The 57,671-nt window shown below is 46.2% G+C and carries 48 protein-coding genes (2 of these 48 cut by a window edge); 29 read left to right on the top strand and 19 right to left on the bottom strand.

Annotated features, from left to right (window positions below; all coding sequences use genetic code 11):
• The 3 genes from K331_RS0101485 to aroA form a co-directional block, all read right to left on the bottom strand.
• Nucleotides 1–1,841, bottom strand: the 5' portion of a protein-coding gene (locus tag K331_RS0101485) for a glucose PTS transporter subunit IIA (RefSeq protein WP_028588904.1). 43 nt of this gene lie to the left of the window's left edge; the window shows 1,841 of its 1,884 coding nt (coding positions 1–1,841); its start codon is at nt 1,839–1,841; its stop codon lies beyond the left edge, outside the window.
• 141 nt (nt 1,842–1,982) lie between these two features.
• Complete coding sequence (locus K331_RS0101480; protein WP_028588903.1) at nt 1,983–2,414, bottom strand: CoA-binding protein; 432 nt, start codon at nt 2,412–2,414, stop codon at nt 1,983–1,985.
• Nucleotides 2,415–2,535: 121 nt separating this feature from the next.
• A complete protein-coding gene (gene aroA / locus K331_RS0101475) occupies nt 2,536–3,828 on the bottom strand; it encodes a 3-phosphoshikimate 1-carboxyvinyltransferase (RefSeq protein WP_028588902.1) in 1,293 nt (430 codons plus the stop codon).
• A 174-nt stretch (nt 3,829–4,002) separates the two neighbouring features.
• On the opposite strand from aroA, the gene K331_RS0101470 reads away from it, so the two are divergent.
• On the top strand, nt 4,003–4,308 hold the full coding sequence (locus K331_RS0101470; RefSeq protein WP_028588901.1) for a rhodanese-like domain-containing protein: 306 nt from the start codon (nt 4,003–4,005) through the stop codon (nt 4,306–4,308).
• Between the two features lie 91 nt (nt 4,309–4,399).
• Here the strand turns inward: K331_RS0101470 and K331_RS0101465 are convergent, their stop codons facing one another.
• From K331_RS0101465 to K331_RS0101455, 3 genes are all read right to left on the bottom strand, one after another.
• Nucleotides 4,400–4,918: a shikimate kinase gene (locus tag K331_RS0101465; RefSeq protein WP_018887507.1), complete on the bottom strand. Its 519-nt coding sequence runs from the start codon at nt 4,916–4,918 to the stop codon at nt 4,400–4,402.
• Between the two features lie 190 nt (nt 4,919–5,108).
• Nucleotides 5,109–6,515, bottom strand: a complete 1,407-nt coding sequence (gndA, locus tag K331_RS0101460) for an NADP-dependent phosphogluconate dehydrogenase (protein WP_028588900.1) — start codon at nt 6,513–6,515, stop codon at nt 5,109–5,111.
• Between the two features lie 332 nt (nt 6,516–6,847).
• Nucleotides 6,848–7,447, bottom strand: a complete 600-nt coding sequence (locus tag K331_RS0101455) for a hypothetical protein (RefSeq protein WP_028588899.1) — start codon at nt 7,445–7,447, stop codon at nt 6,848–6,850.
• Nucleotides 7,448–7,820: 373 nt separating this feature from the next.
• Here K331_RS0101455 and K331_RS0101450 point away from each other — a divergent pair, with 373 nt between their 5' ends.
• Nucleotides 7,821–8,471, top strand: a complete 651-nt coding sequence (locus tag K331_RS0101450; protein WP_028588898.1) for a YktB family protein — start codon at nt 7,821–7,823, stop codon at nt 8,469–8,471.
• Nucleotides 8,472–8,661: 190 nt separating this feature from the next.
• Here the strand turns inward: K331_RS0101450 and K331_RS0101445 are convergent, their stop codons facing one another.
• A complete protein-coding gene (locus K331_RS0101445) occupies nt 8,662–9,924 on the bottom strand; it encodes an MFS transporter (protein WP_028588897.1) in 1,263 nt (420 codons plus the stop codon).
• 189 nt (nt 9,925–10,113) lie between these two features.
• On the opposite strand from K331_RS0101445, the gene K331_RS0101440 reads away from it, so the two are divergent.
• Nucleotides 10,114–11,589: an aminotransferase class I/II-fold pyridoxal phosphate-dependent enzyme gene (locus K331_RS0101440; protein ID WP_018887502.1), complete on the top strand. Its 1,476-nt coding sequence runs from the start codon at nt 10,114–10,116 to the stop codon at nt 11,587–11,589.
• Nucleotides 11,590–11,796: 207 nt separating this feature from the next.
• On the opposite strand, the gene K331_RS0101435 is transcribed toward K331_RS0101440, so the two are convergent.
• Nucleotides 11,797–12,108, bottom strand: coding sequence for a DUF1292 domain-containing protein (locus K331_RS0101435; protein ID WP_018887501.1), 312 nt, complete (start codon nt 12,106–12,108; stop codon nt 11,797–11,799).
• Nucleotides 12,109–12,189: 81 nt separating this feature from the next.
• Entirely contained in the window at nt 12,190–12,747 is a 558-nt protein-coding gene (locus tag K331_RS0101430) for a copper amine oxidase (RefSeq protein WP_018887500.1), read from the bottom strand.
• A 263-nt stretch (nt 12,748–13,010) separates the two neighbouring features.
• Here K331_RS0101430 and K331_RS0101425 point away from each other — a divergent pair, with 263 nt between their 5' ends.
• The gene (locus K331_RS0101425; RefSeq protein ID WP_028588896.1) at nt 13,011–13,757 is read left to right on the top strand and encodes an MBL fold metallo-hydrolase; all 747 of its coding nucleotides are present in this window, start codon (nt 13,011–13,013) and stop codon (nt 13,755–13,757) included.
• A 247-nt stretch (nt 13,758–14,004) separates the two neighbouring features.
• Here K331_RS0101425 and K331_RS0101420 read toward each other — a convergent pair whose 3' ends face one another.
• The 5 genes from K331_RS0101420 to K331_RS0101400 form a co-directional block, all read right to left on the bottom strand.
• Nucleotides 14,005–14,448 carry a GNAT family N-acetyltransferase gene (locus K331_RS0101420; RefSeq protein ID WP_028588895.1) on the bottom strand — a complete coding sequence of 148 codons (444 nt, stop codon included), beginning with the start codon at nt 14,446–14,448 and terminating at the stop codon, nt 14,005–14,007.
• A 171-nt stretch (nt 14,449–14,619) separates the two neighbouring features.
• A complete protein-coding gene (locus K331_RS0101415) occupies nt 14,620–16,689 on the bottom strand; it encodes a glycosyl hydrolase 115 family protein (protein WP_028588894.1) in 2,070 nt (689 codons plus the stop codon).
• Nucleotides 16,690–16,934: 245 nt separating this feature from the next.
• On the bottom strand, nt 16,935–17,579 hold the full coding sequence (locus K331_RS0101410; protein WP_028588893.1) for a class D sortase: 645 nt from the start codon (nt 17,577–17,579) through the stop codon (nt 16,935–16,937).
• Between the two features lie 186 nt (nt 17,580–17,765).
• Entirely contained in the window at nt 17,766–21,692 is a 3,927-nt protein-coding gene (locus tag K331_RS28690; RefSeq protein WP_169718289.1) for an LPXTG cell wall anchor domain-containing protein, read from the bottom strand.
• 201 nt (nt 21,693–21,893) lie between these two features.
• Nucleotides 21,894–23,057 (bottom strand): response regulator, encoded by a 1,164-nt coding sequence (locus K331_RS0101400; protein WP_028588892.1) that lies wholly within the window; start codon nt 23,055–23,057, stop codon nt 21,894–21,896.
• A gap of 147 nt (nt 23,058–23,204) precedes the next feature.
• On the opposite strand from K331_RS0101400, the gene K331_RS0101395 reads away from it, so the two are divergent.
• Entirely contained in the window at nt 23,205–26,408 is a 3,204-nt protein-coding gene (locus K331_RS0101395; protein WP_028588891.1) for a hybrid sensor histidine kinase/response regulator, read from the top strand.
• A 224-nt stretch (nt 26,409–26,632) separates the two neighbouring features.
• Here K331_RS0101395 and K331_RS0101390 read toward each other — a convergent pair whose 3' ends face one another.
• The 5 genes from K331_RS0101390 to K331_RS0101370 form a co-directional block, all read right to left on the bottom strand.
• On the bottom strand, nt 26,633–27,049 hold the full coding sequence (locus K331_RS0101390) for a cupredoxin domain-containing protein (RefSeq protein WP_028588890.1): 417 nt from the start codon (nt 27,047–27,049) through the stop codon (nt 26,633–26,635).
• Nucleotides 27,050–27,160: 111 nt separating this feature from the next.
• Nucleotides 27,161–27,403, bottom strand: a complete 243-nt coding sequence (locus K331_RS0101385; protein WP_028588889.1) for a hypothetical protein — start codon at nt 27,401–27,403, stop codon at nt 27,161–27,163.
• Nucleotides 27,404–27,453: 50 nt separating this feature from the next.
• Nucleotides 27,454–27,597 (bottom strand): hypothetical protein, encoded by a 144-nt coding sequence (locus K331_RS32110; RefSeq protein WP_166653137.1) that lies wholly within the window; start codon nt 27,595–27,597, stop codon nt 27,454–27,456.
• A gap of 29 nt (nt 27,598–27,626) precedes the next feature.
• Nucleotides 27,627–28,004: a hypothetical protein gene (locus tag K331_RS0101375; RefSeq protein ID WP_028588888.1), complete on the bottom strand. Its 378-nt coding sequence runs from the start codon at nt 28,002–28,004 to the stop codon at nt 27,627–27,629.
• Between the two features lie 270 nt (nt 28,005–28,274).
• Nucleotides 28,275–29,276, bottom strand: a complete 1,002-nt coding sequence (locus tag K331_RS0101370) for a tyrosine-type recombinase/integrase (RefSeq protein WP_028588887.1) — start codon at nt 29,274–29,276, stop codon at nt 28,275–28,277.
• Nucleotides 29,277–29,711: 435 nt separating this feature from the next.
• Here K331_RS0101370 and K331_RS0101360 point away from each other — a divergent pair, with 435 nt between their 5' ends.
• From K331_RS0101360 to K331_RS0101245, 24 genes are all read left to right on the top strand, one after another.
• Complete coding sequence (locus K331_RS0101360) at nt 29,712–32,324, top strand: RNA dependent RNA polymerase (RefSeq protein WP_028588885.1); 2,613 nt, start codon at nt 29,712–29,714, stop codon at nt 32,322–32,324.
• A gap of 363 nt (nt 32,325–32,687) precedes the next feature.
• The gene (locus tag K331_RS28685; RefSeq protein ID WP_051289528.1) at nt 32,688–33,200 is read left to right on the top strand and encodes a hypothetical protein; all 513 of its coding nucleotides are present in this window, start codon (nt 32,688–32,690) and stop codon (nt 33,198–33,200) included.
• Complete coding sequence (locus K331_RS0101350) at nt 33,197–33,931, top strand: hypothetical protein (RefSeq protein WP_028588884.1); 735 nt, start codon at nt 33,197–33,199, stop codon at nt 33,929–33,931. The genes K331_RS28685 and K331_RS0101350 overlap by 4 nt, the downstream gene beginning before the upstream one ends.
• Nucleotides 33,932–33,975: 44 nt before the next feature.
• Nucleotides 33,976–34,749 (top strand): hypothetical protein, encoded by a 774-nt coding sequence (locus tag K331_RS0101345; protein WP_036633876.1) that lies wholly within the window; start codon nt 33,976–33,978, stop codon nt 34,747–34,749.
• A 182-nt stretch (nt 34,750–34,931) separates the two neighbouring features.
• The gene (locus K331_RS0101340; RefSeq protein WP_028588882.1) at nt 34,932–35,414 is read left to right on the top strand and encodes a hypothetical protein; all 483 of its coding nucleotides are present in this window, start codon (nt 34,932–34,934) and stop codon (nt 35,412–35,414) included.
• 20 nt (nt 35,415–35,434) lie between these two features.
• Nucleotides 35,435–35,935 (top strand): hypothetical protein, encoded by a 501-nt coding sequence (locus tag K331_RS0101335; RefSeq protein ID WP_028588881.1) that lies wholly within the window; start codon nt 35,435–35,437, stop codon nt 35,933–35,935.
• A gap of 103 nt (nt 35,936–36,038) precedes the next feature.
• Nucleotides 36,039–36,728: a phage tail tape measure protein gene (locus tag K331_RS0101330; protein ID WP_156897601.1), complete on the top strand. Its 690-nt coding sequence runs from the start codon at nt 36,039–36,041 to the stop codon at nt 36,726–36,728.
• Between the two features lie 753 nt (nt 36,729–37,481).
• The gene (locus K331_RS32920) at nt 37,482–37,616 is read left to right on the top strand and encodes a hypothetical protein (protein WP_264177733.1); all 135 of its coding nucleotides are present in this window, start codon (nt 37,482–37,484) and stop codon (nt 37,614–37,616) included.
• Nucleotides 37,617–38,003: 387 nt separating this feature from the next.
• A complete protein-coding gene (locus tag K331_RS30840) occupies nt 38,004–43,001 on the top strand; it encodes a transglycosylase SLT domain-containing protein (RefSeq protein WP_028588879.1) in 4,998 nt (1,665 codons plus the stop codon).
• A 48-nt stretch (nt 43,002–43,049) separates the two neighbouring features.
• Complete coding sequence (locus K331_RS0101315; protein WP_028588878.1) at nt 43,050–46,514, top strand: phage tail spike protein; 3,465 nt, start codon at nt 43,050–43,052, stop codon at nt 46,512–46,514.
• 104 nt (nt 46,515–46,618) lie between these two features.
• On the top strand, nt 46,619–47,359 hold the full coding sequence (locus K331_RS30835; RefSeq protein ID WP_028588877.1) for a stalk domain-containing protein: 741 nt from the start codon (nt 46,619–46,621) through the stop codon (nt 47,357–47,359).
• A 323-nt stretch (nt 47,360–47,682) separates the two neighbouring features.
• Nucleotides 47,683–48,156 carry a hypothetical protein gene (locus tag K331_RS0101305; protein WP_028588876.1) on the top strand — a complete coding sequence of 158 codons (474 nt, stop codon included), beginning with the start codon at nt 47,683–47,685 and terminating at the stop codon, nt 48,154–48,156.
• Between the two features lie 9 nt (nt 48,157–48,165).
• Entirely contained in the window at nt 48,166–48,486 is a 321-nt protein-coding gene (locus K331_RS28670) for a hypothetical protein (protein WP_051289526.1), read from the top strand.
• Between the two features lie 115 nt (nt 48,487–48,601).
• Entirely contained in the window at nt 48,602–49,351 is a 750-nt protein-coding gene (locus tag K331_RS0101295) for a stalk domain-containing protein (protein WP_028588875.1), read from the top strand.
• Between the two features lie 260 nt (nt 49,352–49,611).
• The gene (locus K331_RS30830; protein WP_028588874.1) at nt 49,612–50,349 is read left to right on the top strand and encodes a stalk domain-containing protein; all 738 of its coding nucleotides are present in this window, start codon (nt 49,612–49,614) and stop codon (nt 50,347–50,349) included.
• Between the two features lie 408 nt (nt 50,350–50,757).
• The gene (locus K331_RS0101285) at nt 50,758–51,177 is read left to right on the top strand and encodes a PAAR domain-containing protein (RefSeq protein WP_156897600.1); all 420 of its coding nucleotides are present in this window, start codon (nt 50,758–50,760) and stop codon (nt 51,175–51,177) included.
• Nucleotides 51,178–51,199: 22 nt separating this feature from the next.
• Complete coding sequence (locus K331_RS0101280) at nt 51,200–51,802, top strand: phage tail domain-containing protein (protein WP_028588872.1); 603 nt, start codon at nt 51,200–51,202, stop codon at nt 51,800–51,802.
• A 20-nt stretch (nt 51,803–51,822) separates the two neighbouring features.
• Nucleotides 51,823–52,458, top strand: a complete 636-nt coding sequence (locus tag K331_RS0101275) for a hypothetical protein (RefSeq protein ID WP_028588871.1) — start codon at nt 51,823–51,825, stop codon at nt 52,456–52,458.
• Between the two features lie 8 nt (nt 52,459–52,466).
• Entirely contained in the window at nt 52,467–53,105 is a 639-nt protein-coding gene (locus tag K331_RS0101270; RefSeq protein WP_028588870.1) for a phage tail domain-containing protein, read from the top strand.
• 20 nt (nt 53,106–53,125) lie between these two features.
• Nucleotides 53,126–54,274: a hypothetical protein gene (locus tag K331_RS0101265; RefSeq protein ID WP_036633870.1), complete on the top strand. Its 1,149-nt coding sequence runs from the start codon at nt 53,126–53,128 to the stop codon at nt 54,272–54,274.
• A 44-nt stretch (nt 54,275–54,318) separates the two neighbouring features.
• Nucleotides 54,319–54,780 (top strand): hypothetical protein, encoded by a 462-nt coding sequence (locus K331_RS0101260; RefSeq protein ID WP_028588868.1) that lies wholly within the window; start codon nt 54,319–54,321, stop codon nt 54,778–54,780.
• A gap of 68 nt (nt 54,781–54,848) precedes the next feature.
• Entirely contained in the window at nt 54,849–55,448 is a 600-nt protein-coding gene (locus tag K331_RS0101255; RefSeq protein ID WP_028588867.1) for a hypothetical protein, read from the top strand.
• Between the two features lie 12 nt (nt 55,449–55,460).
• Complete coding sequence (locus K331_RS0101250; protein ID WP_028588866.1) at nt 55,461–57,551, top strand: lactonase family protein; 2,091 nt, start codon at nt 55,461–55,463, stop codon at nt 57,549–57,551.
• Between the two features lie 34 nt (nt 57,552–57,585).
• On the top strand, nt 57,586–57,671 hold the 5' portion of the coding sequence (locus K331_RS0101245) for a DNRLRE domain-containing protein (RefSeq protein WP_028588865.1). Its footprint extends 2,758 nt past the window's final position; only the first 86 of its 2,844 coding nucleotides appear in the window; the start codon lies at nt 57,586–57,588; its stop codon lies beyond the right edge, outside the window.

The raw sequence follows: 57,671 nt of genomic DNA, 5'->3' as shown, positions 1-57,671 counted from the left end.
GACATGACCGACGCTTGCCCCTTCTTCACCGTCTTGAACGGAGCGAAGCTCCATGACTTGATTCTGTCCGGATTCGTTATCACCATCGGTGTCACTAGCGAAGGCGCTAGCTGACGTAAAGCCTGCAGATCGAACTTGATCAGCAGTTGTCCTGGCTCTACCTGATCACCAGCAGCCACCAGGGCCGTAAAATGACCCTTGAGCTGTGATGTATCAATTCCGATATGCAGTAGCACTTCGATGCCGTCGAGTGTCTCGATCCCGATGGCGTGCATGGTCGGATACAGATGCATGACCGTGCCGTGCACAGGCGAGACCAGCTCCCCCTTCTCCGGAATGAAAGCTACACCGTCACCCACGAGCTTGGCAGCAAAAATCTGATCAGGAACTTCATGAATCGGAAGCATTTTTCCTTGCACCGGAGCGTTGAATAGCACCTGAGTGAGATCACGCTGCAGTAGCTTGGCAATCTCCTCCCGAATGAGCTCTGAATACGTTCCGAAGACGACCTGCACATTGCCGCCTCCCAGCTTGATCAGACCTGCCGAGCCCAGTGCTTTCATAGCTGTCGTATCAATAAGCCTGTCATTATGTACAGTCAGCCGTAGCCTTGTGATACAGGACTCCACCTGCACGATATTCTCCTTGCCTCCAAGCGCCTCCAGAATCAGTGGAGCACGGTAAGGAATGCTACCGGCCCAGTCCTCCAGTACAGACCCTTCCTCCCGACCTGGCGTCGGAATTCGGAACGTACGGATGGCCCAGCGAAACAGCACATAGTAGATTAGCCCGTAGGCAATGCCCACAGGAATGAGCAGCCAAGCATTTTCTGACAAGTGGAAATTAAGCACATAATCGATAAAGCCTGCCGAGTAGGAGAAGCCATGCCTTATATCCAGCTCGTAGGTCAGCCACATGGCCAGCCCTGACAATACAGCATGCACCAGAAATAGATAAGGAGCTGCGAACAAAAAGGCAAACTCAATCTGCTCGGATACCCCTGTCAAAAAGCATACGAACGCTGCCGTGAGGAACGTCTTGCGAATCTTCGGCTTCAAATCCTCACGAGCTTCCTGAATGATCGCAATGGCTATCGCCGGAAGCGCAAACATCATAATAGGGAATAACCCTGACATGAAGTAGCCTGCTGTCGGGTCTCCACTGAAGAAGCGAGGCAGGTCACCCTGCACGATATGTCCAGAAGGCGTCTCATAGGTCCCAACCTGGAACCAAAATACATTATTCAGCAGATGATGAAGCCCAAATGCCACAAGTACCCGATATAAAATGCCATACAGGAACAGGCCAAAGCCTCCCATATGCTGCTCCAGATCAGCCAACTGCCCCAAGAGCCCTTGGAGTACCGGGGCAATACCCAGCATCAGAAAAGCAAATAGGGCAGAGAAAAGCCCGATGACCAGTAGCACAAAGCGTGAACCGCCAAAAAACTGCAGTACCTCTGGAAGCTTGATGCTCTTGAAGCGATTATGCGTGACCGCAGATATGACGCCCAAGATAATACCTATAAGGGTGGCTGGATGTACCAGTCCTTGCCCGAAATATTTCGTAACCTGGTCGTAGATGGCCATTCCGGCCAAAGCAGCAAGCCCCGCTTGCCCTGCCTGATTCGACATGCCGAGAGCTACACCTACAGCAAAAAAATAAGGCAGAAAGTAAAAAATGCCGTTCCCGGCCGCCTGAGCCACCTCTGCGATCAGTGGCAGACCCCATTGGTTCCAAGGCAGACTCGCCAGACTAAGGAGTATGGCAGCCGCAGGAAGCACCATGGTTGGCAGCATAACCGCGCGGCCCAACCGCTGTAAGGATCCTAGCCAATTCATGGCTATCCTCTCCTTTCTATCATGATGGTAAGCGGTCGGCTGTCATTTGTCAAAAATTTTCAAAGCAAAACGAACCCGATGAGACCATCGGATTCGTTAAGCTGACACCCAAGGTAACACCTTCATCTAAGAAGCAAGGGTCTATGGCCGATTCGGGCGGGTGATAGCCTCCTCGACTTTAATACAACGGTCCATAATGACCTGCATTCCATGGCTCGTTGCAATCTCTGCTGCCTCTTCACTTATGATTCCCTGTTGAAGCCATAATGTAGAAGCCTTCACCTCTACGGCTTCACGAGCGACATCCGCGCAGAATTCACTACGGCGGAAGACATTCACCATATCAATGGGTTCTGGGACCTCTTTCAATGATGCATAGCAGGTCTCCCCGAGAATAGTCTGCCCTGCCGCAGTGGGGTTCACCGGGATGATCCGGTAGCCTCTGCTCTGCATGGCCGCAGCCACCATATAAGATGTACGGTCCGTCTTGTCCGACAAGCCGACTACAGCAATATTACCTACTTGCTCAAGAATCTGGCGAATGGTATCACGATCAGGATTTGCATATGTCATCCTTCATCACCTCCATAGCTTGGCGCTGGGACTCTAGCTATCGCTTGACGCCCCGTGCCTGTTACATCCTCTCTATTATCTCACAAGGAAAGACTTGTCACTATGAATTATTGTGCCCGAATTATTGTACCCACTCAACATCGGCTCCAAGCGCACGCAAATGATCAAAATATTGCGGGTAGGATTTGGCCACATGATGTGCATCCTTAATTCGTAGCGGTTGTGCCGCTCTCAGACCGACCACAGTCAAAGCCATAATGACACGATGATCGAAATGAGCATTAATCTCCACCCCACCTGGAACACCTTCCGGGGTACCGTGGACAATAATTTCGGCCTGACGCTCCTCTACATGTGCCCCTGCTTTCTTCAGCTCGTTCAGATAGTCCGTAATCCGGTCACATTCCTTGTAGCGCAAATTCTCTACATTGTAGAAGCGGGAGGTTCCTTCGGCAAAGACAGCCGCCGCTACCATTGCCAGCACAGCATCCGTCGCCGCATCTCCATCGAACTCCACTGCCTTCAGCTTACCATTCCCCTGAATACGCACCACGTCGTTCTCATGCGTCAAAGGAACCTCCATCATCCGCAGTACATCAACAATAGCACGCTCACCTTGCTTGCTGTGCTCCATGAGCCGCTCTACAGTTACGTCAGAATGAGTAACCGCTGCTGCTGCCAAAATGGCTGCGCTGCCCGGATAATCCCCTTGCACAGTGTATTCACGAGCCTTGTAGGACTGACGGCCAGGGACGTCGAAGGACATGTAATCCTCACTGGCATCGACTGTGATTCCTGCCTGCTCCAGCACCTCCAGCGTCTGGCCAATGACCACTTTGGATTTGAGATCATGCAGCACTTCAATGTGACTATCCTCCTCCAATAGCGGCGTCAAGAACAGGAGTGCACTTAAATACTGCGAGCTAACGGAACCGGATACACGGATGTGACCGCCCTTAGGCTGACCTCCCCGAATACGAATAGGCAAGCGTCCTGCCTGATGCTCCACCTCTACCCCCATCTGCTCCAAGGCCTCAATCAGATCCAGATGAGGACGTTTGCCGAGCGATTCAGGGTAAGTGTTCACGAAGGTCACATCCGGCAGCAGCGCTGCTGTCCCCATCAGAAAGCGTAATACAGCCCCTGCGTTGCCTACGTTCAGTTCCGTCGCAGGATGGGGATTACGTCCAAAGCCTGTAATGACGATCTTCTCGTCATCCTCTTCCAGTACAGCTCCCAGGTCCGCAATACAGCGGCGCATAGCGTCACTATCCTCACTGTGTGCAGGGAAATGAATCGTGCTCGTGCCTTCAGCAAGAGCAGCCGCGAGTAAATAACGAGTCGTATAGTTCTTGGAGGACAGCGCTCCGAATTGACCCTTCAAGGAGGGAGTAGGTTTTACGATAACATCCATATACAATGCGCCCCTTATTTATAGTTTGGTAAGCCGTGGAATGAAGTGCTCCGTTGACAGCACAGACATGGCTTGGATATCATAAATGCCATGAGATATATCACAACCATTAGCAAAAAATAGCCGTGAATTTATCTCAAATGACATGAAATCAAACGAAATGAGGTCCGAACGATGACACAGATTGCCGAAATCGAGCCCTCTGTATTACGCCAGCGTCTCCAGGCCGGCGAGCGTCTGCAAATGATCGACGTCCGCGAGGATGAGGAAGTAGCAGCAGGCATGATTGAAGGAGCGAAGCATATCCCCCTTGGGCAAATTCCGGATCGTATCACGGAGATTGAGAACACGGGTGAGATTATCATCATCTGTCGCAGTGGCTACCGCAGCGAGCGTGCCTGTGAGTACCTGCAGCAGCATGGTTATACTGGCTGTACCAATATGGTAGGCGGCATGCTGCAATGGAATCAAGAGCAATAGGTCCGATACAACCTTCTATAGTCTCACAAAAAGAAGAGCGGTTAAGCCGCCCTTCTTTTTCATGGGACGATACGCTCACTCCCCTAAAAGCTTAGACGCGGTACTGTGTTAAAATGTCAGAAGCTACTTCAGCAGCGCTACGCCCTTCTGTGTCGATCGTGACATGAGCGAATCGATAAGCATCCTTGCGCTCTTCCATCATCCGTCTAACCTTCTCCTCAACATTACCAGCTAGTAAAGGTCGCTCTGTGTTTCCTTGAATCCGTGCGACAATCGACTCCAACGATGCGGTCAAGGCCACTACCAACCCTCCTGCAAGCATAGCCTCACAGTTGTCTGGACGGAGTACGGCTCCCGCCCCTGTAGCGATAATCTGATGCTGGTTCTTCACGACCCGGCACAAGCAATCGCACTCGGCCTGTCTGAAGTAAGCCTCACCCTCGTCGGCGAAGATGTCCACGATCGGTCGCTGCTCGGTACGCACGATCTCAGCATCAATGTCGACCAGCCTGTAATTCAGCCTCTGAGCCAGCAATTCAGATACCGTGGATTTCCCGGTGCCGGACAGCCCGACTAGAATAATATTCGAAAATTGCTCTTTATGACTCACTGTGACACCTCTTTTGGCTCTAAACTTTTCATATCATACCACAGGCCCGAAAGATTAGACAATCCACCGACAGGATACCATGAAAAACCCTGCCGCCAAAAAAGCAGCAGGGCCTAGTTTTAGTAAGTCAGAAGTCGGGAGCTATTCGCCCCTGGCACACTACAGCTATCATAGCTGTAAAGCAGCCGTATTAGAACCATTGATGATGGAATACGCCTTCCTTGTCCACACGCTTGAAGGTATGGGCTCCGAAATAATCACGTTGTGCCTGAAGCAGGTTCGCAGGCAGACGCTCTGTACGGTAGCTGTCATAGTAAGCAAGTGCGCTGGAGAAGCCAGGTACAGGAATACCATTAGCAACGGCAACAGAAATCACTTGACGCCAAGCGTCCTGATAGGATTCTACAACATTCTTGAAGAACGGATCCAGCAACAGGTTTTTGAGTGCAGGGTCCTGATCATAGGCATCCATGATGTTTTGCAGGAAGCGGGAACGGATAATGCAGCCGCCACGGAAAATCATGGCGATTTTGCCGTATTTAAGATCCCAGCCGTATTCATCGGAAGCTGCACGCATTTGAGCAAAGCCTTGAGCGTAGGATACAATCTTGCTGGCGAACAGTGCCTTGCGCACATTCTCAATGAACTCCTTCTTATCTCCGGTGAACGCTGGTGCGGTAGGTCCGCTCAGTACCTTGCTTGCCGCCACGCGCTCTTCCTTCATAGCTGACAGGAAGCGAGAGAACACGGACTCTGTAATCATGGACAGTGGCACGCCGAGATCCAGCGCGTTTTGGCTTGTCCATTTACCAGTGCCCTTCTGTCCGGCAGCATCCAGAATGACATCTACCATAGGCTTGCCTGTCTCTGGATCATACTTGGAGAAGATATCAGCGGTAATCTCAATCAGATAGCTGTCCAGCTCGCCCTTATTCCAATCGGAGAAGATTTCATGCAGCTCTTCTGCACCTACGTTAAGTACAGATTTCATCAAATGATAAGCTTCGCCGATCAATTGCATATCACCGTACTCGATTCCGTTATGAACCATCTTCACATAATGGCCTGCGCCATCCGTACCGATATATGTACAGCAAGGATCACCGTTCACTTTGGCCGAGATCGCTGTCAGGATCGGCTCAACCAGCTTGTAGGCACTTTCCAGACCGCCTGGCATGATGGAAGGTCCGTTCAGCGCACCCTCTTCACCACCGGATACGCCGGTACCGATGAAGCGAATGCCTTTGGCCTCCAGCTCTGCGCTGCGGCGTTGGGTGTCAGGGAAGTAGGCGTTACCGCCATCTATAATAATATCTCCTTCGTCCAGATGTGGAAGAAGTTGTTCAATCGTAGCATCTGTTGCCTTGCCTGCCTGAACCATGATCAGAATCTTGCGCGGGGATTCCAGGGAATTCACGAATTCTTCAATAGTGAACGTGCCTGTCAGGTTCTTGCCCTCCGCTTCCTTGAGCAGATCATGTGTCTTCTCGGAGGAACGATTATATACCGAGACCGTGAAGCCTTTGCTTTCAATGTTAAGAGCCAGGTTTTTGCCCATTACGGCCAGACCGATAACACCAATTTGCTGTTTTGCCATCTGGTTTCTCATCCTTTGCACATATATTTTTTTATTCAAGCATTTGCATATGCGCATGCTATTACATTACATTTTAACGTTTTTGCGTGTAGAAGTGAACCCCTGCCTGTTACAGGACTGCTTGTACAACTTACAGTACCCCTTCGAGACCAGACTCAGTCGTATTTTGTATTTTCAAAGACTACTTATGCGCGCTTACGCTAACCAGCGCTTATTCTTAGAGCTTACTAGAACTGATCCCTCCCCAAGCAAAAGAATAGCTGTCGGTCATCCCGACAGCTCTCCAGTTGAGTTCATGTGCGTGTGCCTTTACCTGCTAAAGCGTTCCTTGCTCATCCTTCCAGCATCATAAGCTGTCTGGCTAACGGAACCAGCTCCGTGCGGCATCGTTCTGCCTTGAGATCATCGCCTTCCCGAAGCGCAACCGACAATCGTTCCAGATGATCGTCAATTTCCATCGTCAGTAGCTGCAGCCGCTCTTCTCCCTCGTACGAGTTGAACATTTCCTCCATTTCCTCGGCAGACAGAACGGGTCCCTTCTGGAACAGAATGCGCTGCTTGAAGCCTGTGACCTCAACGAGACGAATCACTTCTCCGAACAGAATGTTCTCCACCAGAATATGATGATCCTTGAATCGTTTGACGACAGCATGTCCGCGTGTCACCTCGATCAGCTTTTCCAGCCATTCTGCCAATTTTGTATCCCGAATCATGTAATCCCCCGCCAGCTTATAATCGCCTGTCCGAAGCTGTTGGAAACGGAGCTTGACGAGCTTGCGTCCTGTTCTGACCGAGAGCACGAGATAGGATTCGTCCTCGCTCCAGTACAGGGAGTACCCCTCCTGAATAAGGTCCTTGATTAAATTGTGGATGTGCCGGCGGCTAAACCGGAGCTCCAAATTGCAGTATTCCACTTCGCAGCCCTTATTCACGGCAATCCCTCCTTCTTAAGGTTCGGATCAGCCTCGGCTGCGCAATGGCTGCTCAGTCTGATCGTATCCTTGCTCTATTTTATACTTCATCATATGTAAGGGTACTTGGTTATTTGACTAAATTTCAGCAGCTTGCTGCTCATATGGCTATATATTCTATGACTAAGCTGCCTCTGTTCTGAATTCCAATGATTCATGAAGATAGCTCCAGCGCTGAGCCTTGAACTTCATCATATCTTCAGGCACGGAGCGTCAATAAAAACTATCGCATATGCTATACTTATCGTTATGAGCTGCTACCAAAACACTGAACAGACACTGAATGATCATCACGCGATTGCTTGATGTGACAGGAATATACAGGAGGTACAGGATGACATTTCGTGGATTTGAAGAGAAGGATTTTGATGTATTTGAAATTCCCGGGCTTGAAGCCAGAATGGAAGTACTCATCGAGCAGGTCAGACCTAAGCTTGAGCTACTTGGTCAGGAATTGACTCCCTACATGACCGAGCTGACTGGCGAGCAGATGTATCCGCACGTCGCCAAGCACGCACGTCGTACGGTGAATCCGCCGAAGGATACCTGGGTTGCCTGGGCAGCAAATAAGCGCGGCTACAAGGCCTATCCGCATTTTGAAGTAGGTATGTTCTCTACTCATGTCTTCATTGTCTTTGCCATTATCTATGAAAGTCCCAACAAAGTAGTGTTCGGTGAGCAATTGAAGTCTCACATCGGTGACATTCCTGATATCGTTCCGGGGCATTATTACTGGTCCATGAACCACATGTCTCCTGAGGGAACTCCTCAATCAGACACAGGACCAGAGACGCTGCTCGAAATCGCCGATAAGCTGAGCCGAGTCAAAAAATCCGAGATCGTCTGCGGCATTCGTCTAGAGCGGGATGATGCACGCCTAAGTGATAGCCAAGGACTATTGTATCTCATTCAGTCCACCTTCAAGCAGCTGCTGCCCCTTTACAAGATGGCATTCACTTCGGAAGATGACCTAGCCATACGCTGATAAATACAAGAGCTCCTATAGCTACAGCTATGCAGCATCAAAGGCACATCGACATGATCGACACCTCGGTATGGAATGAAGCTTCCGATTGTGGGCTCCAACGAATACAGCCCCTGAAATCGCGCTCTAGCGACTCAGGGGCTGTTCGTAATGAGACTTCCATGAAGATCGTCATGAGGTTGAGAACGGTCTAGGATGGATCACTGCGCCGTCGCTTGCGAAGAGGATTTCGGGCTAATGCGAAATGACAGCAGAACAAGAGCAGCATCCCTGCACCTGCGAGCAGAAACGGTGAGGCATGGCCTGCCCGATCCCACATCAGACCAGAAATGATGGGACCTACGACCAGACCAGAACCCTGTAACGTCAAAAAGAAGCCCCAGATCGTGCCACGCTCGCTCTTGGGAATCAAGCTGGCAATGAAAGCATTCCAGGCTGGCAGAATGAGTGCGTAGCTGAACCCGATAACGCCGACCGCAATAAAAATATGCGGAAGAGCTCTAACCTGAAAGAACACCAGTAGAGTAAGACCTGCCAGCATGAATCCAATATGCAAAAACACCCTCGGGCCAAAACGATCCACTAGCCGCCCACACGGAATAAGTGTGATGGCTGTTACCGCCCCACCAGCTACGAGCAGCACGCTATACATGTTGGGAGATAGACCGAGATCCGTACGCGCGTACAGCGTCAGCACAGGGCTCAGCACACCAATGACAAAGGATTGCAGAAACAGCGCCGGATAGATCAACCGATTCACGTGGAGATGATGCCGAACGAAATCCAGCGTTTCTCTAATACTGTCCATGAGCTGATCCACTCGCCCACCGCCATCCGAATCTGATACTGTCAATACAGGCTTCCTGCCAGGCAGCAGCATGGAGACCAGCAAGGCTAGAATGACGCTTCCAGTCAATACCATGAACACGACTCCGTATTCGTGGCCTGAATGAGAGGCAATATAGTTCATAATGATGGGGCCAAGGCCTGTGCCGCTCAGGAGAGCGATCTCAAGCGTACCCATCGCACGCCCGTTGCTATTGGTCGGCCCAGATATTTCAGTCGTACCCGTCATCGCACAGGGCCACAGCGGAGAGGTTCCCATGCCCAGCAACAAGCAGGCCAGCACCAGCATGAGTGGTGAGGTGAAGAAGGCCAGCATCAGGACCGACAGCAAGGTCACAATAAAGGCCGCGATCATCGTGCCTCTGTAGCCGATACGCTCTGCAATCCAGCCTGCAGGGGCCCGGAACAGATTGTCACCCAAGTACTGAAGCGAGAAGGCGATGCCAATGACACCTGCAGATAGCCCCAGGGAGTCTCCCATATATATAGGAAGGATCGATACCAGCAAGGACCCTTTCAGAAATTCGACCAGAAATACCAGTATCCACAAAGACACAAAAAATGGAGACCAGAGCCTTCTGGCATTTGCCGTATGCACAGCACTCATCCACTTCACATCCTAAGCAGTTTAATTTCACAATTGTTTGCTTGCATTCCGTTCTCATTTTGCTATACTCAATTTTGTTTAATAATTAGGTATTGTATCAGGAAGCACCTTATCATTTCAAAACTATAACTCACACGCGAAGCCGGCAGACTGTCGGCAGCGTCAACAAGAAAGGTTGTGACAGCACTAATGGATCATCGCCAGACCCCGCTTTTCTCGGCTCTAAAACAACATGCGGAGCGTAATCCGGTACAATTTCACATTCCAGGTCATAAGAAGGGACTAGGCACCGACCCGGAATTTCGAGAGTTTATTGGAGATAATGCTCTTTCCATAGATTTGATTAACATTGCCCCGCTTGATGACCTCCATCAGCCAACCGGGGTTATTGAGCAGGCCCAAAAGCTTGCAGCCGATGCGTTCGGAGCCGACCATACTTTCTTTAGCGTCCAAGGGACAAGCGGAGCGATCATGACGATGATTCTGTCCGTGTGCTCACCGGGTGACAAGATTATTGTTCCGCGTAATGTGCACAAATCAGTAATGTCTGCGGTTATTTTCTCGGGTGCCAAGCCAATCTTTGTGTCTCCTGCACAAGACGAGAATCTCGGTATCGACCACGGCATTACGACAAGCTCGGTCCGCCGCGCTCTCGAGCGCCACCCAGATGCCAAAGGTGTATTGGTCATCAATCCAACCTACTTTGGCGTATGTGCCAACCTGAAGGAGATCGTCGATCTGGCCCACAGCTATGACGTTCCCGTACTAGTGGACGAGGCACACGGAGTGCTTATTCATTTCCATCCCGAGCTTCCAATGTCGGCCATGCAGGCCGGTGCGGATATGGCAGCTACAAGCGTGCACAAGCTAGGCGGCTCCATGACACAGAGCTCTGTACTGAATCTGAATACCAAGAACGGCTATATCAATCCTTACCGGGTACAGACCATTATCAGTATGCTGACAACGACATCTACTTCATACATCCTGCTGGCATCTCTGGACACCTCGCGTCGTAATCTCGCATTGAACGGCTTTGAGATGGCGCAGCAGACCATTGAGCTTGCAGAGCAGGCTAGACGGGCTATCAACGAAATTCCTGGCCTCTACTGTTTCGGCAACGATATTCTAGGCTCGGAGGCAGCATATGATCATGACCCGACCAAGGTCACCATCCACGTACGTCACCTTGGCGTAACTGGCTATGAGACGGAGAACTGGCTGCGTGAGCACTACAATATCGAGGTTGAGCTCAGCGATATGTATAACATTCTGTGCCTGGTTACACCTGGTGATACACAGGATTCTATAAATATATTGCTGGAGGCACTGCAGGCGCTGTCTGATAAATTCTATCCAGATGGCCAAGTCAATGAAATGATTGTGAAGATTCCGGAAATCCCACAACTATCCCTCATTCCGCGTGATGCTTTTTATGCAGATACTGAGGTGATTCCATTCAAGGAATCGGCTGGCCGAATCATTGCTGAATTCATTTATGTGTACCCTCCTGGTATTCCAATTCTGCTTCCAGGTGAAGTCATTACTCAGGAGAATATCGACTATATCGTCGACCACGTTGAGGTTGGCCTCCCTGTGAAGGGTCCCGAGGACCGCTACATCAATCAGGTCAAGGTCATTGTCGAGGCTGATCCGATTTTCTAACGGTAAGATGATCATTCTGCAAGCAAGACATAGCACCAAAGATTAGAGCAGCCGAGGGCTGCTCTTTTTCTCGTACAGGGTTAGGACCACCGTTAATTGGTTCCATTCGAACTGTTGAATGTGCCTGCAATTGAATATTTACACTTAAATAAAAAGCCCCCGCTAAGCGGGGACCCTAATATCCGGCCTCTGTAGCCGGTCATGGGATTATTCGTACTGAGCAACGAGCTCGTTGTACGCTTCTTCCACACGTTTCCATTCTTCTTCATCTTCAATATTATAAAGCATCATCTCTTCGTTCTCTTCCTGTAAACGAAGAATAATGCCGTCTGCTTCCGGATTGCCGCGTTCGAGTAGCAGTGCATAGACCTTGTCTTCAACATCAAAAGTCTCTACCAATACCATCTCAACATCGTTACCATCTTCATCCGTCAGAGTGAGCACCATTTCTTCATGCTCGTGATCATGATCATGGTCGTGTCCACAGGATTCGCCGTGTTCATGCTTGTGGTCAGTCATGGATATACCTACCTTCGGTTAATATTGTCCTTCATGTGTATGGTAACATGTCAGCCAAGTAAGGTCAATTTTTGCCAAGCATCAAGATTCAAGCGCTGTAATCACCTTTTCAGAGATCAGCACGAACGGTCCATCCTTGGACTCCTGAATATAGAACCCTACCCGATACTTCCCTGCTTTCTTGAAATCATAGGTGAAATCAGCCGTCCTGAACCAGAAGTTATCCTTCTGCTGGTCCTTGATCTCCTGGCTCTGTATGTCCTTCACATTCCCGTCCGGATCAGCAATCGCGATCTTGACAGCATATGCATTGGTCTGCAGACTGTCTACCTGCGAGAACACATTGAACTTCAGCTTACCTTTATTGACATTGCCAAAAGGGGTGTCCCCTTTGAACAAAAAGATATGCACATTCGGTTGTTCAAATATCACTTTGCCGGTAGCCGGATCAAAGCTGACGATGCCATTAAAGTCACGGAGCGGTACGTAGGTCTTGCCCTCAATGACGACCCCACCGTCCTTCGCCTCTTCCCCATTGATTATTAAACGCACCTGATCCTTGCTAGGCTCAGCCGCGAGCGTAGTTCCACCGAAGAGTGAGAACAACATCGCCATGCACAGCACTTTTCTCCATTTCATCCCGTTATGTCCCTCCACTCAACATCTGTTGTTGTACATTTATACTGCAAAACAGTCCACAAGTTGCGCTAGCTGTCCACAAAAATGACACTTTTGACATCTTCACTTGGGAACCGCAGGACAGTCATGCTACACTGTCAATACAGACAGCTGGATAACTTGTTCAAGGATCAGTTCCCAGCTTGTACATTATAGATATTTAATGAGGATCAACGGTACGATGCAAGCTTTGAACCCATCCATCCAAGGGAGGATATCAACGAATGAAATTGCAAATGCTGGGCACGGGCGGAGCCTTCGCCAAGACCTACTTCAACAACAATGCACTGCTGGACAGCGGAAGCGGCAAGCTGCTAATAGATTTTGGAATTACGGCCCCCCAGGCCATGCATCAGCTCCAGATACCACTAACCGAGCCAGATGCAGTCCTCATTACACATATTCACGGCGATCATGTAGGTGGGCTTGAGGAGCTTGGCTTCCGCATGAATATTGTGCATGGTCGCAGGCCGATTCTGTACATTGCTGAGAGCCTTGTCGAGCCACTCTGGGAACACACGCTGCGCGGTGGCATGCATCAGGACGGGTATATCGAGCGCATTACGGACGTATTTGATGTGAGGCCACTCACCCCCGGATCTCCAGCCGAGCTGGTTCCCGGTATTCAAGTCGAGCTTATTCCTACTCGCCATATTCCAGGCAAGGACAGCTATTCCTTGCTCATCAACAATGAAATCTTCTACAGCGCAGATATGACATTCCATCCTGAGCTGTTAGAGAGACTCGTACGCCAGCAGGGATACCGTCTGATCCTGCATGAGGTTCAGCTCATCGGCCACGGTGCGGTGCATACGACGTTGGATGAACTCCGCTCTCTTCCTGAGGATATTCAGGAGAAAATCTATCTGATGCACTATGATGATAGCATGGAGCAGTTCCGTAACCAGGCGGGTGTCATGAGGTTCCTTGAGCAACATCGGATCTATGATACAGATGACATGATACGCTAGACCGCCTTTACAAACTGATCGCCGTGAATACTAAAAGCCGCAGCTCCCGTTCAGGAGACTGCGGCTATTTTTGTATGGCTAAATGTACTGACACAGCACACGTAATACTCAATCAATCATCATGAATTTTTTGCGGCTAGCTCGCCCCGGCTTCTACGCTCAAGTACACTCTTTAGTAAGCAACGACACAGGTACGCTAAGCTGGCTCTATCACTTAAATCCGTGCTCAAACTGATTTCGTAGTGCTCTAAAGCTCCTTTCGCATCCGTACGTGCGGAATACCTGCATCATCGAAGGGCTCATCCGATATCGTAACATAGCCCAGCTTCTCATAGAAGCCGAGAGCCTGACATTGAGCATCCAGCAAGGCAAATTGAAGCCCCAGCTCTCTGGCTCGCTGCTCCAGCGCCAACAGGATCACGCGCCCATAACCCTTGCTCCGGTGCTCCTGCAATACAGCTACCCGCTGCAATTTCGCTGTAGCGTCATCATAGTAGATAAGACGGGCTGTTGCAACAGCTGTACCACCCTCTAACACGAGTAAATGGTGGACCTGATCCCCTAGCTGGTCGTACCCATCAATCTCTTCCTCCAGTGGAACGTTCTGCTCCTCCACGAAGACCTCCTTGCGGATCTTCAATGCCTCGTCCAGTTGCTCTTGTGTAGTTATGCTTACAATCTCTGCTGCCACTTCTGATCCTCCCAGCCATAATCAGTAAATTCAATAAGTTATTTGTACTATGATCAATTACTCTTACTTTGATCAGCTACTTTGACTCCTTAAAGAAACCGTATATCGGGCATTATAACTGGCTAGGGCTGAAGATGCAAAACATCCATTTTAGAGGGACAACAAGGTAGCCTATAGAACCTCCTCAAGTCTTCGTGCAAGCTCATCGTCTGGAAGTGGATTTCGATGCGTATTTTCGAGATAAATATATTTCTCGGTCTCCGGCATCAAAAAATCCTTGTACCAGCGGAACATATCCGGGCTATCCCCCTGAATGCGCACAAAGCGGCGGACCGTATCCGCTTGGCCAATTGTATTGTCGATATTCGTCAACCAATCGGCTCGGTAGAAATGCTCCCAGCGTCCCTGTGCAGCATGCTCAAGCGCCTGCTTGCCCTCGCTGTAGCTCCACACTGCATGAGAGGCTTGTATGAAGGAGCGCGGGTTATCTCCCGCCTTAAAGTATTCGTATGCCTGGCACAGGTATGCCAGCCCTTGGCAGCCGCTCCGATGCAGCTGCAGCTGCACCAGAAGCTGTGTCTCCAGCCTCCATCGCTCATCTGGCGGTAGCTGCTCCAGAACCTCAGCACATTGTCGTTCCAGTCGCTCCCAGCGTGGAATGGCCTCCTCTGTCTTGCTGCGGAACCAATGCACCTGCTCCAGCAAGGAGGGAGCTTCGACTGCCCAATCCAGGCTGTCCTTGCCCTGCTGTTGTCCGCGAAGCCAGTGCCCTATGATCTCCCTCGCCGCATGATGATAGAATTCATCTCCTGCCCGGTCATCCGCATGCGGTCCATACTTGATCGTGCTGGAAGCATACTGCTCATATAACGCTGCGATCTCATGCTGACACACCGTATAATTGCGAGCAATAAAGACCTCCAGATGCTCGCGCTCACTTGCCTTCCCACGCTGCCACAGCTCAGCGACCAAATCCAGCGTATATAAATGAGGTAAAATATTCCCCGAATTCACCAGCAGATAATCGCTGGCTCCTACTGCAAAGGCTTGTCCCAGCTCATCTGCAATAAGTGATGATGGTGCAGGGAACATGGTCAGATGATTGGAGGCCTGCAGATCATGAAAGGTCACATGATAGTAGACGCCGTGATGCCCCTCATCCTCCGGCGCAGGCAAGGCGGGTACACGATGATTGGTAGAGCCGTGTCGTCTGGACACCATCTTGCCATACCCATTGTCTGCCCATATTTTGATCACGCGTTGAGGAACCTCAATATGCCCTTGCTTATACAACTCCGCAATCTCTCCATACATCGCCATACAGCAGACAGGCTGCTCCACATATTCATGTAGCATGTCATACTGCTTGCGAACAACACTGGAGATCAACGCCCCTCGTGCGGCAGGTGTGTCGAAGCCGGGATCATCCTCCCAGAACGGCTTGTCCCCCTGTCCACGGAATGACAGCACCCAGAGGATCTTGTCATGCCTTTGCCGCTCGATCGCCTCCCGCCAGAGCTGCTCGAACAGTTCCGGATGCTCCTTATAGCTCGGCGCCTTGCCAGGGAACGCACGCAGGAACATTTCTGCTCCAAGCGGCTCCGCGTGATGATGTGTCACCCACAAGCCCATATCGACCGCCAATTGATGATGAATGCCTGTTCGTGGTAGATCGGTGCCTGGAATGACCATGTTCCCCCCACAGCGTAGTAATGCCTCAAAGACTGGCAGCCATACCTCCTCGCCCGGCGGGTATTCTTCCTTCCAGCCAATCAGGCAGACCTCGTCGTTCACGAACCAGCCGCGATACCGTACACAGGGCTGTTCAGATTCATAATCCTCCGCAGCCACCTCCATTAGCTCCCGAGACTCCGGCTCCAGCTCAGACCAGAACCAGAATGGGTCAACACCAAGCACTTGGTGGCTATAGCGAAGTAGCCCGTAGATTAGTCCCAGCTCGTCTCTTCCTACGATCTCCAGTACCGTTCCATGCGCTTCTTCGCGATAGTGAAAGCTGTACGACTCAGGCCACGAAGGGCAATCGTCCTCATCCTCTGCATAGCGGACAATAACGACTGGCGCTCCTGTCCCTCCTGTTGCTTGAGTCAAAGGTGGTGCTCCAAATACCGCTTGATGATCCCTCTGAATCATCCGCCAGACATGCTCAATGGGCTTGGTGTGCTCTACCTGTATATCATATACGCTCGCTGCTGATATTCGCAGATTTGAAATCCCTTTCAAATCTAGTCATCTCCTCTCCTCTTAGGGACCTTAGACATCTTGTAGGACATTCTGGAATGTCTGACTCAGAAGCCGTATTATGTAGTAATCTATCTACTCTGGAAGCGCTCTACACAAAAATGATATCACAATGTACCACTTAGCAGCAAAGGTCAACATGCTTGAATGCAAACAAGCCTGCAACTCATACCACAAGCTGATGTCGCAGCATGGCATGGTGCAGGCGAAGCTATTTACATTCATAATTACGTGTTGTGAATACTTGCCTGGACGATCACTCGTTGCTTACCGTTCGGAGTGCATGTGATCAGTGTCAACATGGCCTCATTCTCCCGATCCGCCAGAACCGAAAGATCACTTGGCTCGACGATCATAACCCGATCAACGATGTACTCGAACTTCTCTGTAGCTGTAGAGGCCAGGATGGAATCACCCACACGGACCTCATCCAGCCGATTGAATAGCCTTCCCTCCGCTCTGGCGCGATGAGCCGCAATCGCTGCATTACCACCGGTACCGACCGGTGCCGTCTCACTCATGTGAGCGGCGGCGTAACGCATATTCGACTGGGTCGCTCCTTCCAGCACGGGCAGCTTCAGTTCGATCACAGGAATCTCCAGAACAGCTACCGGGATATCTCCATTAACAGCATTGAATGCATCAGAATCCACAAGTGGAGCCTCAGCCACTGCATCCCCCTCCAGCATGGCTGAGACGTTCGCAAATTCATTCACGAGGGATGGCTTGAGCTTATGCTGCCCAGCCTCCCATTGCTCTGCCTTCAGCATCAGTTCATTCTGCTTGTAATCGTTGAGCCAGCGCATCAGGGAAGGACTTAGCATGATGAGCACTCCCAGTACAATCAAGCCATATGGCAGCAACCGCCGCATTCATCTCCATCCTTTCATGAACGTATCACAGTTGGTATCGTATGTAGATTGGACTTAAGATACGGGTTCAATCTGCATAGGCTAGATACCTCTATTATACTGTCTGTTGTCTACTCGCTCAAAAAAGCACCTCCTGCGGGTGTAGCTCCCCAGGAGGTGCTTGCTGTACGGACTATCTGCTACCCGTCAGCGTCTGTTAACTCTTGTACGCCAGGTCATCCAGACTCCTAGTAGAATCACTAGCAGTCCCATCAGTTGCAGTGGCAATGAGCTACCTTCGCCGGTTTGTGGCAGCATGCCCTTGACTGAAGCATTCTGATGTGGGGCCATATTCGCGTTATCCTCGTCCGTGGACTGGTTAGCAAGGGTATCCCCCGCTTCGCCCAGTTGACCATCCTGATCCACAAGACTATGGTCGCCTTCGCTATCCTCCGCATCTGCTGCCGGCTGCGTACTAGTCGTATCTGTCTCACCTGCTGCAGAGCCTGGATTCGTGCCCCCATCTTGATTTGACGTGCCACCAGGCGTGGTAGGCGCCTCCTCGGAGGTGTCGTTCACTGGAGTTTCTGTAGGAACTGTAGAGTTCCCCGGAAGCTCATCCCGATCCCGATCCTTATCGCCCTTTGATCCCCCACCACCTGGCCGACTTGGCTCTTCTGGCTTCGGCGTTTCAGGAGTTGGCTGCTCAGGAGTTACCGGGGTGGCTGACTCTTTGTGGTTCGTGACCACGAGCTGCTGTACCAGTAATCCATCCACCCTAACTCCTTCTGTCGTGATACTCACATGTCTGACTGCATTCGCTTCCAGGACATAACCTTGCGGAGCTTTGATCTCCTCCAGTGTGTACTGCCCAGCCTGCAGCTTCGTGAATACCGCTCTCCCGAAGGCATCTGTAGTTACAGTCTTCGATTCCAGCTGTTGTGATGAATCCTTAAGGAGGAACGTAGCTCCTTCGAGAACCAGATCCGATTGTGCATTATCGACCTTAAGAATTTGAAGCTCGTATTCAGGTGTCTGTGGCACTCCTGGTCCACCTGGACCCGGCCCCGGATTGACGGGAATCTCTGGCTCAGGCGTCTTCTTGTTCGTCATCGTAACTCGCTTCACACCGCCCGTCTGCAGCACAGAGCTATCGATTACAATCGTATGCGGACGAGTATCCAGCTCATACCCTGCTGGAGCGGTTGTTTCGGTCAGTGTGTACGTACCATAGAGAAGCTTGGTAAAGCTCAGCTGCCCCAGGTTATCCGTTACCTTTTGTCCGATCAGGCGGCCTGAGCTATCATGTAATTCATAGGTGGCATCAGCCAGTACGAGGGATACATTATCCTCATCCACCTTGGTGAGGGTGATAGCCCCCCGCGCAATGGACCCGGTACCTGAACCATCCGAGAATCGAATGACAACGCTATACTCCGTCTCCTTCACACCCGACGTGACACCGTCTCCTACGAAGCTTACTTCATTAGTGACGGGCTCCCGGTCTGCAGTGACAGCAATTTCGGAGGAATAACGAAGTACATAAGCCGTATCAATGCTTCCATTGAATATCAGCTCGAAGCTCTCCTCATCCAAGGCTCCTTTATGAAATACAACCTCGTAATCCGTTCCTGGTGTGAGTAATGCTCCAGAGGTGACTGTTCCGTTAGCTGCTACATCTCCCTTGTAGAGCTTGAACGAGTCACGCACCAGTACCTGATTGGCGCTTGGTGTATCAATAATACGAGCGTTCTCAACAAGAGATTGTCCTTCATTAATCTTGATCTCCCAATCAACCAGATCGCCATTTCTGGCCCCTGTCTTACTAACATAGACTTCACCGCGTGGAATCGTAACCTTCCGCTCCCAGCTCCACTCAGCTCCATCAGTGCCAGTAACGCCCGCAGTATTAGGAATCTCATCCGCTACCAACGTGTTGTCCAATCTGGTATTCAGTGTAATCCAATAAGGAGTGGAAATATCGCCCAGATCAATGGTAAGCAGATTCGCATTATAGCTAATCTTATCTGGACTCAGGGTAATTTCCGCTCCTTGAAGCACCTCACCATTGGCCTGCACCTGAGCATGATAGACTTTGACTGAATCCAGATCCAGCTTTTGTCCTTCCTTGAGCTCATCCTTGAATAGAGCACCCGGAATAGCAAAGCTGTTATAGTTGACGATTACATCCCAGGTCAGTCTCTTCTCACGCGCATTGTACTGACCATTTTTGTAGCCATTATTTATTGTATAGGCATTAGGACGGAAAGATGCTTGCAATCGTACCGGATCCGTTGATTGCGATGTTTTTTCTGTCCAATCCAGCAATGCAGTATTGCCGTAGACGGATTCTTTTGCATCAAATGCAGTCTTGTAAGTAATCGTATACGTATCTTCAAAAGTTCCGGTGAAGCTAAGCTTAAATCCCTTGTCCGGTTCACTGTCATCCAGTGTATAAGGAAGAACCGGATCGCCCGTGGAAGTAATACTCAAGGACCCTGGCAGATACGTCAGACCTCCGCCTGTAAAAGCATCATCAATGACCAGATTGGACATCGACCACTGATCCCGATTCACTACGATTCTCCACGTTACTTCCTTAGCACTATAATCCGTTGCTGCAATGGATTTCACCCCGATGGAGCTACGGAAGGTATGTGTTGCTGTAGCCGTTGTTTCCTTTCCAGACAGCTCCGTTACCACATCATTAGTCACCGTATGATTCTGGAACACACGATCTGTTGCCTTCGTCTGGTACTGAATGTTATATGCAGCCTGCACATCGGACGTGAACTGCAGGTCGAATCCATTCTTCCCATTAACTCCGACGACAGGAGTCACCTGATACAGGCTGGCCAGCAATTCATTCCCTGTCAGGGCATCTGTCACCTTGAACGAACCCGGAACGAGCTCCATGTCTTCCTCAAAACGATCTTCAAGGAAAGCATCGGACTGTGGAATGTCCTTCTCGCCATAGTTGTATTTCAGAGTCCAGGTCACCGTCTGCTTGGCATCGTCATATGCCCCTGCTTCCTTGGTCACCAGCTTCTCGCGCTTGATATTGACCGTGTCATTCTTGCGCGCAACATTGCCTTGCTGACTGTTCAGCTCGGCCGCATTGGTGAAGCTAGTCTCTTCTTCATCTGTAATCCATGTAGAATACACAACCCGGTAAGCAGAATTCAGACTGGTGTCGTTAAATGCAATCCGGAAGGCCGATCCATCCGTCTCTGTCGTCAAGGTGTAGACATTCGCTCCCGAAGCTACCTCTGGGCCAAGATCCGGTACACGATCCACATTAGGTAACAGCTTGTACACCCGAATGGAAGCAGGATCAAGCTCAAGACCTGCTGGAAGCTGGTCCGAGATCTCTGCATGCTGGATCGTATCCAGAGAAGTGTTCACATCCAAGGTCCAGTCGATCTTCACGTCCTTGTCTGCGACTCCATCCTTCTCAAGTGGTGTGCCTCTCCATGGCTGGAAATTCACGAGAGCCACCTGATCTCCGCCCCGTATAGGGAAGTAGATCGGCACCTCCACGCTGCCTCTGATCGTCTGGGTGCTGAATTCTGTGTTGATCTGCAGCATGCCGCCAACTTCCGAATAGTTCTCCACCATACTGTTGAACGTCATCGTCACATGACCTGCAGTATCCACTGTAAAATCACCAACGCTCAGGCCACCGTCCATCATCAGCTGACCGTTAATGTTGCTGTAAATGACGAATTCCTGCGGAATATCAAATTCAAACGTGTCTCCACTCTTATAGGAGTGACCATTCTCTAACGCCCATTCGTATTCGATCCTTACGGCATCGCCGAGCTGTGAGCGTTCGACCCGGTCTGGATTGTATACAGCATCAATCACAGTCCCGCTGGGGTCCTTCACCGTCACCTTGGTGAGCAGGCTGTCAGCCTGTCCCATAATTGCTTGCAAGGCGCTTGTTTGCGATATAGTAGCCGATTGCCCTGATTTGCCTTGCGAGCCGGTTATTCCATAAGTATCACCTGTTACGGATCCTGTTCCCGACGGAATTGCTGCATTGTTCGCACTAACTGATACCATCCCATTACCAACGATCATCTGGAGAAGCAGCATCCAGGTCAGGAGCATGGCTATAATTTTTCTGTTCATGCTATGAAACATGTCACCCTCTTTTCTTTTTGCTTGTGCTAGTATGGTATAAGCTATGGATTTTGTCCGACTTCCCCCTCTCTAGGCTAACAATGGACATTATACTTAACACGCCTTTACAAATTCTGGACAGGTACCTGTTTCCAGTTCATTTCATTGCCCAAATACAAAAAAAGCCAGCCTCTAATCCGGCACACCGGATCAGGGCTGACTAATTGATAAGGATATGTCCTTTTGCCATTTCTCGTACCACTGTGTAATATGGGGACTTGGCTCCAGCCCCAGTTCCTCGTACATGCTGTTCTTAAGTCTACTGTAACATTGTATAACCCGTGTGCTCAATGACTGGGTTGCATAGATGAGCATGAGTGCAAAGCCAGCTCTCTCCTCGTACGGAATAATCTCCACAATCTTCAAGTAGCATTGTTCCTCTTCCTTGATCAGACCCTGCTCCCGATACCAGTCTGCAAGCGCAAATGATACATCCAACCAGGCTTCCTTTAGTCGCTCTCGCTCGGCTTCCAACCACCAATAATCATACATAGCCAGGTAATGGCCAGTGTATCCGTTCATCACCGCAACATAATCGTGTACTACGCTGGCTGAGGGCTCAGACAGTAGAGCCTGCAGCTTCTTCCATTCATCTACATCCAGTAGGACATTCTGCAACTGCAAAATATAACCCTCGGATACGGTCTCCAGCCGTACATGATCCTGATAAGGCCGCAAGGCTTGGCGCACATGATACACTGTGTTGTACAACTGGCCTAATACTTTGTCCAGCTCGTGCTCTGGCCACAGAACTTCAATGAGCATCGACTTTTGAACGGGACGCCCCCGATGCTGTAGCAGATACATGAATAATTCCTGTGCCTTGTTGGTCCGCCACTGCAGTAACCGTAGCTCGCCACCTGCCTCCTCGATCATCACTTGTCGGAATAGCTTCATCTCAATGATGCGGGGGGCACTTGGCTGCTTGGGAGGCTCGACCATGATCTGCTGGCTTCTCATGCGATTCTGTATTCTCTCAATCGTCTTGGTCAGCCGTTCTACACTAACTGGCTTAACGACGTAATCTAATGCTTCCAATTCATAAGCCTGTACAGCATAATCATTATAGGCCGTAACGAACACGATTGAGATATTGGGCTTATGTGTAGCAATTTGCTCTGCTAGCTCCAGACCATTGATCTCTGGCAGACTAATATCGAGAAAAAGTACGTCTACATCCGATTGTAAGACGTGCTCCTTTCCCACATGAACATCAGTATACTTGCCAACAATCTCAATGCCTGAAATTTGCAGCAGTTGTCGTTCAAGGAAGTCAATTGCCAGCTTTTCATCATCAATAATTAGTATCTTCATTCGCTCGACAGCTCCCTAATACAAGAAAAATATCCTTTCATGAATATGTATTATGCTATTCGTGAATAAGAAATGTCTTAAATCTAACTATACTCTTCGGAGTTATACTTGCCAATAGATAATAATATAAAGGGGAACGGTTGCTGAATGTCGAGTTTCAATCCCATGATCCATCAGAAGAAAAAATATACTGGAATCTATCTTAAATATGTAACCGTCATTATTGTTACCTTTGCTCTACTTCTCGGAATGCGCTGGGCATGGTCACAGATGTTCCCCATATCCGAGGATTATCATCCCGTGAATGGTGTTCTGGACCTGCGGCATGTGAATCTGGAGGAGGCCCCTGCTCTCTATTTAAATGGAGAGTGGGATTTCTATCCTGGAGAACTGCTCACGCTAAGCGATATCCAATCTCAGGCATATACCCCAAGTGCCATGAAGGTGCCGGGTGATTGGGGAAATATCATGAACCTGGACAAGGAGCGATCCTACGGCTACGGAACCTATCATTTACGCATTCTCATGGGCCCTTTGGATCAGCCCGTTGCCTTCTGGTTCAGGGAGCTGCAGGCAGCAGCTGAGGTGGAGATTAACGGGGAGACGACCGGAATTATGGGTAAGGTGGCTACGACAGCTGAGGAGTATATCCCGCAGAAGCTATCCTTCAGTCCTTCCTATTCGATGAAAAAAGATTCGAGCAATACGGTTGAACTCATCATTCGTATGGCGAATTTCGATAGTCCTGGCAAGGGTGGAATCGCTGCTCCTGTACGGTTTGGATCACAGGCCGCTATAGATTATGTTCGCTGGTATTCGATCGGGCTGCAGATCTTCATTTTCCTTGTGCTGGCACTTCACGGATTGTATGCTTTGATTCTCTACTTAATCAGTGCTGGAGAGCGAAGTTTGATCTATACCTTCATGCTAACGCTGTGCACAGGAATCGCCATTCTGATCGGACATGATAACATCCTGCTGTTATGGTTGCCCATTGATTACTCCTGGGCCTACAAGCTGAGAGTAATTCTGCTGTTATGGCAAAATGTATTTATTCTATTGCTCTTCAGCAGGTTCACCAGCAGACCGACCTCGACAGTGGCCTTGCGAATATTTATTACAGTATGTGCTGTAGTTACTGCGGTATTGCTGGTCACCCCTGTATCCCTCAGCTACGGGATTGTACAGTATTATATCTTCGATGCGCTGTTTTACATAGCATTTATATGGCTCGTCATGATCACCTGGAACATGCTAAGCAAGCAGCACATGGATCGCGACATTGTATTTCTCATCATCAGCATATGCGGCATGGTGTCTAATCTGATGTGGAGTGGAGAAGAGTCCGCCCGGAATATAACGACCGTATATTATCCTGTCGATCTGATTGTTGCGATTACGGGCTTCTCTACATACTGGTTCAATAAATACTTTCGGCATGCCAGAGCCAATGCGAAGCTGAATGAGCAGCTCCAGATCGCAGATCGGCTCAAGGACCAGTTCTTGGCGAACACCTCCCATGAGCTCAAGACTCCACTACATGGCATTATGAACATTGCCCATAATCTTGCAGAGCAAGAGAAGCACAGGATGAGCACGAACAGTATGAAGGATATGAAGCTGCTCATTACGATTACTCGCCGGATGTCACAATTAATTGACGACCTGCTTGATGTGGTGCGCCTGAAGGAGCAACGCATTGTGCTGGAGAGGCAGCCCCTTAAGGTACAATCCATTGTGACTGGAGTTGCGGCCATGCTCAACTTCATCACGGAACGCAAGCCCGTTGAATTACAGATTCAAATCCCAGATGCGCTGCCAAGTGTTATGGCCGACGAGAAAAGGCTCGTGCAAATCGTACACAATCTATTGCACAATGCTTTGAAGTACACTGAGAAAGGGACCATTATCGTCTCAGCCGAGCTACAAGCTGGTCAGCACGGCGATCAGATCCTGGTCTCTGTCCGTGACACGGGCATCGGAATGAATGAAGAGCTTCAGCGTCGGATCTTCCTGCCTTACGAGCAAGGTGGCTCTGGAAGCGAAGGGGAACAGGGAATGGGACTGGGGCTCAGTATTTGCAAGCAACTAATCGAGCTTCACGGGGGGACACTCTACGTCGAGTCAGAGCCTGATATGGGCTCCGTATTTACCTTTAATCTGCCCGTAGCTACCACCCATGATATGACGCCTGATGATGCTGCATTGTCCGAGCAAGTGGAAGCTGAAGCAGCCTATCAACAGGAAGAGCTTGCAGCAGCAGGACTGACGGATACGGATGTTCCCTTGCTTGCCGAAGCTGCCTCGCAGCAGGAGATCCCAGTTGGCAAGGTGCAGCCACTATTGCCTGCAGGTCATACCCTTATTTTGGCGGTAGATGATAATCCCATTAATCTGAAGGTGCTAGAGAGCATGCTGTCCTCCGAGCCTTACAGCATCACAACAGTAGCTTCGGCACGAGAGGCCCTTGAAATATTGGACACCAGACCATGGGATTTACTCATAGCGGATGTCATGATGCCGCAGATGTCAGGGTATGAGCTGACTCAACAGATACGGGCGCGTTACTCCATGTCAGAGCTGCCTGTCTTGCTACTCACAGCCCGGACCCAGCCATCAGATATCTATGCAGGCTTCTCTTCCGGCGCAAATGACTATGTTACCAAGCCGGTGGATGCTATGGAGCTGAAGTATCGAATCCGGGCGTTAATCTCGCTGAAGCAATCGACCAATGAACGTCTGCGCCTTGAAGCAGCTTATCTTCAGGCACAGATACAGCCCCACTTTCTATTCAATACATTTAACTCTGTCATGGCGCTGAGCTATATTGACACAGACAGAATGCGCAAGCTGGGAGATGTATTTGCCTCCTTCCTGCGCATTAGCTTCAATTATCTCAATACGGGCGAGCTTGTAGAGCTGTCCCATGAGCTGGAACTAATCAAATCCTACCTCTATATTGAGAAGGAGCGCTTCGGAGAACGGCTGTCTGTCGTATGGAATGTGGGGCAAGCTATTGAGCTGATGCTACCGCCGCTCTCCATACAGCCTCTTGTCGAGAATGCAGTCAGACACGGACTATTAAGCAGATCCGCAGGTGGGACACTGACGCTTACCATTACCCGTGTGGAGGGAGGCATTAAAGTGGAGGTACAGGATAATGGCAAGGGCATGACAGAGGAGGAGGTACAGCAACTACTGACTACAACGATGCATGAGAAGAACGGCATCGGCATAGCCAATACGAACCGGCGTCTCATTCATTTGTACGGTCAGGGCTTGTCCATCCTGAGCGAACCGAATGTAGGCACGACGATGTCCTTTGTTATTCCACAAGGATCTCGCGACTAGCCCAGAGAAGCGAGATCCACTCTAATCATAGTCACGCATCCATTGTAGGTTAGATACTGTTGTATTTTAGATACTTTGACCGAATCTGAAATTAGGTTTAGTGATCGACAGGGCTCCCCGCTTGCAGCGGTTCTATAGATTCGGTTAAGGTGCTAGTAATACAAATAAGCATCCCCATCCAGATCAGGTCAGGCCCAGATCATGGTTGGCGATGCTTATTTGTGTTAGATCACGGTAATTGTACCGAAGCACATGTACATCCCACAATTGTAGTTGTAGGTGCCTGGCTGCAAATCCTCCACCGTGAAATAGTTGTCCTTGCCCTCCAGGTAGAGCAGCATCGACATATCCGGGGAGGTAACATCTGTAATGCAGGTTGATGAGGTCGTTTTCTTGAAATTAATCTTGGTAGGAACACCTGACTCGACTTCAATATGGCGAGGGTAGAAGCCATCTGATTTTACCTCTACGGTCACGATATTGTAATTCTCATGATCTGCATCTGTAAGGGCAGGCTCTACTTGCCTAGCCGACGGGGGGAGGCTATTTCCTTGAAAATACACCAGTGTAATGCCACCCGCAATCAGGGCCACGCAGACAAGTGTCAGGATAGGCCATGTATTGGACAGAAACTTTTTCATATGGAGTACCATACCTTTCATGGTTGTAGTAGTTGAATCTTGAGATCTATCAAAACTCTCTCATATATAAGCATAGACAATTTATATCATATTTAAAATGACTCGTTAGGGCTAGTCCTGCTTCTTATAGAACTCTTTTTTGCAGCATAATGCGAAGGAAAAATTATCTGCACCGTTATCGTCAATAATATACCGCTCACTACTGACGACTGAAGCCGCTCCATAGTGGATTATTTTCAGCTCATACAACGCTCCGATCGTAACCGGCACATGAAATCGATTCTCTATAATTCTGACATGGGTGGCCTCTTCTTCCTCGCTGCTTAACGCAATCCACTGCTCTTGCTGATTCATATCTGTTCCCCCTTAAGATGCCGCGCACTTGCATAGTCCCAAATCTCGCATCAGAATGCCTCCATTTTATCCAGCACAACGTTCAGCAATTCATGAATCTTGTCGCGCAGCTCCTGCAATTCACCGTAATCACAATCATCCATCGTCAAATAAAGGTACAGCTCATTAAACCGCTCAATATTAAAATCTCGCATCCTGCCCATCTCCCCACTCCATAAGTCAGTCACATAAAATGCATAGCGAATCGATTGAAACGAATGTCGATATTCTCGCAATGTCGATAATAGATGTCCTCAGGATCATCACAATGAAGCCGCGCAAGCTTGGCCGGACTTATATATTCCTGGAAAAGCCGTTCCAGTGCAGGCACTCGATCCACCGTATATGCCTTCACGAACTCCTCGCAGGATGCATATCGGGTGAATCGGATCTTCTGTTGCCGATAATGAATGAGATACCGATGAATCTGATCCTCGCTTGCCCCGATGCAATCCATCAGCAACTGTTCGATCTCATGCTCAGTCGTGAACAGAAACTTCACAGTAGCTATCAACTCCAACGATTTATTGTCAATACCCAGTAATTGAATTACGTTCTCCATACTTCCTAGCCCCCTGACTAACCTTGCGGCACAAACGAATAAGCAGCTCTAATTTGAGAGGATATCCAGTCAAAAGACTGTCCCTTCGTCGACATGCCAGAAGCAAAGCTATATGTTAAATATATAATGTCAAAACAAAAAAACAGGAACGTTTGTTCCTGTTAATCATAACAGAATCTCCCTCGCCAACCGCCGATGTTTCGGTAGATAAAAGACTAACTTTCAGCTTGTCTCTTCCGCACACAAAAAAAAGAGAATAAAGCCTATGCTTTATCCTCTCAGGTTCAACGAATAAATCTGGTTCAACGTATCATGATTGAGAAAATCAATCTTGAAGCGGTTCAGGTTGTAGCCGGCAGCTGTGATACCAGTATTGTAATGGTCGCAGATCAGCTTATATTCAACATCTCCCAATTGTCCCTTCTCCGCATACAGATCTCTGGCCATCTTGAGCATGCCGCTATTACGAATATTAGTGGGAGTAAGCCCCTTCCGGCCGTAATACTCGGCCAACGTTGCAATTCTACGGTTAATCAGGGCAGGATGTGCTGGAGCATTGGCATCCCTAGTTCGTACATTCCTGGCGGGCCGTACCACATAACTGTTCGTGACAAGTTCGTTATAGTCCTTCTTGATCGAGGGGCTGACGAATCCATTGTTCTTCTTGTATTCCTTCTCCTGGTTGGCTATACGAATGATGTCATACAGTTGCTGTGAGATTGGAATGGTCCGCTGCCGGCTTACACCCTTGTCGTCTTCATGCAGCAGCACAGTAAGTGTGTCCCCATGGACATCCTGTACTTGCAGATTAAGTAACTCACTATACTCCCGACCATAGACTCCCTCGAATAACGCCTGAACCACAATTTTATCCTGAAAATTAATGGCCCCATCTACCATATCATTCAATTCTTCTTCCGAAAATATGGTCTGCACACGGGTATCTACAAAAGTGCGATAAAAATCAACAGATTGCACCTCATCAAAGGGGTTGCCCGAATCCTGCCTTAATCCCTGAATGATTGCCCACTTTATGTATAATTCAACGATCCCCGCAGCTTGCTTCACCGGATTTACCTTCTTTGATTGAAGCAATGTCAGGAACTGCTTAATGTGCTCCAGCTTGAAATCATAAAGATCCATGCCCAGCGCTTCTTCGAGTGGGGCTACACGCTTGAAAATACGCATAATCTCCTTCGAATTATCCATATTCTTTACGAAACTCTGCTTCATTTCCTCGTTGTACAAGGGATGATCATATATCTTGTTCACGGCCTATGCCCCTTCCATTTTGAGTCGCATTCGCAGAAGGTGTACACGCATCAGGTAATCTTCCCCTCTCCGCTCTATACTGTGGATATCATAAAGCTTTGACTGAATTTCGTCAATAACATAAAAATAGTGTTGAAAGTTTGATAGGTCTATATTACTATGTATGCAAGCTCGATCCTATCATTTGTGAAGGAAAGGAGGTATTAACGTAAAAATATGAAACATAAAAATACTGGTTTTTCTATACTTACTGAGCAAGACCTGTACTACGACGGAATCGATCATTATTACGACGAACGCTTAGTGTCACCTTGTATGTTAGCTGGTACTGAGGATTGCACCCAGTATATTCTCAAGGCCACAGCCAAAGAAACGATTGTCAACAAGCTGGCAGAACCAGCCTCATAATGCTGAAACGGAGGGATTGTTATTCTTTTGAGCAAGCAAGTACATATTTTTAGTGTAGATACCAGCGCCTTCTATAATGAATCGGAATTACGAATACATAGTAAGCAGTTACGTAACTTCAGATTTCGTATGAAGCTCAAGGAGCTAAGAGATCGACCAACGACAGATGACCATACCAGATCCAAGGCAGTAGAGTATCTTACAAGAACTAATAAGCGACTAGAGAAATATAAAAAAGAACTTGTTGAGCAATTCAAGCAGAACGATCAGGTCAGAGTCATTCGTCCAACTGAAGTGGATGAGCAGAATCTGAGAAATATAATATCCATCTTCGAGTCTGTCCTGACAAGAACACTAGAGATGGAAGTGGATGCTCTTTCCCGAGATATCATTGTGGTTCAGACCTATTACTTCGATATCTTGCAGGATATTATCAGGCGTGGCTTCTGGTATCAGGATGAGCGTTATGTATGCTTTACGGCTTCAGCAGGTCAGATTCGAGAGAAAAAGACCATCTTCATTCGTGAGGCTACCTTGGAACAATACAGAAACTCCCTGATGTGCGGCTTGACAAGTGAGCACATTAATCAGCTAGGCGGTATCAACATTAACAAATATCTTGCTTACTTGGCTTTGTGCAATAGTGCCACAGAAGAATGGCAAGCCTTTGACATTCGAAAGTGTATTGTTGTGGACGATATGTCTACAACCATCCGCACCATGGTGGATTACATTTCAGATGATACCTACTCCATTAATAGGCAAATGATGGACGTGCCGATTGAGCACACCGATGGCTGCGGAATGATCCTGCCCCGCAAAAGCTCAAAAGCCATGATGATCCGACTGCCGTGGGTCAAAGGCTTGCTCATGCCGTTTCCATTCGATAAATTCATTCGTGAACAGAACAAGAAGGCCGGTCATAGCAAATATGGCTTAATCAAGGATATCTATGGGGTCGAGCATGATATTCTGAAGGAAAATATCGAAGTCATTTTCACCAAGAGTCAGTTCAAGATGTGGAAGTACTACTCCTCCTGGGAAGAGTATATCAGCCATTACCTTACCCATAACTGCCAAGCAGGCATATGTAATCTGGAGGAAGATGCTATAGGTCAAGCCAAGCTTAATTATCAGATGCTACAAACCTTGACCGACATCACGGATGCTGAGCTCAAGGCCCTGAGCAGCAAGACAGCCACGGATATCCATAACATTGGTACTGACAAAGCTACGATGCTGAAAATTATGGGTGTAGTGCCGCATAACCGCCACAAGAATCCTTTTCAGCAGGCGCTCGAATATTATCCCGATCTTCTGAATGATGCCTACAGCAAAGAGACGATCAAACAAGTGAAAAAGAGTCTGGTCAGGCAAGCACGCTCGGGCAAGCTTGATGTGGACGGTAAGTACACTTTCATCAGCCCCGATCTCTATGCCTTTTGTGAGCATCTATTCCTTGGAGAGCAGAACCCACTTGGGCTGCTGGCAGACGGAGAGGTCAGTTGCAACCTGTATCCAGACACCACTGAATTGGACTGTCTACGAAGTCCACATCTATATCGAGAGCATGCCGTCAGGAGGAATCTTGTATCACCAGAGCTAAAACGGTGGTTCATCACCAAAAGCCTCTATACCAGTGTTCATGACCCCATCAGCAAGCTGCTGATGTTCGATAATGATGGTGATAAAGCACTTGTCTGTGCCGATCCTACATTAGTCACCGCTGCCAAACGCAATATGGTAGATATCTATCCGCTGTATTATCCAATGGCAAAGGCCGATGCCGAGCCCATTCATAGTGACAGCATTTTTGCAGGACTCAAGGCGGCGTACACTGGGGGTAATATTGGAACTATAAGCAACAATATCACCAAGCTTTGGAATAGTGATCCTGTGAATCTGGATATCATCAAAATCCTATGTATGGAGAATAATTTCACCATTGATTATGCCAAAACATTATACAAGCCCCAGCGTCCGGAACATATGGAGCAGCAAATTCTGAGTCACACCAAGCAAAAAGCTCCTGCTTTCTTCATTTATGCCAAGGATAAGGAATCAGGGAAGGTAGAGGCAGCCAACAACAGTGTGATGAATCGGCTGTTCCAGATGATACCCAATCCGCGAATCAGCTTCCGGCAAGCAGGTATCGGACAATTCGACTACACCTTATTAATGAGATCCAAATGCGGAGTGGTATTAGATGAAGCAATTATTCACACCTATCAGATGCTAGATCAGAACAAGAAGCTGCTGCTTGCAAATCCAAATGAAGCTGAGGCAACAACCCATCCCTTGTTGTACCAAAGAATTAGAGGAATGATCTTGGATACTACTAGTCACAGTCCCTACGAAGTCACAGACATGCTGGTGGAGTATTTATATAAACATAAAAATAGTAAATACAAGAATACACTATGGTCTGCCTTTGGAGATATCCTGCTAGAGAATCTACTACGCAATCTGAATAAAATCCATTGTTGTGAGAGTTGTCATACAGAGTTTGTGGTCACAAGGCAGCGTCAGGTCTACTGCGAGCCTTGTCATGACCATATTCGCAAGGAGAAAGAGCGTGATAAAAAAAGAAAACAGCGTAATCAAAAACGGTCCCCACGAGTTGAAAAGATGTCCTTGTAGCGTTGCTGCCGCTTAGAACAAGGATTTTCACTATTTTTATTCAATTAACCAAAACGTCTTTAAGGGAGGAAATGGTCGCACAGCCCTCTCCCTCCTCTTGTCCCATGATACAAGCAATCACTGGATGACCCTTTTAGCCGGCAAAAGGGTCATCTGTGTTTACATAGATACCTTCGATGGAGCTTGCAGAGTATTACTGCCTTGCCCCATCAAAGAGGTGCCTACATATCAGTGGGACCATAATATGCGTTTCTCGGGCAATCCTGATATCCAATATAACGGACCCATCAGGTAACTGCGTATCACACGAAAAAGGAGCGTGAATATGGACACTATGTCTATGCAAGGGCAGGTGCTGGAACGATGACATTGCTTCAAGGTCTGGAACATGCTCGCGGCCAAATCATGAGTACATTGATCCGCTCTGAGGCATTGCGTGCTGCACTGGCCTATCCAGAAGCAAACATTGCAGAAGCCAAAGTAGCAGTAACAACAGAATTGACCACGATAGATCCGGAGCTTGCGGCGGGGTTGCTCAACAAGTATATCTTTCCGTACCATTTCACACCAAGCTCCGATGATCCACCGCGTAGCTACCTTACCTTTTCTTTCCGGGAATTCAAGCCCTGGAAGAATTCTCATCTTACTGGATTGCTTCATTTTAAAGCTCACGTACATAAAAACCTTATCTTTACAAAGCATTACCAACTGCGCTCAGACCATATCGCAAATATTCTGCAGGAGATACTCCAACATAATCAGGAGCTCGGGCTTGGGAAGCTGGAATTTCTGAAGATGAATGAAATGACTGTGCAGCCTGACTACTCTACCTTGTCGCTACAATATCAATTTTGGAGCCTCCGAGCACCTCTATGAAAGCAGAACAGATAAAGCCAGATCGACTGCAGCTATTCCTAGGTCTTCCCTTCCTTGTAAAAGAAGCTGTACCACTGCACTCACCTAGCATCGAGGAGGTCGGTAGCCTTGGATACATGCAGTACTCTATTTACCTGATGCTGTGCAGCTTTCGTAAACAGGATATTTTGCAGCGGTTATATGGTATCTCCTTAGAGGAATTACACACGATTGCTGACATGGACGACTATGAGGTGCTGACGGATCACCCGGCCGTAATACGCGATATTGCTGAGGCGCTCTCCTTTTTCACCAGGCAGCAGGTGAGCTTTCATTCAGAGACTGCCTCGTTTAGAGTCCATGAGCATGTATTGGTGGATGCAGAAAATTATCAAGCTATCGCCAAAGTCATCGCTTGCCTTAATGGAATCAAAGATACCACTGAGCAAGCTAAATCCTTTCCCTCAGAGCGTGCCCGCCGTATGTATGAGCAGATGATGGCTTTTGAAGAAGCTATTCACAGTAAAGACGAAAGTGGTCTGGAGTTGAAAGACGTTCTGTCCATTCTCTGCTGTGCCGGAGATAATGGTCTGAATATCTTCAATATTGGCCGTCTCACCGTATATCAGGTATTTGAGCAATTCGAGCGCATGAGTATCAAAGATCGGTTCAAACGGCTATTGCCAGTATGGGCCAACGGTTATCTTGACGAGAAGACCGAATTCGAATGGATTAAAGAAACCGAGTTATAAGAAAACAACAACTATAACAGTGAACAACTAGGAGGATTTTATTTATGCTTAATCTTGACCGCTACGGTTCCCGCAACAACCTTAACCTGCAAATTTTCGACTTCACGACGAATAAGCCTATTATGACTTTTGACTATGCTACGACTACAACGAACGAATTTGCCGGGGAGACAGTCTATGCCCGCGGTGGTGATGGCAACCCATATCGTATCTCCTGGAACGGTGACAAAACTTCCAAGCTGACGATCGAAACACAAGTCTTCACTTTGCAGCACCTGTCCATGCTCGCCGGAGAGCCGATTGTAAAAGGTGAACATGCTATCTATCGCTCTCAGGTCGTAACTGTCGCAGACGGCGGCAGCGGTACAAAGACGGTTACTCTCTCTAAGGCACCCATTGGCGGCACAAGTGCGGTGGCTGTGTATAGCTATGTGAATGGTGTAATTGCAGAACCGCAGACTATCGAATCTGTTCAAGATACTGTGGTGACTTTAGCCCCCACTTCTACTGTTAAGGTTGGTGAGGAGGTAGAGGTATACTTCCAATTCAATGCACCGGATACGGCCAAACTGTCTTACACGGCAAAAGGCTTTCCGAAATACGCTAAAATTGTTGGTGACACGATCTATGCTACTGAAAAAGGCGGCAGCGTAGTCTCTTCCCAGCAAGTATTCCACAAAGTAAAGCTACAGCCTAACTTCACCGTCACCTACTCCCCAACTGGTGATCCAGCTTCACTAAGTTTGACCTTCGATCTCTTCCCAGTTAGCATTGACGGGGCCGAAGTCATGAAGGACGAAATCCTGTACGAGGATTAATATCCTTAAATAGCATTAAGCGTCCACATGTCTGACACGCAGCTCTAGGCAAATGCCTCCAAGTCAGCCTTAATAGGCACGGCTTGGAGGCATTTATAGTTTACAGCGCTATAGTTGGCCACGCCAGCTAGTGTCCACGCAGCATTACTATAATCACGGATATAAAAGGAGGCTTCCCTACTTTGACTAGATTGACAGCAACGGAATTAAATAAACTTGGCTCCGGGCTTGAGGAGAAACAAACGATTCAGGTCCTAGGTAAATATGATGTCACAATCCATACCAGACTGCGCAATACGGGAATTCAGCGAGTGCTCTCAGTGTATCTTGAACTTCTTCAGGGTCTGAAAGCTGCGAATAAGCTGGATGATGAGACGATTGCTGGTACCCTTAACGTACTATATACGTTGATTTTGCGTGAATTCACGGACCTGCCTCTCCCTAAAAAAAATGATCTCCCCCCTCTTCTCCGTGCTACTAGCAATCTGATTGACACAGGCATTATGGAGGAAGTGTTCCAGCACATACCTGATTCCGAACTGATGAAGGTGAAGGATCAGATGAGCAAGGTGCAGAGCAATATGGCTGAAGCATTAGCAGAGATGGCGATCGTTCAAGACTCGCGTCAGAATACGGATCACACGGAAGCTAAGCAGACGCACTAAGGAGGAGCAACGAGGATTCTATGGAGCTATATAAATATGAAGTGGAGAACTTCCTGGGCTATCTGGATACGTTAAAAACGGATCGTGTACAATCCAGGCACAAAGTTCGATTCAAAAAATGGCTTGCTGAACACTATGACCAGCTATTGTCAGACTCGCATGACATCAACATGGACTATGCCCTTCTCGACGAGGACGGCCACCCGCACGAACAAGACGGGCGCATAACATTTCGTAACGATCCTGAACGCTTGCAGGAGCTTAGGAAGCTCTATCACGAGCGAATCGTCATGGATGAGACACCTGAGCGCAAGGATATGCTACTGGCGATCAAGCATGCCGTCATCCACTGTGGTCCAGCTGAATTCGAGGGGATTGCAGCCGATTGGTATGATCGATTCTGCGAGATTGTAGAGGACATATATGCTGATGACATCGCTACAGATCATGCTTCAACTTGCACAACTAATCACGTATCGGCGGAACAGAGCCCCATCGACGGAATGGAGAAGAGATCCTAATGTCTCTTCTTTTTTCTATTTCTTCCGTAAGTGATGCTGCGAGCGTTTTGCATAAATCCAGCTAACTGCTGACACAAGTATAAAAAGGAAGTGACATTAACCATTGCCTACACCACCAAATATGGATGCTCTGTATGAAGAGGCCTTGCGCGAAAATACGCGGCGGAATGAATTTAACAAAGCAAAGTCGGAGCTTTCGGCCTTACTGGATAAGGAAGCATCCAATTACAATTTCCTGATGCGCTCTCTTACAGGCATGTCGAGCCTGCAAAGACGTCTAGACAGTACAGGCTTCTCAGATGATTATAAACAACAAATTGCTAGTATCCAGGCACAGATGGAAGCAGTCAACAAGAAATTTGGCCAAGGCAGCTTGGGCGGAATGGTCATCGGCAAGCTCGCTCCCCTGATCATACCTGCCCTAGCAGATATGACCCGTATTACGATCGAGCTTGACACCCAAATGAATGAGCTCAAGCGTGTGCTGGGTGAGTTCACCAATGTAGATCAGATTTTGCAGAACAGCGCCAAGACCGCTGCAGAGGTCGGAAGATCCATGAAGGAAGTGAACCAGACAATCCTGGAATTCAGCCGCATGGGCTTCGATGAGAGTCAGGTGAACAACCTGGCCCGTACCGCCTTGATCATGCAGAATATATCGGATATGTCTCCCCAGCAGACAATTGAAGCCGTCTCTACGGCAGTAACCAAGCTAGGCACGGATTCGTCCAGCAGTCTTAGTGTAGCAGATCAATTATTAGAGGTAGACAGGTTCAGCCTCCTCATACAGTAATGTATGCAGTTCAATTCGGCCATATCAGAGGAAGCCTAGAGGTAGGTAATTCTGAGGAAAGACATGCTTGCTGCTCCTAGCGAATGAATACGCCTTAGGGAATCGCGGCACATGAATCCGCAACGACTACACGCCGAAGCCCTGCTCCGCAGGGACAAGATATAGTCTGAACTGCACCGATAACCTGACGCAGAAAGTGCAGAGGAAGGGTCAAGTGTCAAGACACTTTCAAGAAGCACCCTTCCCGCTGTATCGTCATTGATACAGTCCGTAGGATGTGACAGCCATCCGAAAGTAACAGCCTGTAACCGAAACTTTGCTGTCACGACCAGCGATCTCACAGCCAGTATGTCATCCGCTGGCAGTACGGCCCAAACCTACGGTGGGGATCATTCCCTTGCCGCCTAATCGAGTGATCGGTTAGTGAACAGTCAGCCATATCGGGAAACGTCTGGGGACAGGTCATCCCGAGGAAAGAGCTAGAATTGAGTGAACTCATAATTGCCTACATACATAATAATCATCGGCATACAGAGGGTTGAACTGCGCATCAGATGTGCGGCCTCTACTCTCTCACCTTTTCAGCAATCCGTAACGACTACGCGGTGGATCTGGTGACAGATGCATCCTACGCTGACTATCTTGGTACTCGCTCTATGAGCGTCTGTACGAAGATAAAGATAGAGTCTGGTCTGCATCTATAATCCCCTTGCCCTTACCTGGCAAGCTACGAAAATGCAGAGGTAAGCAGAAATGACTTACCCCCTTGAACGTATTCAAGGAGTAACAACAACGGTATCCATGGAACAGCTATTGGGCCATACTACAGCACTGGCAACAGCTACACAGGAAAGCGGCTCAGTGGTCGGTAAGCTTGTTGCCGCCTAGCCAAGCGATTGGCCAGTGAACACCTTGCTATATCGGTGGAAGCGTTGAGGAACGTAATACCGAGGGAAGATAGCAGTTATTGCTATCCCCGTAACGACTACACGCAAGGCATCTGCCAGATGGGAGAACTCCAGAACTACAGGTACAGCTCATCCGACAGATGAAGATATAGTCTGAACTACGCTATAACCGAATGACATGAAGGCGTAGAGAGACGGTCAAGTGTCAAGACACTTTTGAGAAGCACCGTCTCCGCTATACTCTCACCGTATAGTCAGTAAGGCATGATGGCCTGAAAGTAACAGCGTGGACGCACTGAGTACAATTTATACACGTATAACCTCTCTTAGTACTTCCGAAGAAATACTGCGCAGTGTAGGAGTATCCATGAATAACGCGCAAGGCGAGGCCCGCAGCGTGACAGCTATTCTAGACGATCTAGCTGGTAAGTGGAATACACTCACCAAGGAACAGCAGCAGTTCACAGCAGAACAATTCGCTGGTTATGGGAAAGGTGATCAATTCATTGCATTAATGCAAGAATACGGGACCTCCCTCAGAGCGACCGAGACTGCAATGAATTCACAAGGCGCTGCCGCTCTTGAAAATGATAAATATATGGGCTCCCTGCAAGGTCGCATTGATCGCCTGAAGGCTTCGTGGGATGGACTTGCTTCCGCTGCCGGGAATGCTGTGTTGTCTGATTCCGTTATTGTATTGACCAGCAGCATCACCAGCCTCTTGACCGCACTAACCAAGGTTGTAGATACGATTGGTCTACTGCCATTGCTGCTTGGGGCTGGTGGCTTTGCTTTTGTCAGTTTCAACGGTACTATACGCAATGCAATAATACAGGCTACTACAATGAACGGAGTGTTAGCAGGACTGCGAGGCGGTATCGCTGCACTTGGTGTGTCTATAAAGGGCATGCTAGCCTCAACTGGCATTGGTCTTCTTCTTGTTGGGATCGGCATGATTGCAGAAGGACTCATTCATGCGTTTGCTAAGGCCAATGAGCAACAAAAGCAATTCTTTGACCAGTTAAAAACGAATGTGACCGATAACGAGCTCAAAGTCCAGCAGTTAGAGAATCTCAATGCGGAGTACAACAGTGGCAAGAAGTCGCAAGAAGAGATGCTGGGAATCAGGAAGCAAATGTCGGATATTATGCCTGATATTATTTCGCATTATGACGATGAAGGGAATGCAATTTATAAAAACAAAGAGCAAATCGACGCCCTAATTCAGTCAAAAAAAGAAGCTTTACTGCTGGACAAAAAGAAGCTAATCTCGGCTGCTCCCGAATCCTTAAAGGAAAACGCAGAAGCTATTAGTTCTAGCCGAGAAAAAATACAACAAAATTCCAAAGACGTTGCAACCTTAAATGAACGAAAGCCCGTGTTCGAATTCGCGCACAAGTATGCCTCAGAGAATGGTCTTTACGAAGCCAATAAAAATCCAATAGAATACAAAAAAAAACTACAGGATTTGTCGGATGAGATCAACAGAACATTCGGGAATATTGGCGGAACTGATGCAAACACACTAGAGGCTTACTTATGGAATAATAATACCTTTGACACTTATGTAGCCAGTATTGAAGATACTTTCCGCAAGGCTAATAACACGATAGATACCGAGAAGAACAACTTACAGTCAAATATGAAGGGCTTCTATGACATTTTTAAAGACATGAATGAGGTCGCTCTTGCTGATCTAGACAATGTCGATAAAAATACCTCGTTGTTTCTTGAACATTACTCCAAAATCTTTGGTGAGAATCAGAACATTGATGCAAACAACTATAAAGATGTCCTGAATGAGTACGATCAACAGATTCAAAAGATTACCGAAGAGCTCCAGAAAAAAAAGATTAATTTAGAAGAAATTATTGACACTGGCGACTTCGGGAAACTAACTCGAGCCCTAAAAGATGCTGGAATTACTGCTAATCTAACGAGAGACGTAATGGAATCATTCATCAGCTCATTAAGAGGTGCAGGTAGTGGATCTGAGCTGTTTGCAACCGAGATTAATGAAGGATTTGAAAAATATTCTGATAGAAAAAAGAATATTGATTTGTTGAACGAAGCCCAGCGAGAATTAGAGAGCAATAATTCTTTGTCTGTAGGTACTATCCAAAAGCTGAATAACACCTATGGAGATTTTATTAGTACGACTAAACTAACAAAAGAAGGCATCCTCCAGTACGTTAATACTCACAAAAATAGTATTAAAGATGTACAAGCCAAAGATTTAGAGTATACGCGCGATACGATTAAGCAGGCCAGAGATCGTATAGAGGCGCTCGAAAGCGAGATACGCGCACGGGCAAACATTCCTGTACGTATTAGTGAATTGTCTAGGCAACTTGAACAAGGGAACATATCAGAGGAGACAGCAGATAAACTGGCTGCCAACTATTACAAAAAACAAGATGATACGGGGGCAAATCCTTACAAAGAACTTAGGAAAGAAAAAGAAAAATTAAATAATGCGCTGGCTGAAGCTAACCTTCAACAAACCATGTCCGACAGTCTTTTCTCAACCTCCGAAAAAGCTACCAAACAGCAAGAAAACCAAAGAAAAGCAACTGAGAAAGCTAATGCAGCTTTAGAGAAGCAGCAGAATCTGCTACAAAACATCAAAAACGAGCTTGCTATCCTGCAAAATGAAAGAAATCGGATTAAGCCCGGCTCTAGCAAATATCGTGAATCTCTGGAGCAGGAAAACAAGCTGATTATGCAGCAAATCGATCTGCTGAAGAAGAGCAAGGATACTACTGCAACAAATGATACCATTCCAACGCCAAGTGCTGCCTCAAGCCAGGGAACTACATCTTCTTCACAGGTAACAGGAAAATACGCTAATCTCATTAACAAGCATGCTGCCGCAAACGGAATTGATCCGAAGCTGATTCAAGCCATTATTCAGGCAGAGAGCAGCTTCAATCCAAATGCCACCTCATCGGCTGGAGCTCAAGGCTTGATGCAGCTCATGCCAGACACAGCAAAACAACTTGGTGTAAGGAATGCCTACGATCCCGAGCAAAACATCAAAGCAGGCACTAAATACTTTGCTGACATGCTCAAAATTTTTAATGGAAATGTCAGAACTGCTTTATACGCCTACAATGCAGGCCCAAACCGTGTAAAACAATGGGATCGCGACGGAAGGCTCGGCAATATTCCTTATTCTGAGACTAAAAAATACGCAAATAATGTACTTAAATATTACGGAGCAAATACAACAACCAGCACTGCCAGTAGTTCAAACAAAGCAACCGACACATCCAGCAATGATTCCACCAAAAACTCCAAACAGCCTGACACCAAGGAAAAAATTGTTACCGATAAAGATGTACAAATCAGTTCATTAATACAGGAGCTTGAGAACAACCGAGCCGGAATCATTCAGGATCTCGTGCGTGAATACCAAGACAAGCTCCAGACAAAAGACGACGAGGCTGCCAAATCTCAGGGAAGACAATCAAGATACAGCCAAGTCTCTGAGGAATGGCGAAAAGAAGAATCCTCTCAAATCAATCTACTAGAAGAGAAGCAGCAACAAGTAGAACAAATGAATAAAGAGCTCCGTCGACTTGTGCAGGAGAAGCAGATCACTAATGGTGAATTTGATAGACAGCTTGCCGAGAATTCCACGCAGTGGTGGGAGTTGGAAAAACAAAAGCAAGATAAATATTATGCGGTCATTGTCAGCAATCTGGATGAGTACCAGAAGAAGATCGACGAAGCCGGTTATGAGCTGGAACTGTCCCGCTCCAGAATGTCGATGCTGGATGAAAATTCATCAGAATACCAGCAGGAGCTGCAAAAGCAAATCGGTCTGCTGAACCAGCAACGAGAGGCTACACTTAAGCAGATTGAGGCTGTCAATCGCCAGTTGGCTAACGAGAAATTAAGCATCGCCCAGAAGGAAGAGCTCTCTCAGCGACTGAATGACTTGACCAAGCAGACGCTGGACTACAGCAACGCGATCTACGCTATCAAGGAGAGCGCGGCTGACAAGATAATCAGCAATTATAAGAAGCTTATCGAGCAGCAGAGAGATTTTGCCCTACAAGCCATCGAGGATCAGACCAAGGCCGAGAACAAGCGCCACGAGCAGCGTCTGAAGAATATTGACGAAGAACATAAAGCTTTCGAGAACTACATACGTAACGAGCTAGAACAGCTTGACCGTAACGCCCAAAGTGAGGATTACGAGAGTGAGCTGAAGAGTAAGATTGACGAACGTCAGAAGCTGCAAGATCGCTTCAATAAGCTCCTGCTTGACACCTCATACGAAGCCAAAATGAAGCGTCAGGATCTTCAAGCTCAAATGGACACTAAGGACGAGGAAATCGCCAAGTTCAAGGAGGATCGTGAGCGTGAACTGCGTAAGCAAGGACTGAACGATCAACTTCAGGATCGACAGGACATTGTGGACCAGATCAAGGACACCGAAAATGATCTGAACAAATCCATCCTGGATAACATTGATAGTGAGAAGACCCAGACCGAGCGCAAATATAAGGACATGCTTGAGGACGAACAACGCTTCTACCAAATCAAGCAGAACCTGATGAGTGAGGATAATGCTGTCGTCAAAGCTCAGATTGAAGCACTCAAAGGAGAATACACTACCTTCTTCTCTTTCTTAAAGGAGCGCGCATTTGAGACAAGCCAGCAATTCCAGAATATGATGAACAGCTTCCGATTGGATGAGAGCCAGCTCGATAATCTCCTGAACCTGGATAGCCAGATTGGCATAGGCTCTGGCAATGGAAGTGGCAGCGGAGCAGGTAACACTTCTGGATCGTCCAAGACTGATGAAGCAGTCAAGGCCGCTGCTTGGCAGGATTATCTGTCCAACAAGCTCCAGGCTGAAACGCTTCGTGAGAAAATGGCCAAGCTGGACAAGAATAGCGACAAGTACAAGCAGTTGGATAAACAATTCCAGGCTTTGTATAACGCCAATGAAGCTCACCGGAAGAAACACGGATTCCCAGACAAATCCTATGACGAGCTCAAAAAGCTTAATCTGTTCTCCGCTGAACAAGGCGGGGTGACAGGGTCGGGTTCGTCTTGGCAGCAAGGCAAATTCGCACTCCTGCACGAGAAGGAAATGGTACTGAACAAGGCGGATACAGGAAATATTTTAAATGCAGTCGGGGTAGCCCGCTCTATTATGGACAAGCTCCAGGCACTCACCCCTGCCTCCATCTTCAAGACGGTGAATCAGCAGAGCTCCTCCACCAGCACCGACCAATCTATCGCCATTGATCAGGTTATCATCCAGGCCAATGACAAGGATAGTGGGTCCAAGCTATGGCGTAGCTTCGAGGCAGCACTGAATACGAAAATGAAAAGCAGGCTGGTCTGAGGAGGTTTCCCCTCCTCTCTTCAGCTGTTTTTTGGAAAGGAGATCGATTTGTTAGGAGATATAGATTATTACAAAAAGCCAGTCACACCGCAGCTCTTCCTCTGCAAGCCGGATCGGACGATCATCAGCAAGCTAAGCGAAGCGTACCAAATCTCCAAAGCGACCAAGCTCGCGGGAGTGTACGAATTAACCTTCTCCCTCCCCTACTTCATCGACCAGCATCATCGACTACTGCCGAATCGGCATATTGATATTGTACGGGAGCGATATCTGATCAAGGTCGTAGAAGGCTCACAGACCGAGTGGTTCTTCATTCATACTCTAGATGACGAGGTGCAGGAGGACGCGGATACGAAGGCGGTAAGCTGCTACTCTATCAACCAGCAGTTGGCTGATAAGATGATCAAGGAGTACTCAGAGGAATCCAAGCAAGCGGAGGAAATTGTGCAATTTTTGCTCACGGATACGCTATGGTCTGTGGATTATATCGATGCGGATTTCAAGCTAACCTACCGGGCCTTTGATTTCCCCAACTCCACTGTCCTAGAGTGCCTGGGTGAAGTTGCCGAGACCTACAATGCCATTCTGGAATTCAATTCGGAGCGGCGAACCGTCTCCCTGCGCAAGCCTGAGCTGACGGGCATCAACAAGGGGCTGACCTTCTCCTGGAGCAAGTACCTGAAGTCAATGAACCGCAGCATCCAGACGGACGAAATGGTAACCCGGCTGAAGGCTTTCGGCCAGGACGATCTCGGCATTCAGGATGTGAACCCGACGGGTCAGAACTATATCGAGAACTTTGGCTATTGGATCTACCCTTTCGAACGAGACACACAGCGGCGGGTGCTGCAATCCAGCCACTATATGAGCGATTCCCTCTGTCATGCCCTGCTGGACTATGCTGCCCTGTTGGAATCCAAGAAGGAGCTGTTCCAGACCTATCTCAAGGAACGGCAAGGCTATGAGCATAAGCTTAACGAGCTATCCGTGCAGCTGGATGCTCTTCTGAAGAATGAGTCTGTAATTACGGATACGATGCTGTCACAGCAATTCGATGGCAAAATGTTCTTCGAGAAATACCAGCATAGTGGCAGCTCCAGTCGCAGCTTCAACCTGAATAACGGCTTCCCTTATGCCGCCATGATCAAGGTCGAGGATGTCACTGGAATGACCGTATCCCTGAATGGAGCCAACCAGGGCATCCAGGCTGGAAAATGGGTGCTGCTCGGCAAGGTACGCAACCAGGATACTCTGCAAATCACAGTAAGCGGCGGCAGCTCCAGCGTCTATATGCAGGTATGCACCATTAGTGTCACCGAGTATGAAGAGAACAACAGGACTGCGATCATTGAACGCTATAGTCTGGATAATAAGGAAATGCAGATTACCCAGAAGAAGCTGGAAATGGGAGCCGAGGAACACAAGATTACAGAGGTAAGTGGCCGAATTACCCAACTGCAAAGCCAGACCTCCAAAGCGGTCAACTTCACGGATGCTCAGCTCATTGAGCTGGGTGAGTATATCATTGAGCGCGAATACGTCAACTCCAGTATTATCGATGCAGAGGACCTGCTGAAGGAGGCCGAGGCCAAGTTCAAAGAGCTGCAGACACCGCAGCTCTCCATTGAGCTGGATGTCGTGAACTTCCTCGAGATCGTGGAGGAGCAGTACAACTGGGATAAGCTGGTGCTGGGCGATTTTGTGAATATTAAGTACGAGCCGCTGGGCATCCAGGTTACAGCCCGTATTACAGAGATTAACTACGACTATGAAGGCTCCAGCATCAGCATCGTCGTCTCCAATGCCAAGGATGTCAATGACGAGACGAAGCGGCTGGAGAAATTCCTGAGCGAGGTCAAGAACACCAGCGTTACCGTAGACTCCAACAAGTTCAAATGGGGAAAGGCAGTCTATGACACTTCGGAGATGAGCCAGCTATTCGAGAATTTCTGGAATAAGGTCACGAATGAGGTCAACATGGCGTCCAACGAGTTTGTGGATATTTCCCAAAAAGGGATAACCATTACCGATCCGAACGATCCGCAACGTTTCCTTCGTGCTACCCATGGCGTGCTGGCGCTTACTCGCTCCGGCGGACTACGTTACGAGACCGCCATTTCCGCAGATGGAGTCATCGCCGAACAGGTACTGGGCAAAATCATCCTTGGTCAGCGTGTCGTCATTGGTGATCCTGATGGATTATGGATGACAGAGGGTCCTACAACCACCATTACGGATCGCTGTGGACGTGAGGTGGTCAAGTTGGGACTGACGTCCACCCAGCCTGATCGTTTTGGCGTTATTTTCAACAATTATGCGTCCACGGATTGCGACGACAAGAGCATTGTCAACCATGTCGGGATGGACAGCGCTACTGGCTTTTACATTGATCAGAGGAATGGTAGCAGCTTCGAGAAAAGGCTCTGGACTGATGTTCAGGGAACGCTTCACGCGCAGAATATTCGTGTCAAGGACAGCATTATCGCGGACGGCTCCATGACCATTGGTTCAGGGAGTTCAATTTTCAAGGTAGACAGGGATGGCCTTCGCCTCGGCAGCGAATCCATGCCCAATGCCCCCTTCCGTGTCACTCCCGATGGCATTATGTATGCCAAAGGTGGTGTATTTCAAGATGGCAAGTTGATTGTGGGTAGCGGCAATAGAGTAGTCATTATTGACGATAAAGGGATCACTGTAGGCGGTGAAGACATCGACACCTCCCCTGCTGCTATCTACATTGATGGTAGAGCAAGATTTAAAAATCTACTACTGACCAAGCCTGATGGAACTTTCCTGGCAAGTACAGAGGATGGAAAATTTGATCTATTCGGTTGGGATCTCGTGGGGGTAGGTGCCATTGATGCCGAGCTAATCTCGGCTAAGATTTTCACATCCGTTGAAGGCTATATTAGTGATCTTGTAGCAGGAAGCTTATCTACTTTATCTAATGCAGCATTGGAAGGCCCTTCTAACTATATTCGTATTGAAGGTAAAGAAGCTAAATGGTTAACAGGAACGGTACTGTCACAAGGGCCTCAGAGGACATTGTCAGACGGAAGACTGCTATACTGGCTAAGTGAATCACAGACCGGACAGATGACTGTTGAACCAACGGATTGGCCTGTCTATGAGAACATAATGGAAGAAAAAGAGAAGCTAAAAATAACTTTCGAAGGTGAAGCCGAAACAGCCTTCCCATCAATTGTACTCGGCGAGGGTGATGATCCAGATAACTCACAAGGTACTCGAGGGAAAGGATTCATTAATAAGCCAGCAGGCACAATGGACTTTTTGTACTATGCTCAAAATACTGGTAGAATGAGGAACATTAGTTTGAGTGACACAGGAATATCAATCTTAGTAGACGGGAATGACATTACTCAAACTGCAAGAAATATCTTTTTGCAAACAGAAGGAGCTATTGAGATTGCAACGAGTGGAGGAGCGTCAATTAAGTTAAATGCAAATGGCACAATGGACTTTAAGGCTGTTCGTTTTAATTTTGATAACTAGATTTCTATTTAGCAATAATTACTAACTTTTTCCTTGTTATCCTCCGATAGATGTACTAAGATAATTTAAATTAAGTGAAAATAATAAAATGCTAGGAGGATAAAATGAAAAAAGTAGCTACATTTATTGTTGGAACAGTATTTGGCATTGTATTGACTACTGCAGGAGCAGCAGGTGCAAGTACATACTTGAAAGCAACGCAACTTACAACTAAAGTCTATGTTGATGGACAGGAAGCAAAACTATCAGAGAAACCAATCTCAGTCAACGGAAGAAGTTATCTTCCTGTAAGAGACACTGCAAATGCACTAGGTTACAGTGTGGCTTCTGTAACAGGATCAAAGATTGAGCTTGTTCAAGGTGGAGTCTCAAAAAGTTCTTCCTCTACCAATCAGACTGCAACAACAAAGAGTGAGGATTCACCTACAAAGACAGGAGGAAGCAAAATAGCTAATTTGGAACAGACTTATGCTAAAGGCGATAAATTAGATGCTGAACGTATCGCTGCTGATATTGCCAGCGGGAAACTTGATCTCAATGTCCAAGACTCCAGCAATGGAAAGAGTTTGATGATGCTTGTTATTGAGAGGAATGACTTTGAGACTTATAAAGTTATTCGAAAAAATGCTCTTAAGCCTGACCTCCAAGATTCAGAAGGCAATACTGCCCTTCACTATGCTGCTAAAAACAACGTCATATTTTATGTTGGTGCCCTTATGGATATGAAGGCTAATCCGAACATTAAAAATAATGAGCAAAAACTCCCTATTGATCTGGCAAAAAGAGACATGGAAGTTGTAGTCTATGGAGAATTAAAAGGTTACATGATTAGATATGGAAATTAATTGTTCAACAAGAGTCATCACTAATTGTGATGGCTTTTTTATGTTCTCCAATTTTATGGATTTTCTTAAAACAAAATCAGCTACTAGATCAAAAGAAAAAGGGGGGGAATTTAGTGGAATTTAGATCGTCATTTTTAAGGCATGAACTATTTTCTTCTAAATGGAGCATGGGATGTGCAAACAGATTGGGTAAAATACAACCTTCTTTATGAGGAATACAGAAGATAAAATTATGACATATATGTCCGTATGCCTTAATACAATTAAGCCTATCTGTATAAAAAGAGATAATGAGCTTTTTTATTTTACTTTGGAGGTGAATTATGGGATCAATATCGGTAAACGATTCTACTCTCGCTCCTGTTACTAAGAAAGATTACGTTAAATTCAAAGAAACATATGTAAGTGGTAGAATTTGTACTGGTCGTGATGAAAATGGCCATTGTGACTCGTGGGAAGATGTGTACTCCACTGCATCAGGAAAAGCAGACGTAGTTTTAAATGGATATGTTGTGAGTCCCCGTAGAAATTTTCTTGTGAATGGAGAACCAGTTTCTTTGGTTGGAGATTCTACCATTGAAATATGGACAGCAAATATCCGACCTTCTCACGGTGGAGACATCGATGAAATTGAGCCAGCAGAAAGTGGTTCAGGAACCGGTACAGTTATCTCTGGCAACACGAAGAATGTTTACTATAATGGTGTCCTTATTGCTAATGTTGGTTCTAATGTCAGAACGCATTTGGACAGTACAAGCACAACCATTGGCAATGGAGAAAATCTAGTAAATATGTAGGATGAATTTTTGATTTTTCGTGATTCTCTGTACTTTTCGTATGCAGGAATTAAGTCAACAGAATATGGAATTGATATTGTCAATATGAATAATGGCACTCAAGAAGAAGCTTTTGCAGCCTCTCGGACTATTAATGAAGTGAGTGTGATCGGTAGAGACCTTCTCTATTTTAAAAACATGCATAAATATCCACTGAGTCTTTCTTTGAATTTTACTTTTGTAGATACATGGAAGGAGCTAAAAATAAATGAGGTTACTCGCTGGTTCACTGAGCAGTCATATTTTCAAGAAACATGTTCCACCAATCACATTTTAAGGAACAAGATATGACTTTGAATACTTAGTGTATATCACATAAAGATACTGAAAATTCCACCTCAATTTCCGATAATTATGTTAGGATCTAATTGATACTTAGATAAAAGATCGAATATTGGAGGATGAAATGAAGAAACTAAGTACATTCATTGCTGGTACAGTGTTTGGTATCGTCTTGGCAACAGCGAGTGTAGCAGGGGCAAGTACATACTTAAAAGCAACACAACTCACAATAAAAGTTTATGTTGATGGGAAAGAAGCTAAATTGTCAGAAAAGCCGATTTCGGTAAACGGACGTAGCTACTTGCCTGTTCGTGACACCGCCAATGCACTGGGTTACAGTGTTGCTAGTGCAACAGGATCTAAGATTGAACTTGTTCAAGGTGGAGTGTCTATCAACTCCTCCTCTACCCCATCTACTAGTCAAACTACTACGATAAAGAATGAAACCACATCCACTAAGATAGGTGGAAGCAAAGTAGCTAACTTGGAACAGACTTATGCTAAAGGTGATAAACTGGATGCGGAACGTATTTCAGTAGACATTGCTAGTGGTAAGATTGACCTTAATGTCCAAGACTCTAACAGTGGTAAGAGTTTGTTAATGCTCGTCATTGAGAAAGACGATTTTGAGACTTATAAAGTTATTCGAAGAAATGCTCTAAATCCAAATTTACAGGATAACAATGGGGATGCTGCTTTGCACTATGCAGCGAACTTTAAAAACATATTTTATATTGGTGCTCTGATAGACATGAATGCTGATGCAGCTATAAAGAACAAGAACGGAAAACGACCAATCGATCTTCTGCAAAAAAGTAACTCTGGTTGGCCTGAATTAAGAATTTACATGATTAATACAGGAACAGCCAATTAATGCAACAAATAGTAACTTTTACTAAGTTAACTATTTGTTGCACTCTAATTAAACTTCAATCCTCTGTTTTAAAGCTAATTCTTGAGAAAAAATGATATTTCCACTTATTTGAACAAATGAGCTTACAAGATATGTTTTTTTGCTTGGACGGTCGTTAATCCAAACGCAACAGTTCTTCTTTAAAGAACCCTTAAGCGTTTTTCAACCAATTAAGTACTCCATATTACATTCCGTCAAAATATTAGATAGTGGAGGATAAGATGAAAAAACTAAGTTTATTCATTGCTGGTACAGTGTTTGGTATTGTTTTAGCAACAGCCAGTGTAGCTGGAGCAAGTACATACTTAAAAGCAACACAACTTACAACAAAAGTTTATGTTGATGGGAAAGAAGCTAAATTGTCAGAAAAGCCGATTTCGGTAAATGGACGTAGCTATTTGCCTGTTCGTGATACAGCAAATGCATTGGGTTACAGTGTTGCTTCTGCAACAGGCGCTAAGATTGAACTTGTTCAGGGTGGGGTAACCAGTGCTCCAACTAGTCAGTCTACAACAACAAAAGCCGAGCCAGCTTCAACGACTAAAATAGCAGGAAGCAAGATAGCCAACTTGGAACAAACCTATACCAAAGGAGATAAGCTAGATGCCGCGCAAATTGCTACTGATATTGCTAGTGGTAAGATTGATTTAAATGTTCAGGATTCGAATAACGGCAAAACATTATTGATGCTTGTGATTGAGAAGGATGATTTTGAAACATACAAAGTAATTCGTAAAAATGCGCTAAAGCCCGATTTGCAAGATTCAAATGGTAACACTGCTTTGCACTATGCCATAAAACATAGGCTTGTATTTTATATTGGCGCAATGATAGATATGGATGCAGATGCTTCAATTAAAAACAAAGACGGGAATAAGCCTATTGATCTTTTTCAAAAGGGCGATACTGGATGGCCTGAGATGCGAGCATATATGATTGGAAAAGGAATTGCAGATTAACATAATCGTACCTGTCACTCTAACAAAGAATAGCTTTTTATTTTGAGTAGAATACCAATTTTATTAATATTTTATCTCCAAAAGCCCTCTTTTTGAGCGGCTTTTTTGTATTGAGGTGAATTATGGGTGCCCTATCTATAGATGGTCCAACGTTAATTCCAGTACGAAAACAAAACTATGTGAGATTCAAAGAGACTTATGTAAGTGGTCGCGTGTGTACAGGACGAGACGAGGACGGAAATGTTGGTTCAAATGTCAGAACCCATTTGGACAGCACAAGCACAACTATTGGCGATGGAGAAAATCTAGTTAACATGTAGGATGAATTTTTGAGACGTCCACTCGATAGAGAGCATTTCGGCTTTTTTTATTTCACCCGAAATGGATATTCCAAATAGATTTGAGGTGATGATTATTCAAGCTGCTGCTATAGTCGGATCGGAAATTGCAGAATTTACACTTCGCGATTTTATTCAATGGGTCAGAACCAACAGTGATGGTGATGAAATTGGTGATAAGGAAACGGATGCAGAGATTACAGGCTACGTTTCAAGTGGATCATCAAAATTATATATACAAGGATCACCCGTGGCGCGATTAAATGATATCACATCAGAAAGCGCCCGATCTTTAACCAGACCAGAGGGATCAAGATGGAGGATTGTTAGCAGAACTTCGGGCAATGGTCGTATTACTGGCGGTGTATCTACTTCATTATATGTTGAGGGGCAGCCTGTAGCATTCATCGGCAGCATGGTTACTTCCTTTGCCGACAGCGAAGAAATACCCCTTGTAACAGGCAGCAACCATTTCTATTCTGCAAGATGATATTTGAAAGGAGGTGATATAACTGACAATCCGAGACTCCCTTTTCTTTTCCTATGCAGGAAAAAAATCTGTCGACTTTGGCTTATATAACGTGAACCTTTCTGGAGGCATGCAAGAGGAAGTGCTCGCCCCTACTCGATCTATCGATGAGGTGTCCATTAAAGGAAGAGACAAGCCCTACTTTCAGCAAATAAAAAAAGAACCTCTTGAATTTAGTATTACTGCAGCATTTGACGAGCATTGGGACACGAAGAGAATCAGAGAGGTCGCCAGATGGCTTACTGAGCAGTCCTATTATCAAGAATTGTATTTTACGAACGACTTCGGGAGACAGCCCGAACGAATTTATTATGCGCTGGCAGTGAGTCAACCCAATCTTATTCATAACTGCCTTCAGCAAGGATATATTTCCTTGAATTTCAGATGTGATTCTCCCTACTCTTATTCTCCGGTCTATACATCGAATGAATACCAATGGAACGAAGCGCCGATTACGATCCAGCACAATAATTTTGCTACAGGTCATCATAACCGGACAATTATTGACGGTCAAGGAGATATCATACTGAATCTGGCTAGGACAAGATGGATCGATATCCCCAGAGGCACCACTTGGCTAGATTAATTTATGAAAGGAGCTAGTACATGTCGACAACAACACAAAAGCTAGGATTAATACAGCCCGAACATACTGACGAACAATATCAGACCATAATGGATCTGCAGGTGAATTTCCAAAAACTAGATGACGTGGCCGAAATTCACGCTTCCGCCCCTCCTACTTCCGGGCAACATCATGTTCGAATGAGAATTTGGAATGATAAGCCTACTCCTGGTGGTTTTGTAGGATGGATCTGTACTCGTGCAGGCATCGCTGCTTCTAGATGGAAAGGACTGACCTCCTACACGCTCGGGAATCGAATCACTACGACAGTAGATAATGGACATATCTATGAATGCATCCAGACCGGATATTCAGCAGTACAAGAGCCAACATTTCCTGTATCTTCTGGAGGCGAGGTTCAGGATACTAAAGGTGCAACCACTTGGAGAGCATCAACCAACTACAATCAACAAGATATTGTGTTCCCCTCTATAGATAATGGACGATTCTATGTGTGTACGGTAGCAGGAGAATCAGGAACATTTGAGCCTGCATGGGCTGCCTCCAATGGAATCACGACACCTGATGGTACCGCTGTCTGGTCAAGCTATCGTATTGCAAAGTGGAGAGAAATTGGCATCTCTGCCGAATTTCGCCCATTTGGAAAAATAGAATAGGTGACACTATGACTACATGGTTGCAAGCTGCTAATCTAAAGGGCACATATACATCGGAACCAACCTTCATATCTGTCGGCGGTGATGGGACAATTAATAAAATATCTTGGAATGCCACCGTACCTTCTGGTTCTAAGCTGCATGTTCAGACTTCTATTTCTTGGGATAATTATGAGTGGTCGGAATGGAAGTCATGTACGAATGGAGGAGAAATTCCTGACCTAGATGTGACTGTCCCCGTGAATCAGGTATATTTCAAGTTCCGAATCTTACTTGAAGCCTCCCATTATAACACTGTACCTATCTTCCAAGACCTCTCTCTCTTTTTTGAACCCATCGTCATCATCCATAATGACGGAGAAACCTATTGTCAGCCTGAGATCTGGATCACCAAGGTTGGCAACGGAGACCTTACATTAACGAATACCTCAGATCACAATAGGGAGTTCAAATTCACAGACCTAATTAATCAAGAAACCATCTATGTGAATAGTGAAAGAGAACATATCGACACGTCTTTGCCTGTAACTTACAGGTACAACAACTTCAACGACAACTATTTTAATCTGCCAGTGGGTATCAATGTGTTCAAAGTTGAAGGGATGGCAAATTTTAGATTTCGATATCAATTTAAAAGACTTCAATAGTCCATAAAGGAGGTGATTTGTTGTCAAATCTCAATACATATTTTGAATATAATGATCCCGTATCGATGATATGGAGAGATGCACCTTATCCTGACAGAGCTGATGCTTTGCCCGTCATTAATGGGATTATTACCCTGCTGGAAATTCCGTCGAGTGATCATAAGGTTCGGATCACAGGCTTGATAGAAATTGAACGCGATGAATTGGCGAAAAAAAAGGTGCTTGCTGAGAACGAATTTATAGTTAACTATGCCAATGGAGTCATTCAGTTTCACGCTAGACATGAGGGGAAGTCATTCTTATGTAGCTATAAAGGCAAAGGAATGATCATGTACCCAGCCTCTCGTGTATATGCAATGATAGACAGGAATCCCGACATCATAAAAACACTACAAGATATTATTGATGAGATCCTGGAGCGTATAAGTACATATAGTGAAAAGCTTATCCAAATTAATGAGGCCATATCCGACGCAACACTAGCAACGGCAAATACTAATGTAGCCGCAGATAATGCACATCGTGCCGCTGAGACGGCCTTGGATGCTGCCAGCCAAGCAGTCGAAGCTATCCAGCATGCCATGAAAATTTACAAGCCTCCCGTCAATTATTATAGTGATCTCTCAAGTGCCTATCCTAGGCCAGAGCTGGGCTGGACTGTAATGGTTCGTACAACTGGCAATATTTATAGATGGGATGGAGCATCTTGGGTTCTAATCGAGAATTTTACGCAGATCGCATTTCCTGCGGCCTCTCCCCATCTAAATGGTCTGATGTCCAAGGAGGACTACGTTGCCTTTCATGAGAGATTAGAGCTTCGTCCCATTATGTTTGCACTGGGAAGACCCAAATTCACAGGCATCCCCCCTCTTCTCTTCCAGTTTCCTTTTGATGGGGAGATTAAAGAGATCAAGGCCTATTGTATCCAGTCTGGCGTCTTAGTTCCTACTGAGATAGAGATCCAAAAAATTTCCGAATCAACATTTGAGACGGAAGCATGGGATAATATTTTATCTAGCAACATCCTCTTTGATTTGAACATGAAACAGTCTACTACTCATTCCATTCAGAATAAGACAGTTCATGCCAATGATTATTTTAGACTTAACATCACTAGTGTCGATCAAGAGATTCAAGGGATTACCATTCAAATGAACATCCAGACATAACACCGAACCTGGTGTTTTATTTTATTATTAGGAGGAATTTTATTATGGCAATACCTATAGTTGAGTTTTATAATGCGACCAACACAGGACAAGTAAACACATGGGACGTGCAGACGGTTGAGGCTGGTTCTGTTTCTCCTGATACAACCTTTCTTATTTGGAATAACCGTAATCGTCAAACAGCTGTATCTGACATGATTAACTGCACCATCACGACCAAGGACCAAAACGGTGGTGATACAGGAGAATTGGTTACAGGGAGATGGATTGAAGCCAAGGTGGATAGTATGAATGAAACTACTTTTACTCCTATTGGCGGTTCTTCGTCTAAAACTATTCAAGCTGGTGGTTCTGTTGGTGCTGGAGTTATTTCAGGCGCTGTGAACAATGGTGCTCTATCCGCTACAAACAATTTTGCAAAAGTTACTCTACACGCGAATGTCCCAACAACTGCAAATGCTGGAGACATTGAGTTTCTGACTCGTGTAGCTTATCAGTTTACATAAAAATAAGAATATCTTAAATTGGGCAGTCAAATTGGCTGTCCTTTTCATTTTTAGGTGGGAGGAATTCAATGTTTCAAATTGTACACCCCTGTTCTCCTGTTGAACAAGAGTTTATCTGGCATGCAGAATATAATGACCAGACTTCATTAAGTGAATATGACTTTGTAACAAAAGAGGAGAATTTATTTAAATCAATAGATGCCAATAAACTCATTCGTTTCGGTTTGATCGGACAAGGTCAACGTTTGTATTACGAAGTAAATAGTGGAATTTTTAAAATCATAGGAAAAATGTATGAGTTTAGCTATGTCACTGCAAATTGCACATATTCATTAACAGGCCAACAGATTAAGTACAATGATCATATTACATTTAAAAGTGCAGAAATGTTTGTTGACCCAGTTGTCTTAAAGACAGTTATTGATCCAGTGATCACTGACTATTCTTTTGGTTATAAGGTATCTCTTTTGTTAGATGGAGTAGAAATCAATTTTAAGGCATTATGCGTTATCTCCTATGATAATCCCATGTACCTAAACTTAAGACTTGTTTCTTCGAAATCGTTAGATGGTGAATTGGTAATTAAAAGAAATGGTATGACTATAGATAAAATCAAAGCTCCATTAAATAAAAAAATTGCTGGGGAGACTAATTGGATTATTCAGTGAAGGAGGAAACGCATGGGATTAAATATCAATAAGCTTGAAAAGATAGAGGCATCAGTCCCCACTTACATTGATGAACAGGGTGATAAGCAAGAAATAGAACTAACAATAAAACCATCAACAAATCAATCGTTTTCGCTAGAAAACACAACCAATACAATAAAAACATACTTTCGTGATGATATTTGTACTTATGCTCCTGTAAAGGTTGTTGTTGACAATGAATATTTTGATTGGACTCCATTGGGGGTAGGCTTTATTGATGAATATGGAAACGAAGAATGGCTTGGTAGGATCAACAATACTAAACCAACAGTAGTTGACGGGAATACAGTTGTTTATAAAAATGTTCATGCAGATATTGACGATGAATTTATTGTTGAATACGGAAGACTAAAGCATAATACGATACTCAATCATTTACCCAAATACAACGATACATTGATTGGAAAGAACATCGAGTTGGCGGTTGATGGAATAATTGATTATTCTGCTGATGTTCAAATGTTTGTAGATGGTGAGATTCAAGAAAATGAATTCTATACTAACAAAGACATCGTTTTTAAATCTCAAGATGGAACTGAAGTATTCAAACTTGCTTCTCCTGTTACCTTTGAAAGTAATTCAACGGAAGAAATTAGATGTAGATATCACATAAAAAAAGATCACAATATACTCAGACTGCAAATTCTTGTTCCCTATTCTTGGCTAGCAGACTCAGATCGTTCGTTTCCTGTTGCAGTTGATCCAACCTTAACCATAGTCCCCATTAGTGGGTTGGGGTTTGTTCCTAGATATGTGACACTCAGCAAGGATGAAAATTTATTTATCGCATTGGAAAATAACAGAATAATTCATATCTATTCGTTAAATAAGAGCACCAATACCCTCACAGAACTTCCTGCTCCAGTTGGAGGATACGTTACAAATGGAAATTATTTAGATCGTATTGCAATTTCACCCAATAATCAATTCATAGTTTACTCAGATTATTTGCAAGCCAATATCTTTGTGTATCAATACGAGCCAAGTACAGGTGGATTTACAAAAAGGATTATTCAAAACATGTCCCATTCTGCCAACACTAGGCCAATAGATATTGTATTTGTTAACAATAATCTTGTTTCCTTTATTTATGGTGCATCAGTAATGTTTGCCAAGTTAAATAGTACAACTGGTTTATTAAGCTCTCCTACATACAAAAGTTTTGGAACAAGTGGAGTCGTTAGAATTCAGTTCTCCACAAATGAAAAATTTATGGTAGTTCGAAGAGGAGACAATAGAGTCAGAGTGTATCCATTTGATTCTGGGACAGTAGGTGACGAAATTGTCCCAACTGAGACCACCCTACAGGATGCTGCTACGGATTTTGATTTGTCATCTGATAATAAATACATAGTGTTTGCAATAACTACTGCTCCCTATTTTTGTGTTGCAAATTTTAATACATTAACAGGTGCAATTACAAGTCCGATATATCCATCATTGGGGTCTACTGCTCCAATCTCAGGGATACGTTTTTCTAGGCTAGGTCAATTTATTGTTACAGTGACACAGACATCGCCTTATAATCTAGTCATTTATCGCTTTAATTCAAACAAAAAGACCTTTGTTAATAAGGTAGCAGAAACAATAAACGTGAGGTATCAACTAAGTAATTTAACAGCAGTAAGAGATTATGTGGGGCTTGCAACTACCCAAACTACTAACTTCTATAGGTTTTATTATGAGCCATCGAACAATGTCTTTTTTAAAGATGAATCTACTCAAGACTATTATTCGGATAACAGAGGCAACACGCTGATGCTTATAGACTTCGGTACTATTGTAGCTGGACAAACAACTGGAGCTAAAAAAGTAGTCCTTGAAAACTTCTATGGCTATGCACTCAAGAACATTGTATTGAGTGTTGTAAATCCATCTGTTGAATTTAAAGTAGTAATAAGTCAAACAGAAACACCTTTTGTACCAGTGGATTACATAAGTTATAACGGATTAGAGTTGGAGGCATATGGGGAAATTCCTTTCTTTGTTCGTGCCTCATCTACAGAATCATCTACATCAGGGGGCATGTTTGAACTTAAAGTACGAGCTGATAAAGTGTAGTGGTCTAATAACAAAAAAGAAAGGGAGGTGAACAATGTATCGAATAACTGAACAAACCAAAACCCAGATGCAAACAGGAATATTCAGCAGCGCTAATATTTATGTCACAGATTTCGGGCA

Origin of the sequence: Paenibacillus massiliensis subsp. panacisoli DSM 21345 (genome assembly GCF_000426545.1) — a bacterium.
Taxonomy (GTDB): domain Bacteria; phylum Bacillota; class Bacilli; order Paenibacillales; family Paenibacillaceae; genus Paenibacillus; species Paenibacillus panacisoli.
This window is presented reverse-complemented; position numbering and strand designations above follow the sequence as displayed.

What these genes read in the sequence shown, in the direction of transcription:
- K331_RS0101480 (WP_028588903.1), bottom strand. Translation starts at nt 2,414, where the DNA reads ATGACATATGCAAATCCTGATCGTGATACCATTCGCCAGATTCTTGAG.
- aroA (WP_028588902.1), bottom strand. Translation starts at nt 3,828, where the DNA reads ATGGATGTTATCGTAAAACCTACTCCCTCCTTGAAGGGTCAATTCGGA.
- K331_RS0101470 (WP_028588901.1), top strand. Translation starts at nt 4,003, where the DNA reads ATGACACAGATTGCCGAAATCGAGCCCTCTGTATTACGCCAGCGTCTC.
- gndA (WP_028588900.1), bottom strand. Translation starts at nt 6,515, where the DNA reads ATGGCAAAACAGCAAATTGGTGTTATCGGTCTGGCCGTAATGGGCAAA.
- K331_RS0101450 (WP_028588898.1), top strand. Translation starts at nt 7,821, where the DNA reads ATGACATTTCGTGGATTTGAAGAGAAGGATTTTGATGTATTTGAAATT.
- K331_RS0101445 (WP_028588897.1), bottom strand. Translation starts at nt 9,924, where the DNA reads ATGAGTGCTGTGCATACGGCAAATGCCAGAAGGCTCTGGTCTCCATTT.
- K331_RS0101440 (WP_018887502.1), top strand. Translation starts at nt 10,114, where the DNA reads ATGGATCATCGCCAGACCCCGCTTTTCTCGGCTCTAAAACAACATGCG.
- K331_RS0101435 (WP_018887501.1), bottom strand. Translation starts at nt 12,108, where the DNA reads ATGACTGACCACAAGCATGAACACGGCGAATCCTGTGGACACGACCAT.
- K331_RS0101430 (WP_018887500.1), bottom strand. Translation starts at nt 12,747, where the DNA reads ATGAAATGGAGAAAAGTGCTGTGCATGGCGATGTTGTTCTCACTCTTC.
- K331_RS0101425 (WP_028588896.1), top strand. Translation starts at nt 13,011, where the DNA reads ATGAAATTGCAAATGCTGGGCACGGGCGGAGCCTTCGCCAAGACCTAC.
- K331_RS0101410 (WP_028588893.1), bottom strand. Translation starts at nt 17,579, where the DNA reads ATGCGGCGGTTGCTGCCATATGGCTTGATTGTACTGGGAGTGCTCATC.
- K331_RS28690 (WP_169718289.1), bottom strand. Translation starts at nt 21,692, where the DNA reads ATGAACAGAAAAATTATAGCCATGCTCCTGACCTGGATGCTGCTTCTC.
- K331_RS0101400 (WP_028588892.1), bottom strand. Translation starts at nt 23,057, where the DNA reads ATGAAGATACTAATTATTGATGATGAAAAGCTGGCAATTGACTTCCTT.
- K331_RS0101395 (WP_028588891.1), top strand. Translation starts at nt 23,205, where the DNA reads ATGTCGAGTTTCAATCCCATGATCCATCAGAAGAAAAAATATACTGGA.
- K331_RS0101390 (WP_028588890.1), bottom strand. Translation starts at nt 27,049, where the DNA reads ATGAAAAAGTTTCTGTCCAATACATGGCCTATCCTGACACTTGTCTGC.
- K331_RS0101385 (WP_028588889.1), bottom strand. Translation starts at nt 27,403, where the DNA reads ATGAATCAGCAAGAGCAGTGGATTGCGTTAAGCAGCGAGGAAGAAGAG.
- K331_RS32110 (WP_166653137.1), bottom strand. Translation starts at nt 27,597, where the DNA reads ATGCGAGATTTTAATATTGAGCGGTTTAATGAGCTGTACCTTTATTTG.
- K331_RS0101375 (WP_028588888.1), bottom strand. Translation starts at nt 28,004, where the DNA reads ATGGAGAACGTAATTCAATTACTGGGTATTGACAATAAATCGTTGGAG.
- K331_RS28685 (WP_051289528.1), top strand. Translation starts at nt 32,688, where the DNA reads ATGACATTGCTTCAAGGTCTGGAACATGCTCGCGGCCAAATCATGAGT.
- K331_RS0101350 (WP_028588884.1), top strand. Translation starts at nt 33,197, where the DNA reads ATGAAAGCAGAACAGATAAAGCCAGATCGACTGCAGCTATTCCTAGGT.
- K331_RS0101345 (WP_036633876.1), top strand. Translation starts at nt 33,976, where the DNA reads ATGCTTAATCTTGACCGCTACGGTTCCCGCAACAACCTTAACCTGCAA.
- K331_RS0101335 (WP_028588881.1), top strand. Translation starts at nt 35,435, where the DNA reads ATGGAGCTATATAAATATGAAGTGGAGAACTTCCTGGGCTATCTGGAT.
- K331_RS32920 (WP_264177733.1), top strand. Translation starts at nt 37,482, where the DNA reads ATGACTTACCCCCTTGAACGTATTCAAGGAGTAACAACAACGGTATCC.
- K331_RS30840 (WP_028588879.1), top strand. Translation starts at nt 38,004, where the DNA reads ATGAATAACGCGCAAGGCGAGGCCCGCAGCGTGACAGCTATTCTAGAC.
- K331_RS30835 (WP_028588877.1), top strand. Translation starts at nt 46,619, where the DNA reads ATGAAAAAAGTAGCTACATTTATTGTTGGAACAGTATTTGGCATTGTA.
- K331_RS0101305 (WP_028588876.1), top strand. Translation starts at nt 47,683, where the DNA reads ATGGGATCAATATCGGTAAACGATTCTACTCTCGCTCCTGTTACTAAG.
- K331_RS0101295 (WP_028588875.1), top strand. Translation starts at nt 48,602, where the DNA reads ATGAAGAAACTAAGTACATTCATTGCTGGTACAGTGTTTGGTATCGTC.
- K331_RS30830 (WP_028588874.1), top strand. Translation starts at nt 49,612, where the DNA reads ATGAAAAAACTAAGTTTATTCATTGCTGGTACAGTGTTTGGTATTGTT.
- K331_RS0101285 (WP_156897600.1), top strand. Translation starts at nt 50,758, where the DNA reads ATGATTATTCAAGCTGCTGCTATAGTCGGATCGGAAATTGCAGAATTT.
- K331_RS0101275 (WP_028588871.1), top strand. Translation starts at nt 51,823, where the DNA reads ATGTCGACAACAACACAAAAGCTAGGATTAATACAGCCCGAACATACT.
- K331_RS0101270 (WP_028588870.1), top strand. Translation starts at nt 52,467, where the DNA reads ATGACTACATGGTTGCAAGCTGCTAATCTAAAGGGCACATATACATCG.
- K331_RS0101260 (WP_028588868.1), top strand. Translation starts at nt 54,319, where the DNA reads ATGGCAATACCTATAGTTGAGTTTTATAATGCGACCAACACAGGACAA.
- K331_RS0101255 (WP_028588867.1), top strand. Translation starts at nt 54,849, where the DNA reads ATGTTTCAAATTGTACACCCCTGTTCTCCTGTTGAACAAGAGTTTATC.
- K331_RS0101250 (WP_028588866.1), top strand. Translation starts at nt 55,461, where the DNA reads ATGGGATTAAATATCAATAAGCTTGAAAAGATAGAGGCATCAGTCCCC.